Source organism: Halomonas sp. RT37 (assembly GCF_040070525.1).
Lineage (GTDB): Bacteria > Pseudomonadota > Gammaproteobacteria > Pseudomonadales > Halomonadaceae > Halomonas > Halomonas litopenaei.
Window position 1 is genome coordinate 4,577,209 of sequence record NZ_CP098827.1, and the last position, 57,671, is coordinate 4,634,879.

41 protein-coding genes (2 of these 41 only partly in view) are annotated in these 57,671 nt (G+C 64.3%); 18 read left to right on the forward strand and 23 right to left on the reverse strand.

What is annotated here, in order from left to right:
* The 8 genes from NFG58_RS19990 to NFG58_RS20025 all read right to left on the reverse strand — a co-directional run.
* A protein-coding gene (locus NFG58_RS19990) for an amidase (RefSeq protein WP_348827225.1) crosses the window boundary here: on the reverse strand, nt 1–910 show its 5' portion. The gene continues 530 nt to the left of window position 1, outside the view; only the first 910 of its 1,440 coding nucleotides appear in the window; the start codon lies at nt 908–910; the stop codon falls past the left edge of the window.
* Nucleotides 907–2,199 carry a Zn-dependent hydrolase gene (locus NFG58_RS19995; protein WP_348827226.1) on the reverse strand — a complete coding sequence of 431 codons (1,293 nt, stop codon included), beginning with the start codon at nt 2,197–2,199 and terminating at the stop codon, nt 907–909. Before NFG58_RS19995 ends, NFG58_RS19990 begins: the two co-directional genes overlap by 4 nt.
* Nucleotides 2,200–2,226: 27 nt before the next feature.
* The gene (locus NFG58_RS20000; RefSeq protein WP_108132114.1) at nt 2,227–2,922 is read right to left on the reverse strand and encodes an ABC transporter ATP-binding protein; all 696 of its coding nucleotides are present in this window, start codon (nt 2,920–2,922) and stop codon (nt 2,227–2,229) included.
* On the reverse strand, nt 2,922–3,674 hold the full coding sequence (locus NFG58_RS20005; protein WP_108132113.1) for an ABC transporter ATP-binding protein: 753 nt from the start codon (nt 3,672–3,674) through the stop codon (nt 2,922–2,924). The genes NFG58_RS20000 and NFG58_RS20005 overlap by 1 nt, the downstream gene beginning before the upstream one ends.
* Nucleotides 3,667–4,701, reverse strand: coding sequence for a branched-chain amino acid ABC transporter permease (locus tag NFG58_RS20010; protein WP_231498583.1), 1,035 nt, complete (start codon nt 4,699–4,701; stop codon nt 3,667–3,669). The genes NFG58_RS20005 and NFG58_RS20010 overlap by 8 nt, the downstream gene beginning before the upstream one ends.
* A 1-nt stretch (nt 4,702) precedes the next feature.
* Nucleotides 4,703–5,563, reverse strand: a complete 861-nt coding sequence (locus NFG58_RS20015; RefSeq protein WP_108132112.1) for a branched-chain amino acid ABC transporter permease — start codon at nt 5,561–5,563, stop codon at nt 4,703–4,705.
* A 59-nt stretch (nt 5,564–5,622) separates the two neighbouring features.
* A complete protein-coding gene (locus NFG58_RS20020; protein ID WP_348827227.1) occupies nt 5,623–6,816 on the reverse strand; it encodes an ABC transporter substrate-binding protein in 1,194 nt (397 codons plus the stop codon).
* 108 nt (nt 6,817–6,924) lie between these two features.
* Nucleotides 6,925–7,704 (reverse strand): FCD domain-containing protein, encoded by a 780-nt coding sequence (locus NFG58_RS20025; protein WP_231498582.1) that lies wholly within the window; start codon nt 7,702–7,704, stop codon nt 6,925–6,927.
* A 278-nt stretch (nt 7,705–7,982) separates the two neighbouring features.
* On the opposite strand from NFG58_RS20025, the gene NFG58_RS20030 reads away from it, so the two are divergent.
* The 4 genes from NFG58_RS20030 to NFG58_RS20045 all read left to right on the forward strand — a co-directional run bounded on the left by NFG58_RS20030 (nt 7,983) and on the right by NFG58_RS20045 (nt 13,248).
* Complete coding sequence (locus NFG58_RS20030; RefSeq protein WP_261395372.1) at nt 7,983–9,263, forward strand: aminotransferase class III-fold pyridoxal phosphate-dependent enzyme; 1,281 nt, start codon at nt 7,983–7,985, stop codon at nt 9,261–9,263.
* Between the two features lie 198 nt (nt 9,264–9,461).
* Complete coding sequence (locus NFG58_RS20035) at nt 9,462–10,958, forward strand: CoA-acylating methylmalonate-semialdehyde dehydrogenase (RefSeq protein ID WP_348827228.1); 1,497 nt, start codon at nt 9,462–9,464, stop codon at nt 10,956–10,958.
* Between the two features lie 365 nt (nt 10,959–11,323).
* Nucleotides 11,324–12,319, forward strand: coding sequence for a peptidase U32 family protein (locus NFG58_RS20040; protein WP_348827229.1), 996 nt, complete (start codon nt 11,324–11,326; stop codon nt 12,317–12,319).
* 11 nt (nt 12,320–12,330) lie between these two features.
* The gene (locus NFG58_RS20045; RefSeq protein ID WP_348827230.1) at nt 12,331–13,248 is read left to right on the forward strand and encodes a U32 family peptidase; all 918 of its coding nucleotides are present in this window, start codon (nt 12,331–12,333) and stop codon (nt 13,246–13,248) included.
* A gap of 86 nt (nt 13,249–13,334) precedes the next feature.
* On the opposite strand, the gene NFG58_RS20050 is transcribed toward NFG58_RS20045, so the two are convergent.
* The 4 genes from NFG58_RS20050 to hemN form a co-directional block, all read right to left on the reverse strand.
* Entirely contained in the window at nt 13,335–13,895 is a 561-nt protein-coding gene (locus NFG58_RS20050; protein ID WP_348827231.1) for an SCP2 sterol-binding domain-containing protein, read from the reverse strand.
* Between the two features lie 213 nt (nt 13,896–14,108).
* Nucleotides 14,109–14,885 carry a ribonucleoside-diphosphate reductase gene (locus tag NFG58_RS20055; protein ID WP_108448631.1) on the reverse strand — a complete coding sequence of 259 codons (777 nt, stop codon included), beginning with the start codon at nt 14,883–14,885 and terminating at the stop codon, nt 14,109–14,111.
* 105 nt (nt 14,886–14,990) lie between these two features.
* Nucleotides 14,991–17,102 (reverse strand): adenosylcobalamin-dependent ribonucleoside-diphosphate reductase, encoded by a 2,112-nt coding sequence (locus NFG58_RS20060; RefSeq protein ID WP_045993536.1) that lies wholly within the window; start codon nt 17,100–17,102, stop codon nt 14,991–14,993.
* Nucleotides 17,103–17,336: 234 nt separating this feature from the next.
* Complete coding sequence (gene hemN / locus NFG58_RS20065) at nt 17,337–18,722, reverse strand: oxygen-independent coproporphyrinogen III oxidase (RefSeq protein WP_348827232.1); 1,386 nt, start codon at nt 18,720–18,722, stop codon at nt 17,337–17,339.
* A 398-nt stretch (nt 18,723–19,120) separates the two neighbouring features.
* Between hemN and NFG58_RS20070 the strand changes: the two genes are divergently transcribed.
* The 9 genes from NFG58_RS20070 to NFG58_RS20110 all read left to right on the forward strand — a co-directional run bounded on the left by NFG58_RS20070 (nt 19,121) and on the right by NFG58_RS20110 (nt 28,948).
* The gene (locus NFG58_RS20070) at nt 19,121–19,438 is read left to right on the forward strand and encodes a cytochrome c (protein ID WP_045993538.1); all 318 of its coding nucleotides are present in this window, start codon (nt 19,121–19,123) and stop codon (nt 19,436–19,438) included.
* A 55-nt stretch (nt 19,439–19,493) separates the two neighbouring features.
* Entirely contained in the window at nt 19,494–21,689 is a 2,196-nt protein-coding gene (locus NFG58_RS20075; protein ID WP_348827233.1) for a 4Fe-4S binding protein, read from the forward strand.
* A 1-nt stretch (nt 21,690) separates the two neighbouring features.
* Nucleotides 21,691–23,577 carry a TAT-dependent nitrous-oxide reductase gene (nosZ, locus tag NFG58_RS20080; protein WP_253554425.1) on the forward strand — a complete coding sequence of 629 codons (1,887 nt, stop codon included), beginning with the start codon at nt 21,691–21,693 and terminating at the stop codon, nt 23,575–23,577.
* A gap of 54 nt (nt 23,578–23,631) precedes the next feature.
* Complete coding sequence (locus tag NFG58_RS20085) at nt 23,632–25,005, forward strand: nitrous oxide reductase family maturation protein NosD (protein ID WP_348827234.1); 1,374 nt, start codon at nt 23,632–23,634, stop codon at nt 25,003–25,005.
* Nucleotides 25,002–26,051 (forward strand): ABC transporter ATP-binding protein, encoded by a 1,050-nt coding sequence (locus NFG58_RS20090; RefSeq protein WP_348827235.1) that lies wholly within the window; start codon nt 25,002–25,004, stop codon nt 26,049–26,051. The genes NFG58_RS20085 and NFG58_RS20090 overlap by 4 nt, the downstream gene beginning before the upstream one ends.
* Entirely contained in the window at nt 26,051–26,872 is an 822-nt protein-coding gene (locus NFG58_RS20095) for an ABC transporter permease subunit (RefSeq protein WP_253554434.1), read from the forward strand. Before NFG58_RS20090 ends, NFG58_RS20095 begins: the two co-directional genes overlap by 1 nt.
* Before the next feature lie 114 nt (nt 26,873–26,986).
* Nucleotides 26,987–27,490 carry a nitrous oxide reductase accessory protein NosL gene (locus tag NFG58_RS20100; RefSeq protein WP_348827236.1) on the forward strand — a complete coding sequence of 168 codons (504 nt, stop codon included), beginning with the start codon at nt 26,987–26,989 and terminating at the stop codon, nt 27,488–27,490.
* Between the two features lie 303 nt (nt 27,491–27,793).
* Complete coding sequence (locus NFG58_RS20105; protein WP_108132096.1) at nt 27,794–28,261, forward strand: Rrf2 family transcriptional regulator; 468 nt, start codon at nt 27,794–27,796, stop codon at nt 28,259–28,261.
* Between the two features lie 93 nt (nt 28,262–28,354).
* Nucleotides 28,355–28,948: a hypothetical protein gene (locus tag NFG58_RS20110; RefSeq protein ID WP_045993544.1), complete on the forward strand. Its 594-nt coding sequence runs from the start codon at nt 28,355–28,357 to the stop codon at nt 28,946–28,948.
* 123 nt (nt 28,949–29,071) lie between these two features.
* Here NFG58_RS20110 and NFG58_RS20115 read toward each other — a convergent pair whose 3' ends face one another.
* From NFG58_RS20115 to phnD, 5 genes are all read right to left on the reverse strand, one after another.
* On the reverse strand, nt 29,072–31,957 hold the full coding sequence (locus tag NFG58_RS20115) for an EAL domain-containing protein (RefSeq protein WP_348827237.1): 2,886 nt from the start codon (nt 31,955–31,957) through the stop codon (nt 29,072–29,074).
* Nucleotides 31,958–32,354: 397 nt separating this feature from the next.
* Nucleotides 32,355–33,158: a phosphonate ABC transporter, permease protein PhnE gene (gene phnE, locus NFG58_RS20120; protein WP_045994838.1), complete on the reverse strand. Its 804-nt coding sequence runs from the start codon at nt 33,156–33,158 to the stop codon at nt 32,355–32,357.
* Nucleotides 33,152–33,949 (reverse strand): phosphonate ABC transporter, permease protein PhnE, encoded by a 798-nt coding sequence (gene phnE / locus NFG58_RS20125; RefSeq protein WP_045994839.1) that lies wholly within the window; start codon nt 33,947–33,949, stop codon nt 33,152–33,154. The genes phnE (NFG58_RS20120) and phnE (NFG58_RS20125) overlap by 7 nt, the downstream gene beginning before the upstream one ends.
* Nucleotides 33,949–34,734: a phosphonate ABC transporter ATP-binding protein gene (gene phnC / locus NFG58_RS20130; RefSeq protein WP_045994840.1), complete on the reverse strand. Its 786-nt coding sequence runs from the start codon at nt 34,732–34,734 to the stop codon at nt 33,949–33,951. Before phnC ends, phnE (NFG58_RS20125) begins: the two co-directional genes overlap by 1 nt.
* Nucleotides 34,735–34,804: 70 nt before the next feature.
* Nucleotides 34,805–35,791, reverse strand: a complete 987-nt coding sequence (gene phnD / locus NFG58_RS20135) for a phosphate/phosphite/phosphonate ABC transporter substrate-binding protein (protein ID WP_083970649.1) — start codon at nt 35,789–35,791, stop codon at nt 34,805–34,807.
* 317 nt (nt 35,792–36,108) lie between these two features.
* Between phnD and NFG58_RS20140 the strand changes: the two genes are divergently transcribed.
* From NFG58_RS20140 to NFG58_RS20160, 5 genes are all read left to right on the forward strand, one after another.
* A complete protein-coding gene (locus NFG58_RS20140) occupies nt 36,109–36,708 on the forward strand; it encodes a histidine phosphatase family protein (RefSeq protein WP_231498578.1) in 600 nt (199 codons plus the stop codon).
* Between the two features lie 415 nt (nt 36,709–37,123).
* Nucleotides 37,124–38,386, forward strand: a complete 1,263-nt coding sequence (locus tag NFG58_RS20145) for a capsular biosynthesis protein (protein WP_222516344.1) — start codon at nt 37,124–37,126, stop codon at nt 38,384–38,386.
* A gap of 103 nt (nt 38,387–38,489) precedes the next feature.
* The gene (locus tag NFG58_RS20150) at nt 38,490–40,103 is read left to right on the forward strand and encodes an LTA synthase family protein (RefSeq protein ID WP_348827238.1); all 1,614 of its coding nucleotides are present in this window, start codon (nt 38,490–38,492) and stop codon (nt 40,101–40,103) included.
* Nucleotides 40,100–47,605: an SDR family NAD(P)-dependent oxidoreductase gene (locus NFG58_RS20155; RefSeq protein WP_348827239.1), complete on the forward strand. Its 7,506-nt coding sequence runs from the start codon at nt 40,100–40,102 to the stop codon at nt 47,603–47,605. Before NFG58_RS20150 ends, NFG58_RS20155 begins: the two co-directional genes overlap by 4 nt.
* Nucleotides 47,602–48,945, forward strand: a complete 1,344-nt coding sequence (locus NFG58_RS20160; protein WP_222516341.1) for an aminotransferase class I/II-fold pyridoxal phosphate-dependent enzyme — start codon at nt 47,602–47,604, stop codon at nt 48,943–48,945. The genes NFG58_RS20155 and NFG58_RS20160 overlap by 4 nt, the downstream gene beginning before the upstream one ends.
* A 366-nt stretch (nt 48,946–49,311) precedes the next feature.
* Here the strand turns inward: NFG58_RS20160 and NFG58_RS20165 are convergent, their stop codons facing one another.
* From NFG58_RS20165 to NFG58_RS20190, 6 genes are all read right to left on the reverse strand, one after another.
* On the reverse strand, nt 49,312–50,175 hold the full coding sequence (locus tag NFG58_RS20165) for a glycosyltransferase (RefSeq protein ID WP_348827240.1): 864 nt from the start codon (nt 50,173–50,175) through the stop codon (nt 49,312–49,314).
* Nucleotides 50,176–50,376: 201 nt separating this feature from the next.
* Nucleotides 50,377–52,692 (reverse strand): glycosyltransferase, encoded by a 2,316-nt coding sequence (locus NFG58_RS20170; protein WP_348827241.1) that lies wholly within the window; start codon nt 52,690–52,692, stop codon nt 50,377–50,379.
* A 216-nt stretch (nt 52,693–52,908) separates the two neighbouring features.
* Nucleotides 52,909–53,874, reverse strand: a complete 966-nt coding sequence (locus tag NFG58_RS20175) for a sulfotransferase family 2 domain-containing protein (RefSeq protein ID WP_045992418.1) — start codon at nt 53,872–53,874, stop codon at nt 52,909–52,911.
* A 118-nt stretch (nt 53,875–53,992) separates the two neighbouring features.
* Complete coding sequence (locus NFG58_RS20180; RefSeq protein WP_124804635.1) at nt 53,993–55,183, reverse strand: glycosyltransferase family 2 protein; 1,191 nt, start codon at nt 55,181–55,183, stop codon at nt 53,993–53,995.
* 2 nt (nt 55,184–55,185) lie between these two features.
* Complete coding sequence (locus tag NFG58_RS20185; RefSeq protein WP_348827242.1) at nt 55,186–56,112, reverse strand: sulfotransferase; 927 nt, start codon at nt 56,110–56,112, stop codon at nt 55,186–55,188.
* 55 nt (nt 56,113–56,167) lie between these two features.
* On the reverse strand, nt 56,168–57,671 hold the 3' portion of the coding sequence (locus NFG58_RS20190; RefSeq protein WP_348827243.1) for a glycosyltransferase family 2 protein. Its footprint extends 1,301 nt past the window's final position; 1,504 of the gene's 2,805 nt are visible here — the last part of the coding sequence; the start codon falls outside the window, past its right edge — the gene reads right to left on this strand; it ends in the stop codon at nt 56,168–56,170.

Consider the following 57,671-nt stretch of genomic DNA (forward strand, 5'->3'; position numbering starts at 1 on the left):
CCTCGAGCTCACTGGCGGCCTGCTCCACCCGGGCGCGGATATCCGGCGCCACCTGGACGTAGCCCAGATCCAGGCTCAGCGCGACGCGCCAGCCACGCAGGTCCTGCGGCGGCGGCGCGCGCCAGTCGATGGGACAGGGGCCGCCAAGGTAGCCGTCGCGAGCGTCCGGCTGCGCCAGCAGGCTCATCATCAGGGCGCTGTCCTCGACACTGCGGGTCATCGGTCCCAGATGTGACAAGGTGCTCATGGCGCTGGCCGGCCACTGGGGCACCCAGCCGAAGGTCGGCTTGATGCCGAAGGTGCCGGTGAAGCTGCAGGGGATGCGGATGGAACCACCGGCGTCGCTGCCCTGGTGCAGCATGCCGAGGTTGAGCGCCGCCGCCGCCCCGGCGCCCCCGGAGGAGCCCCCCGGGGTCAGCGCAGGATTCCAGGGATTGCGGGCGATGCCGTGGAGCGGATTGTCGGTCACCCCCTTCCAGCCGAACTCCGGCGACAGGGTCTTGCCGACGATGATCGCACCGGCCTGGCGCAGAAAGCCGCTGACCGGGGCGTCCACCTTCATCGCGGCATCCGGGTCGCTGGTGCGCGAGCCCATGCGGGTCGGCATGTCACGGGTCAGCGTCAAATCCTTGATGGTGACCGGGATGCCATCCAGCGGGCCGCATGGTGTGCCCTCGCGCCAGCGCCGGGTGGAGGCCTCGGCGGCACGCAGCGCCTCGTCGCCGGCGACATGGGCGAAGGCGTTGACCCTTGGGTTGTCCCGCGCGATCCGCGCAAGGCAGTCCTCGATCACCTGGCTCGGGGTCAATCGTCGCTTGCGAAAGGCCTCGAGCGCCTGGCAGGCGCCCAGCTCGGCCAGGGCCGGCTCGTCGCTGGCCTGGCGCCCAGGGGGGAGCGTTGCCTGACTCATCGCTGCCCTCCCTCGGCCCGAGCGGCGACGCCGGCGCTGTCCAGCACCGCGTGGAGCAGCACGTTGCAGCCGGCGTGCAGGTCCTCCGGCGTGGCGTACTCGATCTCGTTGTGACTGATGCCGCCTTCACAGGGCACGAAGATCATGGCGGTGGGCGCCACCCGGCCAAGGAAGATGGCGTCGTGACCGGCTCCACTGACGATGTCCATGTGCGACAGGCCATGGGCCTCGGCGCCGGCACGCACCGCCTTGACGCAGGTCTCGTCGAAGGCCTCCGGCGGGAAGTCCGCGGTGGGCGTGAGTTCCGCCCGCAGACCGTGACGCTGGCTGACCTCGGCCACCACCTCGGCGAGCCGGGCGGCCATGTCCTCGAGGGCGTCCGATTCCAGATGCCGCAGGTCGACGGTCATCCGCACCTGGCCGGGAATCACATTGCGCGAGCCCGGGTGGGGCGTCAGTACGCCGACGGTGCCGCGCCCGTGGGGCGCCGCCTCGTTGGCCATGCGGTTGACCGCCAGGGTGATCTCGGCGGCGCCGACCAGGGCGTCCTTGCGCAGGTGCATGGGAGTGGGGCCTGCGTGGGCCTCGACGCCGGTCAGGGTGACATCGAACCACTTCTGCCCCAGCGCGCCGATCACCACGCCCAGGGTGGTGGCGGTATCCTCGAGCAGCGGCCCCTGCTCGATATGGGCCTCGAAGTAGGCCTTCACCTCGTCGAGGTCCACACGGTCGCTGCCGCGATAGCCGATGGCGTCCAGCGCCTCACCGACACTGACCCCTTCGTCGTCGCAGCGGGCCAGCATCTCATCGAGGCCAAGCTCGCCGGTGAACACCCCGGAGCCCATCATGCAGGGCGGAAAACGGCAGCCTTCCTCGTTGGTCCAGGCCACCACCTCGACCGGAGCCCGGGTGGTGATGGCGTGCTGGTTGAGGGTGCGGATGACCTCGAGCCCGGCCAGCACGCCGAAGCAACCGTCGTACTTGCCGCCGGTGGGCTGGGTGTCGATATGACTGCCGGTCATCACCGCCGGAAGGCCGGGCTCGCTGCCCTCCCGTCGGGCGAAGATGTTGCCGATGGCGTCGATGCGGATCTGGCAGCCCTCGGCCCGGCACCAGTCGATGAACAGGTCACGGGCCTGACGGTCGAGCTCGGTCAGCGCCTGGCGATTGACGCCACCCTTGGGGGTAGCGCCCAGCTCGGCCAGGGTCATCAATGATTGCCACAGGCGCTCGCCGTCGCTCTTGAGCACGGCGCCGGCAGCCTCGGATGGGGTCACGGAAACGGTCATGGGTATCATCCTTGCAAAAGAGTGGTCTCAGGCGCTCAGGGCCAGGTAGCGATCACGCACGCCGGGATCGTCACGGAAGTCGTCGGCGCTGCCGGTGTAGACGATCTGGCCCTGCTCGAGGATGTAGTGGCGGTCGGCCACCGCCTCGCAGACCCGCAGGTTCTGCTCGACCAGCAGCACCGACAGGCCCTCCTCGCGGATCGCCTTCAAGATCTTGACGATCTCGTCGACGATGACCGGGGCCAGGCCCTCGGTGGGCTCGTCGAGCAGCAGGATCCGCGGGTCGTTGAGCAGCGCCCGGGCGATCGCCAGCATCTGCTGCTCGCCCCCGGACAGGGCGTTGCCGCGGTTGCGGCGGCGCTCCTCGAGGCGCGGAAACCAGCGATAGATGTCGGCCATCTGCCAGCGACTGCCGGCGCGTACCGCGATCTGCAGGTTTTCCTCCACGCTGAGGATGCTGAAGATGCCGCGGTGCTCCGGCACCAGCGCCACGCCCTGGCGGGCGATGCGAAACGGCGGCTGGCCAAGCAGCGACTGACCGTTGAGCTCGATGCTGCCGGCGGGAGTGTCGACCAGCCCCATGATACTCTTCAGGGTGGTGGTCTTGCCGGCACCGTTACGCCCCAGCAGGGTCACCAGCTCGCCCTCGCCCACCGTCAAAGAGACGCCTTCGAGCACATGGCTCTTGCCGTAGTAGCTGTGGATATCCTTGATCTCGAGCATCAGGCGGCCTCCCCCAGATAGGCGTCACGCACGCGGGCATCACTGCGCACGGTCTCGGGGTCGCCCTCGACCAGCACCTGCCCGCGGTTCATCACGGTGATGGTGTCGCTGATCGACATCACGATGCTCATGTTGTGCTCGATCAGCAGGATGCTGTGGTCCTTGCCCAGCTCGCCAATCAGCGAGGTCATGCTGGGGATATCGTCGATGCCCATGCCCGAGGTGGGCTCGTCCAGCAGCAGCAGCTTGGGCCGCGGGCAGATCGCCATGCCCACCTCGAGGATGCGCTGCTGGCCGTGGGACAGCTCCCCTGCCGCCACCCCGGCGCGCTCGGCAAGACCGATGCGCTCGAGGATCTCGTCGGCTCGAGCCAGGTGCTCGCGGCGCTTGTTCAGGCGTTGCCAGAAGTTGAGCGCGCGCCAGCCGTCGATGCCCTGGGCGGCCAGGCGCAGGTTTTCGTGGACGCTGAGCTCCTGGAACAGGCTGGTGACCTGGAAGGAGCGCGACATGCCCAGGCCGACCCGGCCGTGGGGCGGCTCCCTGGTGATCTCGCGGCCATCGAGCAGGATGCGCCCGGCGGTGGGCCGACGCTCACCGGTGAGGCAATGGAACAGGCTGGTCTTGCCGGCGCCGTTGGGTCCGATCACGGTATGGATGCTGCCGCGGGCGATACGCAGGCTGACTCCGTCCACCGCCCGAAAGGCACCGTAGGCCAGGGCCAGGTCGCGGGTTTCCAGCAGTACGTCAGTCATGGCTGGCCTCCTTGTGCGGTTCGGCGTGGTTGCCACGGCGTCGCTCCAGCAGGCTCGACAGCCCGCCCCACAGACCGCCGCGCATGAAGATCACCACCGCGATCAGCGCCACGCCCAGCAGCAGCATCCAGCGCGGCCAGATCGACGACAGCAGGTCGCCCAGCAGCACGATGGCGCCGGCGCCCAGCAGCGAACCGAACAGCGAGCCGGTCCCGCCGATGATGGTCATGATCAGGATCTGCTCGGACATCAACAGCTCGATATTGGACAGCGGCACAAAGTTCAGCAGCATGCCGTAGAGCGCCCCGGCCAGGGCGGTGATGCCGCCGGACAGCACGAATACCATGATCTTGAACAGGCGGGTGTCGTAGCCCAGCGCCGAGGCGCGCTGCTCGTTTTCGCGGATCGCCAGCAGGGTGCTGCCGAACGGCGAGTCGGTGATGCGCCGGGCCACCACGTAGATCAGCGCGAACAGGGTGGCCACCAGGGCATAGAAGGCCAGCGGCGAGGCGAAGCTGATCAGGGTCGTCTCGCCCACCGCCAGCGGCGGGCGCGGCACGTCGAGCAGGCCATTGTCGCCGCCGGTCCAGTCGCTCAGGGTGTAGGCTAGGAAGTAGGCCATCTGGGTCAGCGCCAGGGTCAGCATCACGAAGTAGATGCCCTTGCGCCGGATGCACAGCATGCCCACGCCAAGCGCCAGCACACAGCCCGCCACCACGGCGATCAGCAGCGCGCCGATCAGTCCTGCGTCGAGGTGGATCATCGCCAGCGCGCTGATGTAGGCACCGGCGCCGAAGAAGATCGCCTGGCCGAAGGACAGAAGCCCGGTGAAGCCGAGCAGCAGATTGCAGGCCAGTGCGGCCATGGCAAAGATCAGGATCTCGGTGGCCAGGGTGGCGGAGGGCAGCACCAGCGGCAGCAGCACCATCACCGCCAGCATCGCCAGGGTGGTGCCGGCGCCGAGACGCCCCTTGAAGCGGCGCCGGCCTGGGTTGGCAGCGGCGGTATCGAGTGTCTTGGTCATCATCTCATGCTCTCCCGAACAGTCCGTGGGGACGCAGCAGGATCACCACCGCCATGGCGGCGTAGATCATCAGGCTGGCGCCCTGGGGCCACAGCGAGGTCATCAGGCTCTGCACTACGCCGACGATCAGCCCCGCCACCAGGGCGCCGGTGAAGGACCCCATGCCACCGATCACCACCACCACGAAGGCCAGGCCCAGCACCTCCGGCCCGATGAAGGGGTGCGCCCCGCGCAGCGGCGCCGACAGCACCCCGGCAAGCCCGGCCAGGCCCACCCCGAGGGCGAAGGTGATGGAGAACAGGCGAAAGATGTTGGAACCCAGCAGCGATACCATCTCGGTGGACTCGCTGCCGGCGCGCACCAGCGCGCCGAAGCGGGTGCGTTCGAGCAGCAGCCACAGCACCACCGCCACCAGGGCGCTGAAGCCGATCAGAAACAGCCGGTAGTAGGGGTAGGCGAAGTTGCCGATGCGTACCACGCCCTGCAGTGCCTCCGGGGTGGGGATGCTCTTGCCCACCGGGCCCCAGATCATGATCGACAGCTCCTGGATGATCAGCGCGATGCCCAGGGTGACCAGAATCTGGAAGGTATGCGGCAGGTGGTAGATGCGCTGGATCAGGCTGCGCTCCAGCGCCCAGGCCAGCAGCGCCACCAGCAAGGGGCCTGCGATCAGCGCCAGCCAGAAGTTGCCGGTCAGGCTGACCAGGGTGTAGCAGAGGTAGGAGCCCACCAGAAAAAAGGCCCCGTGGGCGAAGTTGACGAAGTTCAACAGTCCGAAGATCAGCGTCAATCCCACCGAAATCAGGAAATAGATCATCCCGAGCCCCAGACCGTTGAGGATCTGGAACAGATAGACGTTAAGCATGGTCCCGACTCCTGTCGTGCCGGGGACGCCGTCCCCGGCAGATTGGCAAGCTGACAGCCTTACAGCTGGCAGGGCGAGTCCTCAGGGGTGACGAAGGAGCGCCCGGCGCTGATCACGTCGGCGTAGTCGTCGGGGTCTTCCATTTCGCCCTCGGCCTTGCCCTTGAGCAGGTAGTAGTCCTTGATCACCTGATGGTCGGAGGCGCGGATGGTCTCCTCACCGGTGGGGCCCTGGTAGGTGTAGCCTTCCAGCGCCTCGATCAGCGTCGGACCTTCGCTGGCCCCGCTGGCGTCGGCCACTTCAAGCATCACGCGTGTCATGGTGTAGTCGGCAGCCAGGGGATAGGTCGGAGTGATGTCGTAGGCCTCGCGCACCGAGGCCACCAGCTGCTGGTTGAAGGGGGTGTCGACCTCGTGCCAATACTGGGCGCCGAAGTAGATGCCGTCGACGTTGGCTGCGCCGAGTTCCTCGAACTGGTCGAGGCCCGCCGACCACACCATCAGGATGTCCATCTGCTCGTTGAGGCCGAAGTTGCGCGCCTGGCGCAGGGCGTTGGAGGACTGGGAGCCGAAGTTCAACAGCACCAGCACGTCCGGCGCCGCCGACATGGCGTTGGTCAGGTAGCCGGAAAACTCCTGCTCCTGCAGCGAGTGATAGCTGTTGCCGACGTGCTCGACGCCGAACTCCTCGAACACCGCCTTGGCGTTGTCCAGCAGCGCCTCGCCGAACACGTACTCGGGGGTGATGGTGTAGAAGCGCTTGGCCTCGGGTAGCGCCTCGATCAGCGGCACCAGGGTCTCGCGGATGGCCCCGTAGGTCGGCACCGACCAGCGGAAGGTGGAGGCATTACACTCGCTGCCGGTCAGCTCGTCGGCGCCGGCGGGGGTCATGAACACGCCCTCGACGCCGGCGACTTCCTTGCCCACCGCCAGCGCCGTGGATGACAGGGTGGCACCGTTGAACAGTCGCCCGCCGTCCTGGTTGATCGCTTCCTGCACCTTGCGGATGGCGCGGCCGGCGTTGCCCTCGGTGTCCAGGCTGACGTACTCGATATCGCGGCCGAGGGTTTCTCGGGCCTCTTCCACCGCCAGCCGGGAGCCCATCTCGGCGTACTTGCCGTAGCTGGCGAAGGCACCGGACAGGGACTTCACCCCATAGAAGGTGAGCGGCTGTTGATCCTGGGCCAGCAGCGGCTGGGTCGCCAGGCCAAGGGCCAGGGCGGAAAGCATCAGGGAGGTCTTGCGCACAGTCATTGTTGTTCCTCTTTTTTCGACGTCATCGGAGTGGATGAGGGGTCGCTGGCGTGGGGTGGCAGTTGTTGTCATTGTTGGTTGGTTTGCCGCAGGTCGGGGGCCAGGAGGCTAGCCGCCCGCCTCGCCGAGGGCGTCAGGTGAGACCAGGAACTGCTTGGCCATCTCGCCCTCCAGGGCCGACATATGGTGCTCGGCGTCACACATGTGCTCGTACATCAGGCGGCGCACCGCCTCGCGGTCGCTGGCCTCGAAGGCCTCCAGCAGGGCGATGTGATAGCGGATGTTCGATTCATCGAAGGCGTGGCGCTCCGGCTTGTAGGCCTTCTTGATGACGACCAGGTCGCGCAGCAGGTCGTTGAGGAAGGTGCTCATGAAGCGCAGCAGCGGATTGGGGCAGTACTCGGCCAGGATGTTGTGAAACTCGAGCTCCAGCATGCGGTGCTGGCGCTGGCTGAGTTCGTCCTCATGGGGCCGCTGGCACTGATCGATGTTGTCCCGCAGCCGGGTCAGCCCCGCCGCATCGAGCCGGTCCATGGCCGAGACCGCCACCTCGACCTCCACCATCCGCCGCAGCTGATAGACCTGGCTACCGTCCACGTGCTGGAAGTGCAGAAAGTTGCGCAGCGCGCGGCAGGCCGGATCGACGGTCACCTCGCGGATGATGGCGCCGCCACCGGGGCCGGTCTTGAGCGCGACCAGGCCTTCCACCTCGAGCACCCGCAGCGCCTCGCGAATGGTGCCCTTGGCGCATTCATAGCGCTCCATCAGGGCCTTCTCGTTGGGCAGGCGGTCACCCGGCGACAGGTTCTCCATCACGATCTTCTGCTTGATGTCCTCGCAGATCAGGTCCGCGAGCTTCTGTCGGCGCTGGGGAAAGGAAGTCGGCACGGATCGCCTCGGTCATTTATTCGAATAAATATAAGGATTAGACCCGTTGCGTGAATTGGTCAAGAAAAGAAATCGCCGACACTAAACGTTTATCTTTACTCACGTGAACGACAACAAAGAGTGATTTTACAAACCTGAAGCCCTGTCCATGCTGAGTCCATGCCCGCCCTGCGGCCCCTGACTGGAGACTCGCCATGCTGACCTTCGACACCCTCGATACCCGTCCCGACGCCCACGCCGAGCGCCCTGCGGGGGCCGGGCTCAACCATCACTACTGGATGCCGTTCACCGCCCACCAGGACTTCCACCAGCATCCGCGGATGATCCAGGGCGCCGAGGGCCGTTACTTCATCGACGACCGCGGCCGCCGGGTGTTCGATTCACTGTCGGGTCTGTGGACCTGCGGCGCCGGCCACAACCGTGAAGAGATCCGCGAGGCGGTGGCCCACCAGCTCGGCAGTCTCGACTTTGCGCCGAGCTTTCAGGTGTCCCATCCGCTGGCCTTCAAGCTGGCCGAGAAGGTCGCGAGCCTGACCCCGGCGGGACTCGACCATGTGTTCTTCACCGATTCCGGCTCCGAGTCCGCCGATACCGCGCTGAAGATGGCCAAGGCCTACTGGCGGCTCAAGGGCCGCCCGGAAAAGACCCGCATGATCGGCCGCGCCAAGGGCTACCACGGGGTCAACATCGGCGGCACCAGCCTTGGCGGCATCGGCGGCAACCGCAAGCACTTCGGCCAGTTGCTGGACTCGAGCCACCTGCCCCACACCCTGCAGCCGAACCAGGCCTTCACCCGGGGCCAGGCCGAGACCGGGGCCGAACTCGCCGATGCGCTGCTCGAGCAGATCGCCCTGCACGACGCCTCCAACATCGCCGCGGTGATCGTCGAGCCGATGTCCGGCTCCGCCGGGGTCATCGTGCCGCCCAAGGGCTACCTCGAGCGGCTGCGCGATATCTGCTCGGCCCACGACATCCTGTTGATCTTCGACGAGGTGATCACCGCCTTCGGCCGCAGCGGCGCGCGCACCGGCGCCGAGGCCTTCGGCGTCACCCCTGATCTGATGACGGTGGCCAAGCAGATCACCAACGGCTGCGTGCCGATGGGTGCGGTGATCGCCTCTGGCGAGATCCATGACACCTTCATGCACGCCGGCGGCCCGGGGCACGCCATTGAATTTCCCCACGGCTACACCTACAGCGGCCATCCGGTGGCCTGCGCCGCCGCCCTTGCCGCGCTGGACCTGCTCGAGCGCGAGGACTTCCCGGCCCAGGTCAGGGCTATCGCCCCGGCCTTCGAGGATCGCCTGCACGCCTTGAAGGGCCGCTCCCATGTGGTCGACATCCGCAACTTCGGCCTGGCCGGGGCGATCCAGCTGGCCCCGCGCGACGGTGATCCGGCCATCCGCCCGCGCGACGCCCACCTGGCGCTGTGGGAGGCCGGCTTCTATGTGCGCTTCGGTGGCGACACCCTACAGTTCGGCCCTCCCTTCGCCACCACCGAGGCCGAGCTCGAGCGCCTGTTCGACGCCGTCGCCGAGACCCTCGACCGGCTCGACTGAGGCCGCTTGACTGGGGCCGCTCGACCAAGACCGCTTGCCTGAGCCCGCTCGCCTGGGGCCGCTTGCCGGTACCCAGCGCCCGGCTTATCCACCTGAAACCGACAGCCTGTGGACAACCTTTACACCCACTGTTCACAGCGTTATCCACAGCGCGGACGGGTCTTTCCCGTCCACCCTTTCGACACTTGAGGACCCTCGATGGACAACGTCAATCACTGGATCAATGGTCAGGATCTCGAGGCCAGCCGCCATCTGCCGGTCACCAACCCGGCCACCGGCGAGACCATTCGCCAGGTCGCCGACGGCGACGCCGACACCGTCAAGGCCGCCATCGACGCCGCCCAGGCGGCCTTCCCGGCCTGGCGCGATACCCCGCCGGCCAAGCGCGCCCAGGTGATGTACCGCTTCAAGGCGTTGCTGGAGCGTGACGCCGATCGTCTGGTGCGACTGATCAGCGAAGAGCACGGCAAGACTCTCGAGGACGCCATGGGCGAGCTCAAGCGCGGCATCGAGAACGTCGAGTACGCCTGCGGCGTGCCGGAGCTGCTCAAGGGCGAGTACTCCCACAACGTGGGGCCGTCCATCGACGCCTTCTCCAACTTCCAGCCGCTGGGCGTGGTGGCCGGCATCACCCCGTTCAACTTCCCGGCGATGGTACCGCTGTGGATGTACCCGATGGCCATCGCCTGCGGCAACGCCTTCGTGCTCAAGCCCTCCGAGAAGGACCCGTCCGCCGCCCTGGCGGTCGCCCGCCTGCTCGAGGAAGCCGGCCTGCCCCAGGGCATCATGAACGTGGTCCAGGGCGGCCGCGAGACCGTCGAGGCGCTGCTCGACGCCCCCGAGATCAAGGCCGTGTCCTTCGTCGGCTCGACCCCCATCGCCGAGACCATCTACCGGCGTGGTGCCGAGAGCGGCAAGCGGGTGCAGGCCCTCGGTGGCGCCAAGAACCACGCCGTGGTGCTGGCCGATGCCGATATCGACAACGCCGCCAACACCCTGATGGGGGCCGCCTACGGCAGCGCCGGCGAGCGCTGCATGGCGATCTCGGTGGCGGTGTGCGTCGGCGATGACACCGCCGACCGCCTGATCGAGGCCATGGAGCCCAAGATCGCCGCGCTGAAGATCGGCCCCGGCACCGACAAGGGCCTGGACATGGGCGCCCTGGTCACCGCCCAGCATCGCGACAAGGTGCTCGGCTATATCGAGAAGGGCGTGCAGGAAGGCGCCACCCTGGTGGCCGACGGCCGCGAGCTGGTGGTCCCGGGCCACGAGAACGGCTTCTTCGTCGGCGGCTGCCTGTTTGACCGGGTCACCCCGGAGATGACCATCTACCGCGAGGAGATCTTCGGCCCGGTGCTGTGCGTGGTGCGTGTCGACAGCCTCGACGAGGCCATCGCCCTGACCAACGCCCACGAGTACGGCAACGGCACCTGCCTGTTCACCCGTGACGGCGAGGCGGCACGTCGCTTCACCGACGCCATCGAGGTCGGCATGGTGGGTATCAACGTGCCGCTGCCGGTGCCGGTGGCCAGCCACAGCTTCGGCGGCTGGAAGCGTTCGCTGTTCGGCGACCTGCACGCCTACGGCCCCGACGCTGTGCGCTTCTACACCCGCCGCAAGGCGGTGTCACAGCGCTGGCCCTCGCCCTTCGAGACCACCCAGGCGGAGTTCCACTTCCCCTCCGGCGGTCAGTAGGCACCGGCATGAAGACCACGGGCCCTGCGGGGCCCGTTTTCGTTTACGACAGCGAGCCGCTGATAACCACTGACAGGCGACTTATACACCGCCTTCCACAGCCCCTGCACCGCCTGCCCACCACTTTTCACAAGGTGCCACACAGGGTTATCCACAGAACGACTCACAAGTTCATCCCCACCTTTATCGACACGCCTGGCCCGCAAGTCGGCCCCCCACTATCGCCAGGTTATCCACACCCGGCCCCGGTGCAGCGCGTCATCTCTTCGCTCCATCCCCTACTTCATTGGCGGACACTGATACGCATCAAGCCGACGGTGTCCGCGCGGGGCTAGCATGGCGCCTCTCTTCGCTCGGAGATCGACATGGAACTGGTCTGTCCTGCGGGTAGCCTGCCCGCTTTGAAGCGCGCCGTGGACGAGGGCGCCAACGCGGTCTACTTCGGCTTTCAGAACGCCACCAACGCCCGCCAGTTCGCCGGGCTGAATTTCACCGACAAGCGCGCCCGCGAGGGTATCGACTACGCCCACGCCCGGGGCTGCCGGGTGTTCTGCGCGATCAATACCTACCCGCAGCAGTCGAGCCTGGCTCAGTGGCGCGCGGCGGTGGACCAGGCGGCTTCGCTTCAGGTCGACGCCCTGATCCTGGCCGACCCGGGCCTCCTGGCCTACGCCGCCGAACGCCACCCGGACATCCCCCGCCACCTGTCGGTGCAAGGCTCCGCCACCAGCCACGAGGCGCTGGCCTTCTACCACCGCGAGTTCGGCATCCGCCGTGCGGTGCTGCCCAGGGTGCTGTCGATCCACCAGGTGCGCGACCTGGCCCGCCACAGCCCGGTGGAGCTCGAGGTGTTCGCCTTCGGCAGCCTGTGCATCATGGCCGAGGGCCGCTGCTATCTGTCGTCCTACCTGACCGGCGAGTCGCCCAACACCCACGGCGTGTGCTCGCCGGCGGCCCACGTGCGCTGGGAGGAGACCGCCAGCGGACGCGAATCGCGCCTGAACGGCGTGTTGATCGATCGCTACCGCGCCGACGAACAGGCCGGCTACCCGACCCTGTGCAAGGGACGCTTCAACGTCGAGGGCGACGTCGGCCACGCCATCGAGGCGCCGACCAGCCTCAACACCCTGGATCTGCTGCCCCAGCTGGCGTCACTGGGCATCAAGGCGATCAAGATCGAGGGTCGCCAGCGCAGTCCGGCCTATGTGGCCAGCGTCACCCGAGTGTGGCGCCAGGCGCTGGGTCATCTGGACCAGGCCGGCGACGACTACCGCCCCCAGGCCGACTGGAGCGCCGCCCTGGCGCCGCTGGCCGAAGGCTCCACCCACACTCTCGGCGCCTACGAGCGCGACTGGAAATGACAGGAGGCGAGATGACCGCTGCTTCACTGGAGTTGAGCCTTGGCCCGGTGTCCTTCTACTGGACCCGCGAGCGCTACTTCGCCTTCTATGAACAGGCCTGCCACTGGCCGCTGACCAGCGTCACCCTGGGCGAGACCGTGTGCTCGCGACGGCGCGACATGAAGCTCGCCGACTGGCTGGAGATCGGCCACCAGCTCACCGCCGCCGGCAAGCAGGTGATCCTCGGCTCGCAGACCCTGATCGAGTCCAACGCCGACCTGCGCGACCTGACCAGGCTATGCGACAACGGCGACTTCCTGGTCGAGGCCAACGACATGAGCGCGGTGCACCGGCTGTCCGAGGCGGGCCTGCCCTTCGTCGGCGGCCCGGCGCTCAACCTCTACAATGTGCCGACCCTGGAGATCCTCAAGCGCGCCGGCATGTTCCGCTTCGTCGCCCCGGTGGAGTTGCCCGGCGCCGACCTGGCCCGGCTGCTGTCTGACGCCCGCGAGGCGGGGCTGGCGCTGGACTGCGAGGTGCTGGCCTACGGCCACCTGCCGCTGGCCTGGTCGTCACGCTGCTTTACCGCGCGCCACCACCAGCACCCCAAGGATCGCTGCCAGTTCGTCTGCCAGGACTATCCGGAAGGGCTGTCGCTGACCACCCAGGACGACAGCCGTCGACTGTTCACCCTGAACGGTATCCAGACCCTGTCCGGGGCCTGTCAGGACCTGCGCCACGAGCTTGCCGAGATGGCCACAATGGGCGTCAGCGCGGCCCGGCTGAGTCCGCGTTCAGAGGGGATGGATGAAGTGGTGGCGGACTTCGACCTGGCCCGCCAGGGACGCTACCCGGCGCCCTCGCCGCTGGCGCTGGTCGACGCCGAGCTGTGCAACGGCTACTGGCACGGCCAGGCAGGGATGGATCTGGCGCCGGTGCTGGAAGACTAGGCGCTCCTTCCCACCCGCTCCGCGTTACTCAGGAGGCCGGTTCGCCGGCCTCCTGCGCTAGATGGCTCAACCCGCCAGCCAGGAGGCTAGGCCTCGCGAGGCAGCCAGCGCTGCAGCTGGCCCAGCGCCTCGAGCAGGTAGGGATGCAGCAATTCCATTTCCTGGCCATCCAGCAGGTTCTTCACCGTCAGCCCCAGTTCGGTGTCACCTTCCAGGCACAGCCGGCGCTGGAAGAACAGGCTGTCCGGGTCTTCCTCGCGGCTGGCCAGGCAGGCGAACTCCCGCCAGCCCCCCGCCACCTTCACCTCCCAGGGCGCGTCGGTGACCTGCAGGCGACCGTGGGTAAGCGTCAGGGTGACCGCCAGCGCCAGATCATCGATGGACAGACACACCCGGCGCCCTTCGAGCACGTCGAACTCACCGTCGGCCAGTGGCTCGGCCAGGGTGCGGTTGAGCCAGGGCTCGAGACTCGTGCGCAACAGCGGCAGGGGCAGCGGGCCGAGACGGCGCATCAGTGACAGATGCAGACGATGGGGCACCCGGGTCAAGGCACCAGACGTCAACGACGACGGCAGCGAAGGAAGGGTGGGCAGGGCAGGAAGGGCAAGAGAAGGCAACGACAGCGAGCCGAGCGGCGACAGCGACATGACGGGTTCCTGGTCAAGCGGCACGACGCCGCCGGGTCATGCTAGCGATACCCCGCGCCTGTGTTCGTGATGTGCATCAACACCCCCCGCGCACCAACCCTTCCACACATTGCGGTGGCAACCGCTCATCGGGTACCGCCGAGTAGCAGCGCCAATACTCACCGACAAAAAAGGGCGCCTCATTGGCGCCCTCTTGTTCGTACAGCAAGGCTCTCAACCACACTTCGACCAGCCGCAGCCGGCGTAGCAGGTGGGGCAGCCGTCCATCATGATCAGCTCGCCGCGACACTCGGGGCAGTTGCCGACCACGGCGGGGCCGGCGCCTTCGGCGGCGGACTCGGCAGGCTTGCCGTCCAGCGGCTCGACCGCGCCGCTCGGGGTCTCGTCCTCGACCTCGGCGGGGTACCAGCCGTGGCCGGAGGCCTGGCGTCGGGCGTAACGGCTGACCAGGTCCTCCACCGGCACCTGGTTGCCGTCGATGTCGAGGAAGCCGCGACGGTAGAGGATCTGCTGGATCGACCAGGCGATGGCGGCGACCTCGGAGTCATGGAACATCGGCTTGTTCCAGCGGTTCATGCCGCAGCGCACCAGGCCCTTGTCCCAGGCCACCTTGCGCAGATCCGCCACCGCCTGGGTGACGTAGCCGCCGCGGGCGGCCAGCGACAGGCTGCGCATGGTGGCGGTGATCCACTGGTGCTCGCTGGACAGCTGGCCGGAGGGGAAGAAGAACTCCACCGGGCGCTCGATGATAACGCGCTGGCCGTTGAGCACGCCTTCCACCGGCATGAAGGACACCAGCAGGTAGACCTTCTTGCGGCCTTCGGCGCCGACGTAGGAGATCTTCTCGGACACCGCCTCCAGCGTTCCCTCGGGGCGCGAGGGGATGCGCATGGTCAGCGGGTTTTCCTCGGGCAGCGGGGCCGGCGCGGGGGCGGCCTCTTCGCTCTTGACGCGGTAGCCCACGATCTTGGAATTGATTTCGACAGCCATCAGCGGGCTCCTCCAGAAAGATGATGCGGGCGTGACACGCTCACGACCCAGGCATGATATTGCGGCTCGCCGACTGGCAGGCAGGCTGGCTCGCCGCTGGACCGATTACCACTTGCCATAGGTCCCCTCCTTCAAGCCGTCGTAGAGGTTGGCGGCGTTGTGTTCCTCGCCGTCGTAGATCACCGTCTCGTCGCCCTTGAGTTCGAGGGTCTCGCCGTTCTCCAGCTCGAAGATATAGGTGGTGTTCTTGAGGTCATCCTCGCGCACCAGCACGCCCTGGAAGGCCTCCGGGTTGAAGCGGAAGGTGGTGCAGCCCTTGAGGCGGCTCTGGTAGGCGTCCAGGTACAGGTCCTTGAACGCCTCGAAGGCAAAGTCGGTGGGCACGTTGACGGTCTTGGAGATCGCCGAGTCGACCCAGGCCTGGGCCGCGGCCTGCACCGCCACGTGCTGCTTGGGGGTCACCGCGTCGGCGGTGATGAAGTACTCGGGCAGGTCGCTTTCCACCGCGTCGGCGTGCATGAAGTGACGGTAAGCGGCAAGCTCGAAGGACACCACCTCGACCTGCTCCTTGGTCTTCTTGCCGGCCTGGATCACGTTACGGAAGTAGCGATGGGAGAACGACGGCTCGATACCATTGGAGGCGTTGTTGCCCAGCGACAGGCTGATCGTCCCGGTGGGGGCGATCGACGAGTGGTGGGTGAAGCGCGCGCCGTGCTCTGCCAGCTCCGCCACCAGCTGCGGCTCGACCTCGGCAATCTTCTGCATATAGCGGCTGTAGCGCGCGTGCAGGATGCGCCCGGGCACCTTGTCGCCGACCTCATAGCCGTCGCGGCCGAGCTCGGGACGCTCGCGAAGCATCTTCGGCGTCAGCTCGAACTCCTGCTCGAGGATCGGGGCCATGCCCTTCTCGCGGGACAGCTCCAGCGCCTGCTTCCAGCCCTCCACGGCCAGCACTCGGCTGACCTCCTCGGTGAAGCCCAGCGACTCGGCCGAGCCATAGGGCATCTTGAGCATGGTCATGGTCGAGCCGAGGCCCAGGAAACCCATGCCGTGGCGGCGCTTGGCCTCGATCTCGCGGCGCTGGCCGGACAGCGGCAGGCCGCTGATCTCGACCACGTTGTCGAGCATGCGGGTGAAGATCGCCACCACCTCACGGTACTTGTCCCAGTCGAAGCGCGGCTTGTCGCCGAACGGATCGATCACGAAGCGGGTCAGGTTGACCGATCCCAGCAGGCAGGCACCCTCCGGCGGCAGCGGCTGCTCGCCGCAGGGGTTGGTGGCGCGGATCTCTTCGCAGAACCAGTTGTTGTTCATGCGATTGACCTGGTCGATCAGGATGAACCCGGGCTCGGCGTAGTCGTAGGTGGAACGCATGATGGTGTCCCACAGCTCGCGGGCCTTGATCACCTCGACCACGCGGCAGGCCACGCGACCTTCGGCGTCCTGGGTGTAGCCGTCCTCGATCACCGGCCAGTCGCGGTAGATCAGCTCGCTGTCATCGACGTCGCCCTTCTCGCCCTCGTGCAGCGGGAAGGCCAGCGGCCAGTCGGCGTCCTGTTTCACCGCTTCCATGAACTCGTCGGTGATCAGCAGGCTCAGGTTGAACTGGCGCAGGCGACCGGCCTCGCGCTTGGCCTCGATAAAGTCGCGCACGTCGGGATGACCGACGTCGAAGGTGCCCATCTGGGCGCCACGACGGCCGCCGGCGGAGGCCACCGTAAAGCACATCTTGTCGTAGATATCCATGAACGCCAGGGGGCCGTTGGTGCCGGCACCGGCGCCGAACACGAAGGCGCCCTTGTGGCGCAGGGTGGAGAACTCGTAGCCGATGCCGCAGCCGGCCTTGAGCGTCATGCCCGCATCCACCACGCTGTCGAGGATGTCGTGCATGGAGTCGCGAATGGTCCGCGATACCGTGCAGTTGATCAGGCTGACCGCGGGCTTGTAGCCCTCGGCTCCGGCGTTGGAGGTGATCCGGCCTGCCGGCACGGCGCCGTTTTCCAGCGCCCAGCGAAACTTCGGCAGCCACTTGTCAGCGGCGTCGCCCTCGACGGCGGCCAGCGCCTTGGCCACGCGGTCCCAGGTGGCCTGAAGGTCGGCGTCGACGGGCTGGCCGTGGCGGTCCTTCAAGCGATACTTGGCGTCCCAGATGTCATACGAGGGGCCCTGCATGGGAACCTCCTGCGACAGGGCGGCGGCCTTGGCGGATGTGGTCATGAAAGCTTGTCTCCGATGAAGTTACCGGCAAATAAACGGGGTCGTAAAGGGGTGGATGCGCGCTCCGGATAAGCTCGGGCACCCTACCAGATATAGTAAAATTTTCGACCGGCGGCACAATATAAACGAAAAATCGGGCCATGGAAGACCCGATCGTTAATTCGGCTTTGGCGCATGAAAGGTAGCGCGGGCTACCCCGGGCGTCTCGCCCCGGGGCAGCCGCGATAGAGCCGGCTAGACGGTGCGCGAGAAGCGCCCGCTGCCGGGGACCAGGTAGGCATCGAAGGCCATGGCCACGTTGCGCATCATCAGGCGTCCTGCCGGCAGTACCCTGAGCGCTTGCTGCTTGATCTCGATCAAGCCGTCGGCCTGCATCTCGTCGAGCTGGTCGAGGGCGCTGGCGAAATGCGTGCGGAAGTCGATAGCGTGACGGGCCTCGAACTCGGCGAAGCGCACCTCGCCGTGACACATCAGCGAGGTGATCAGCTCGGCACGCAGCAGGTCTTCGTCGCTCAACCGATAGCCCCGCAACACCGGCAGCCGCCCGGCCTCGAGGTGCTCGGCGTACTCGGCGGTGGTCTTGACGTTCTGGCTGTAGGCGTCGCCGACCTTGCCGATGGAGGTGACCCCGAGCCCGATCATGTCGCACTGAGCGTGGGTCGAGTAGCCCTGGAAATTGCGCTGCAGGGTACCGTCGTGACGGGCTCGGCTGAGTTCGTCCTCGGGCAGCGCAAAGTGATCCATGCCGATATAGATGTAGCCCGCCTGGGTCAGCCGCTCGATGGTCAGCTCGAGCAACTCGAGCTTGCGCCCGGGCGGCGGCATGTCCTCGTCGCGGATCAGCCGCTGGGCCTTGAACAGCGACGGCAGGTGGGCGTAGCTGTAGGCGGCGATGCGGTCGGGTCTCAGCGCCACCACCTTGGCCAGGGTGGCGTCGAAGCTGTCGCGGGTCTGCAGCGGCAGCCCATAGATCAGGTCCACCGACACCGAGGCGAAGCCGGCGTCCCGGGCGGCGTCCACCAGGGCTGCCACCTGGGCCTCGCTCTGCACGCGGTTGACCGCCTTCTGGACCAGCGGATCGAAGTCCTGGACGCCGAAGCTCAGACGATTGAAGCCCATCTCGCGCAGTTCATGGATCTGGGCGGGGGTCACCGTACGCGGATCCACCTCCAGCGAGAATTCCCGGCGCTGCTCCGGGGCGAAGCGGAAGTGGCGCGCCAGGGCGTCGATCAGCCCCTTGAGCTGGTCATTGGACAGAAAGGTCGGGGTACCCCCCCCCAGGTGCAGCTGGTTGAGCTCCCGGGTCTCGTCGAACAGCGCCGCCTGCAGGGCGATCTCGCGCTTGAGCAGCGCCAGGTAGTCGGCGGCACGCTCGCGATTGTGGGTAATGATCTTGGAGCAGGCACAGTAGTAGCAAAGGCTTTCGCAGAAGGGCACATGGACGTAGACCGACAGCGGCTTCGGCTCCCCCTGCTGGCTGCGCTCCACCGCCTGGCGATAGTCAGCGACACCGAAGCCGTCGTGGAAGTGCGGCGCGGTGGGATAGGAGGTGTAGCGCGGCCCTGGACGGTCGTACTTCTCGACCAGCGCACGCTGAAACGGCAAAACATCGGATGACATCGACAAGGCCCCTCGTGACACGACCGCCCGACGGCGGCATCTGTCGGCATTGTCGCACGTCGAATCAGCACGTCCCGGCAAGACGAAGCCAGACATGACCTGCATCAAATCACGGCAGCGGCATCACGGCGCTTGCCCCTGTGGCGTGTTCTCGCCCGAGGTAGTGCAAACGCGAGCCAACCACAATGATGCTCCTGCCATTCCAGTGATCCCGATCAAGCATAGTACGGAAGACGTACCTCTCCCCGCCTAAAGTTGACCAACGTCATAGGGTATTGTCGCTGAGCGCTCCAATACTCGAGAGTCCCAAGGGACATCCCGCACAGACCGTGATGCCTGACCCAAGCAGCACGCCGCTTGGGTCAGGTATCACGCCCCAAGACCGAGGAGCGCTCATCATGAAATGGATCCCCCTGGCCGCGCTTGGCGCCGCCTGTCTGTTCAGTCTCAACGCCCAGGCCGCCGGCGACGCCGCCGCCGGTGAAACCAAGATCGGCGCCTGCGCCGCCTGCCATGGCACCGACGGCAAGGCCACCGGACCGATCTATCCCAACCTGGCGGGTCAGAACGCTCCGTACCTGGAAAGCGCGCTCAAGGCCTATCGCGAGGGTCAGCGCGGCGGTGGCATGTCCGCCATCATGGCGCCCCAGGCGGCGGCCCTGTCGGATCAGGATATCGCCGACATCGCCGCCTACTTCTCGTCGCTGACGCCCTGATCCCACCCTGGTGCGCGAAGCGTCCTCGGGGCGCTTTGCGCCTCGAGGTCATGCCATGACCCAAGCCCCCCGCCATTTTCCCCGCCACTGGTCTTCTCCCCTGCGCCTGCTTGTCGTGCTGTTGGCGATGTGGTTAAGCCTGCCCGCCCTGGCGCTGGAATTCGATCAGTATCCCGGTGACCTTGGCAGCGCCAAGGGTGACCTCGCGCTGTTTCAGCAGGCCTTTCCCGGTACCGACAGAATAGAGCCGGTGGCCGACCTGCCGTGGCCGGTCAATGCTCTCTACCGAGGCGACGAGCTGCTCGGCTACGCCTTCGAAAGTGCCGAGGTCGCGCCAATCCCCGCCTACTCGGGCAAGCCGGTCAACCTGCTGATCGCCATCGATCCTTCCGCCAGCCTGCGCCTGGCCAAGGTGCTCAATCATTCCGAACCGATCATGCTGGTCGGTATCCCGTCAGAACGCCTGGACGACTTCGCCGGCCAGCACCTCGGCACCTCGGTGACGTCGCGCCTGGAAGTAGGAGAGGACGTCGATGCCATCTCCGGCGCCACCGTGACCGTCATCGTGGTCAACGACACCATCATGCGGGCCGGGCGTCAGGTCGCCGCCGCCCTTGGGCTGATCGAGGACCCCGCGGCAGCGCCAATCGCCCGTGTGCGCGACGAGGTGTTCGCGCCCGCCGACTGGCAGGGCCTGCTCGACCAGGGGGCACTGGGTCACCTGACTCTGAGCCAGGGAGAGGTCGACGACGCCTTCGTCGGCACCCCGGCGGAGCACTACCTGAGCGGCCAGCGTCCACCCCGCGACGCCACCTTCATCGATCTTTACCTGGGCTACCTCAATGCGCCGAGCGTTGGCCGCAATCTGCTCGGCGAGCGCGGCTACGACCAGTTGATGGCGAGCCTCGCCCCCGGCGAACACGCCGTTGCCCTGCTCGCCGATGGCAGCTTTTCCTACAAGGGGTCGGGCTACGTGCGCGGCGGCATCTTCGATCGTATCGAGCTGGTCCAGGGCAACGCCTCGATCAGCTTCCATGACAGCGACCAGCGCCGCCTGCCGCGTCTGGCCATCGACGGAGCCCCCGCACTCAGCGAACGCGACATCTTCGTGATCCACGAGGACGCCCACTTCGACCCGGGCACGCCCTGGCGGCTGAACCTGCTGGTGCGCCGGGCCTCGGGGCCGCTGACCCAGGAGTTCACCCGCTTTCATCTCGACCAGGCGCTGCCCGAGGCCTTTATCGAGCGTCCCGAGCCGGTGGAGCCCGCCCCGCTGTGGCTCGAGATGTGGCAGCAGAGTCGGCTAGAGCTGATCGGGCTTGGCGCTGGACTGGTGACGCTGTCACTGATCCTGGCCTTTCAGGACGCCCTGGCGCGTCGCCCGCGCCTGCTCCGCCCGCTGCGCAAGGCCTTCCTGCTCTACACCCTGGTCTATATCGGCTGGGTGTCGCTGGCCCAGCTTTCGGTGGTCAATGTGCTGGCGCTGATCCATTCCGTCATCCATGGCTTCAGCTGGTCGGCCTTCCTGATCGATCCGCTGATGTTCGTGCTGTGGGTCTTCGTGGCGGTCACGCTGGTGCTGTGGGGCCGCAGCATCTTCTGCGGCTGGCTGTGTCCCTTCGGCGCGCTGCAGGACCTGGTCAACCAGCTCGCCCGTCACCTGAAGGTGCCGCAACTGACGCTGCCCTTCGCCGTGCACCGGCGGCTGTGGGTGGTGAAGTATCTGATCCTGTTTGGCCTGGTCGGGGTGTCCTTCTACGACCTGGGTCAGGCGGAGCGGCTGGCCGAGGTCGAGCCGTTCAAGACCGCCATCACCCTGCACTTCCTGCGCGACTGGGGCTATGTGCTCTACGCCGTGGCACTGATCGCAAGCTCGGCCTTCATGCACAAGGCCTACTGCCGCTACGTCTGCCCGCTGGGTGCGAGCCTGGCCATCGCCGGTCGCCTGCGCCTTTTCGACTGGCTCAGGCGGCACCGTGGCCAGTGCGGCACGCCCTGCCAGATCTGCGCCAACGACTGCGAACTGGTGGCCATCCATCCCGACGGCCGTATCGAGGCCTCGGAGTGCCACTACTGCCTGGACTGCCAGATCACCTACGACGACGACCGTCGCTGTCCGCCCCGGGTCAAGCGCAGAAAGCGCCTGGAACGGAATGCGGCGAGGACGCACGGCGACGTGGGTGACGCAGAACCCCGCGGATCAAGCCAGGACGGCGACCCGCGGCGTATACCCTGCCTTGAGGAGAACTGAAGTGAGTGACGATTCCCGCAGTATCCAGAATCTGGCCCGACGCCACTTTCTACGCAACAGTGCGGTGACCGGCGTCGCCGGCGCCGGCCTTGCCAGCGGAGTGGTCGGCGGTGTTGGCACCAGCGCCCTGCTCGGCAGCCGCAGCGCCCGCGCCAGTGAAGGCGACGCCATGGTGGCCCCCGGTGAACTCGACGAATACTACGGCTTCTGGAGCGGCGGCCACTCCGGTGAAGTGAGGGTCCTGGGCATCCCCTCCATGCGCGAGTTGATGCGCATTCCGGTGTTCAACACCGAGAGCGCCACCGGATGGGGCATCACCAACGAGTCTAAGCACATCCTCGGCGAGTCCGCGCGTTTCCACAACGGCGACGCCCACCACCCCCACGCCTCGCTCACCGACGGTCGTTATGACGGCAAGTACCTGTTCATCAACGACAAGGCCAATACCCGGGTGGCGCGGATCCGCCTCGACATCATGAAGACCGACAAGGTCACCACTATTCCCAACGTCCAGGCCATCCACGGCCTGCGTCTGCAGAAGGTGCCCTACACCAAGTACGTCTTCGCCAACGCCGAGTTCCCGATCCCCCAGGTCAACGACGGTCGCGACCTGGAGAATCCTGCGAACTACTACACCATGTTCAACGCCATCGACGCCGAGACCATGGAGGTGGCCTGGCAGGTGATCGTCGATGGCAACCTGGACAACACCGACGCCGACTACACCGGCCGCTTCGTTGCCTCGACCTGCTACAACTCCGAGAAGGGCATGACCCTGGCCGACAGCATGCGTGCCGAGCGTGACTGGGTGGTGGTGTACGACGTCGAAGCCATCGAGGCCGCCGTCGAGAAGGGCCAGTTCGAGACCCTGGGCGACTCCCCGGTGCCGGTACTGGACGGACGCAAGGGCTCACCGCTGACCCGCTACATTCCGGTGCCCAAGAACCCCCATGGCCTGAATACCTCACCCGACGGCAAGTACTTCATCGCCAACGGCAAGCTGTCGCCGACGGTGTCGATCATCGCCATCGACAAGCTGCCGGCGCTGTTCGCCGACGAGATCGAGCCCCGCGACAGCGTAGTCGCCGAGCCAGAGCTGGGCCTGGGGCCGCTGCACACCACCTTCGACGGTCGCGGCTTCGCCTACACCACCCTGTTCATCGACAGCCAGGTGGCCAAGTGGAACATCGAGGAGGCGATCCGCGCCTACAACGGCGAGGACGTCAACTACATCCACCAGAAGCTCGACGTGCACTATCAGCCGGGCCACAACCACGCCAGCCTGTGCGAGACCCGCGATGCCGACGGCAAGTGGCTGGTGGTGCTGTGCAAGTTCTCCAAGGACCGCTTCCTGCCGGTGGGACCGCTGCACCCGGAAAACGATCAGCTGATCGACATCTCCGGCGACACCATGAAGCTGGTGCATGACGGCCCGACCTACGCCGAGCCCCATGACGCCATCATGATGCGCGCCGACCAGCTCAACCCGATCCAGGTGTGGGACCGCCAGGATCCGTTCTTCGCGCCCACCCGCGCCATGGCCGAGGCCGACGGTATCACCCTTGAGAGCGACAACAAGGTCATCCGCGACGGCAACAAGGTGCGCGTCTACATGACCTCGGTCGCGCCCCAGTACGGCATCACCGAATTCAAGGTGAAGCAGGGTGACGAGGTCACGGTGGTGATCACCAACCTGGATACCGTCGAAGACCTGACCCACGGCTTCTGCATGGTCAACCATGGCGTGTCCATGGAGATCGGTCCGCAGCAGACGTCCAGCGTCACCTTCACCGCCGAACGCGCCGGGGTGCACTGGTACTACTGCAACTGGTTCTGCCACGCGATGCACATGGAAATGTTCGGTCGCATGCTGGTGGAGAAGGCCTGAGGAGCGGCCGGGCCGGGCGCCGATGGCGCTCGGCCCGGCCCAGGCGACATCACCATGTTTCGAGCTCTCTCCTTTCCTGCAGGTGGCTCGGCATCCAGCCGAGCAACACCGATGGCGCTGGCCCTGACCGCAGGGTTGGCGCTACTGGCGATACTTAGTCCCAGCGAGGTGCTGGGCGCTGAGCTGAAGGTGACCGCGGGCACACCGCTCAAGCGCTGGGTCGAGCAGGCCGAGCCCAACGATATCCTGCGGCTCGCACCGGGCCACTACACGACAGGCCCGGTGATCATCGACAAACCGCTTAGCCTGGTCGCCGACGGTGCCGGTGTGGTGATCGATGGCGGCGGCAGCGGGACCCTGCTGACCTTGCGCTCACCTGGCATTTCCCTGTCCGGGCTGACCCTTCAGCACTGGGGCGCGGACCTGACCGCCATGGATGCGGGCGTTCACGTGGAAAGGACCGCCCATGGCGCCAGCATCGAGCGTTGCCGGCTGTCCGGCCCTGGCTTCGGCATCTGGCTCGATGGCGTCGACGACGCCCGGGTCCTCGACAATCAGATTCGCGGCGATACCCGGGTACGCTCCCAGGATCGCGGCAACGGCATGCAGCTATTCAATGCGCGTCGGGCGCTGGTCTCCGGCAACGATATCCGCCAGGTGCGCGACGGCGTCTATATCGACACCAGCAGCGACAGCGTGATCGACGGCAATCTGCTCGAAGACCTTCGCTACGGCGTCCACTACATGTACGCCCACGACAATAGCGTGACCAACAACCTGACCCGTCACACCCGCACCGGCTACGCCCTGATGCAGTCCCGTGGGCTGACGGTGAGGGCCAATCGCTCCATCGAGGATCGCAACTACGGCATCCTGATGAACAACATCACCGAAAGCCGGATCATCGACAACGACATCATCGGCGTGCGCCAGGCACGCGACGCCCATGACCGGGGCCTGGTCAGCGGTGGCGATGGCAAGGCCATCTTCGTCTACAACGCCCAGTTCAACGTGATTCGCGGCAACCGCCTCGAGGACAGCGACATCGGGCTTCACCTGACCGCAGGCTCCGAGGACAACCGCATCAGCGGCAACGCCCTCATCCACAATCGCCGCCAGGTGAAGTACGTGGCCACTCGACAGCAGGAATGGTCCGAGCACGGTCGCGGCAACTACTGGAGCGACTACCTGGGCTGGGACCTTGACGAGGACGGCATCGGCGACACCCGCTACCAGCCCAATGACGCCATGGACCAGCTGCTGTGGCGACACCCGGAGGCCAAGGTGCTGATGGCGAGCCCGGCGGTGCTGGCGCTGCGTTGGGTACAGCGCGCCTTTCCGGTATTTCGCCCCGCCGGCGTCAGCGACAGCGCCCCCCTGATGACGCCTTCGAGACCTCGTTCCGCCACACGGACATCCTATCCATGACCCGCGCCACGACCTGCGCCACAACCTGCGCTATCGCCTTTGACGACGTCAGCCTGGAACACGGCGGCGTGACCCGCCTGTCGCACCTCAGCCTCGAGGTGAACAGGGGCGAGGTGCTCGGCCTGCTCGGCCACAACGGCGCCGGCAAGACCACCAGCATGAAACTGATGCTGGGACTGCTGTCGCCCACCCGGGGAAGTCTCAGCGTGCTTGGACAACGGCCGGACCGAGCCGGTGACCGAGCCTTTCGCCAGCACCTGGGCTACCTGCCCGAAAATGTTCGCTTCTACCCCAACCTGAGCGGGCGAGAGACCCTCACCTACCTGGCCCGACTCAAGGGTCGGCCCACGGCAGAGGTGGACGAGCTGCTGGTGCAGGTGGGGCTTGGTGGGGCCGCAGACCGTCGTCTGGCGACCTGGTCCAAGGGCATGCGCCAGCGCCTGGGGCTGGCCCAGGCGTTGCTTGGCGAGCCTCGGCTACTGCTGCTCGACGAGCCCACCAGTGGCCTCGACCCCGCCGCCACCGAGGCGGTCTACGCCACCATCGGAATGCTGAAGGCGCGTGGCGTGACGGTGGTGCTGTCTTCCCACCTGTTGCCGGGGGTCGAGCCGGTGATCGATCGTGCGCTGATCCTCGGCGAGGGCAAGTGCCTGGCGCTGGGCGACCTGGCGAGCCTTCGTGAACGCTTTGCGCTGCCCTACGTCATCGAGATGCGGGGTGCTCCCCAGGATCTGGCACTAAGGCTGATTCGCGAGGGCATCCCCGCCCGCTCTTCGTTGGCGGACGGTGGTCGACTGCGACTGGAAGTGGCCCCGGAGCACCGCATGAACGCCTTGAGGCTGTGCACTGCCTTTCAGGGGCTCAAGGACCTGGAGATTCGCCCGCCCAGCCTCGAGGCACTGTACCGACGTGTCCAGGACCCCAGCGGCCGCGACCCAGGCAATGGCAGTGAAGGGAGCAGCGAGAGCGACGCCAGCGACCGCTACCAGGTGATCGACGAGACCGACCACACCACCGTCTCACCATCCGCCGAGGACACGCCCTGATGCGCCTTTTGCTGACCATCGCCCACAAGGAATTCCGTGACGGCCTGCGCCACCGCTGGGTGCTCGGGATCGCCGTGCTGCTGGGGGTACTGGCGCTGGGCATCGCCGCCTTCGGTGCTGCCGCCAGTGGTGGTACCGGCTTTACCGGCCTGTCCACCACCCTGATCAGCCTGTCGACGCTATCCATGCTGCTGATCCCGCTGATCGCCCTGATGCTGGCCTACGACGCCATCGTCGGCGAAGACGAGGGCGGCACCCTGCTGCTGCTCGCCACCTACCCCATGTCACGCCGGACCTGGCTGCTCGGCAAGTTCATGGGCCACGCCTGGGTGCTGGGCCTGGCCACCCTGTGCGGCTTTGCGGTCGCTGGCGTGGTCATCGCTTTCGCCACACCGGAAACCGCGCTGGCCGAGGTAGCCGCAGGGCTCACTACCCTGATCGTCTCCAGCGTGCTGCTGGGCTGGTCGTTTCTGGCCCTGGCGTACTGGATCAGCGCCCGTGCCGGCAGCAAGCAGGCTGCTGCCAGCCAGGCCCTGATCACCTGGTTCGTTTTCGTGCTGGTACTGGACCTGGCGCTGCTCGCCCTGCTGGTAGGCGTGCGCCAGGGAGGGGCCTGGCTGCCCTGGCTGATGCTGGCCAACCCGGCCGAGTGCTTCCGACTGCTGGTGCTCTCGGCGGTCGAGCCTCATCAGGCCTCCGCGATCACCGCCCTGGCCAGCGCCACCCCCAGGTCGCCCTTGCTGCTGGCGCTGCTGCAGGTCGTCTGGGTGCTGCTACCCCTGGGTCTGGCGATCAGGCGATTCGAGCATCGAGCGCTGTAACCCGCACGTCCAGTTCAGCCGAATGCCGACGCTGCCTGCCGGCTATTGCCGCGGGTTATTGCTGTCGGCGCCCTCACTCCGTCCGCCTGGAGAACTCCCATGTCCCTTCCTTCTATGCTGCAACGCTTTGCCATCGGTGGCCTGATGCTGTTGTTGATCGGCTGCAACGACGGCACCTCTGACACGACTATCGGCCCCGCCCCCATCGGTGATGACGACATCTGCCATGTATGCGGGATGTTGATCGAGGCCATGCCAGGTCCCAAGGGAGAACTCGCACTCGATGGTGACAGCGAGGTCACCAAGTTCTGCTCTGCGGCGGAAATGCTGGTCTTTCTTCTTCAACCGGAAAACGTCGAACGCCTTGCCCATGCCTGGGTTCATGACATGGCTCGCACCGACTGGGACCACCCCGGAAACGGTGCCTTTATCAGTGCACAGGAGGCCTGGTACGTGTCTGGTCATTCGCGGCCCGGCGGCATGGGACATCCGTTGGCTACCTTTGCCACAAGAAGGGACGCGGAGGCTTTTCAGCACGAACATGGCGGCATCATCGAGGGCTTTGATGAGCTAGACATCGACCAGCTAACCCATATGAGCCGAGCAAGCCACCCTTGAATAGGTATAGAAAATCCCGCAAATATGCAGCGACAAAAGCCGACCAAAAAAATTGCTAAATTTATGGATTTACCATGCTACATTCAAGAGACAATAAGATGAATGGAACATCCATGACAAGGAGTTAAACCGCGCATGTTATCTCATTGATATAGGTCATCTGGCGTAGGAATAATCGCACATCGCTACGCTTTAATGCGCCAAGCCTGCGTGAGATTTCTCGTCCCTTGCTAGAGTCGAAAGCATGAGCGAAAGCCTCCCTTCTCTTTACCAAGTCGCCCAAGGGGCGCCGGGGCACGACCAATGCATCTGACACGATTTACCGACTACTCATTGCGCGTTCTGATGTACCTTGCCGAATCCGGCAACGAACGCACCACGATCGCCGAGATCGCCTCACGCTTCGAGGTCTCACGCAACCATCTGATGAAGGTGGTTCAGGAGCTCAGTCGCCTTGGCTATGTCTCCGCCGTCCGTGGCAAGCACGGGGGACTGTCGCTCAAGCAGGCGCCGGGCAGCATCCACCTCGGCGCCCTGGTCAGGGATACCGAACATAGCCTCGCGCTGGTGGAGTGCGAAGGGGACGACAGCGCCTGCTACATCGCGCCCATCTGCCGCTTCAAGCAGATCGCCAACGAAGGGTTGACCGCATTTCTGGAGGTCCTGGATCGCTACACCCTGGATGACCTGATGACCCCTCAGTGCCGCCAGCGCCTGCACACCCTCAAGCTGATCGAGCTCGAGCCGGAGCCTGAAGCCGAGCCCGCCTGACGCGCCGAGGCAAGACAGGGTAACGCCACGACAGCGTACTCCGAGAATGCTAGCCTCCTGACCTCTGAGTTCTCTCGGTCGTCAGGAGCCAGCATGCCGATTCCGCCATTGTTTTCACCTCGCCGCGCCCGCCTTCTTCGCCTGAGTGTCGCCGCCGCACTGGTCTCCGTACTCGGGCTGACAGGCGTCAGCAGCCAAGCCATGGCGGTGGATTTCGACACCTCGGCCCACCAGACCCACCAGGACTGGCAGACCTTGATCGCGACCCTCGGCGACGAGTCCCATGTGCGAGCGGTCCAAAGGACCAGCTACAGCGACGCCATGCTCAGCGTCAACGCCACGCCAGGACATTGCCGCACGCCCTGGATCGAGGTCAGAAGCGACCTTGGCCAGCGTCAGGCCGTGAGCGAAGTGGTCAATCGCGTTCCCATCGACCTGCTGGTAGACGAGCAACGTGCCCAGACCGGCACGGCGGTGCTGTCCACCCAACGCGGTGACGACGGCCTCTACGTGCGCGTGAATGGCATCGACATGGACCTGCTGGCCTCGCGTCTCGCCACCGGTGAGCAGCTGCATCTGCGCCTGCGCATGACGCCCGATACCAGCGACTACTGGTTCATGAGCTTTTCACTGAATGGCGCCTTTACGGCATGGCAGCGGATGCAGACCCTGTGCAGGGCTTCCTGATCCGGCAGCAATTCCAGAGGCAATATAAAGGTGCGGGCGTCATGATGCCTGAGAGGGCTAGCGGCGCGCCTGCTTCGGGGACCTGCTTCGGGGACCTTCCCCGAATAGGCCCCCTGAAGCCGCTCAGGCGGGCCGCTCCATCGCCTGCAAGGTATCTCCCAGACCATCCTGCCGCTGCCCATCGCGGCTCAACCAGCGCCGCGCGAAGTCATCACCGCTCAAAGGCCGTGACAGCAGATACCCCTGCCCAAGATCGCAGCCCAGGGCACGCAGTGCCTCGAACTGCGCCGGCGTCTCGATGCCCTCTGCCACCACCGTCAGTCCCAGACGATCGGCCATGGCGATGATGGTGGCGACGATGGCGTGATCGTTGCTGTCGGTCAGCATGTCGCTGACGAAGGACATATCGATCTTGACCGCCTGTACGGAAAAGCGCTTGAGGTAGGCCAGCGAGGAATAGCCGGTCCCGAAATCGTCGATGGCCAGGGCGAATCCCTGCTGGCGCAGGGTGTCGGTGATGCGTATCGCCTGCTCGGGATCCTTCATGAAGCCGCTTTCGGTGATTTCCAGCCCCAGCAGCGAGGGGGAAACGCCAGCCCGGGCGGCGATCTCGCAAAGCTTGATTGCCAGCTCGGGATCCTCGAACTGGGCCGCCGCCAGATTGACGTAGAGACGCTCGGGCAGCCGGTCCAGCGATGCCTGCTGCCACTGCTTAAGCTGTCGGCAGGTCTGCTCCATCACCCAACTGCCGAGGGCCTCGATCATCCCCTGTTCCTCGGCCACGGCGACGAATTCCATCGGGCTTATCCATCCCAGTTCGGCGTCGTGCCAGCGACAAAGTACCTCGGCGCCGATCAGGTCCCCGCTCTTGAGGTCGACGCAAGGTTGAAAGCGGAGCTCGAGACGTTTCGTGTCCAGCGCCTCACCCAGACGAGAAGCAAGCACCAGTCGGCGCCGCAGATCACGTCCCATCTCAGGTGCGTAGAAGCGATAGCCGCTGCGGCTTTCCTTGGCATGGTACATGGCGATGTCGGTGTGCTTGAGCAGTTCCCGGGAACTATCGCCATCGTCGGGGAAGAAGGCGACGCCGATGCTGACGTCGACGTTGAATCGATGCCCCTCATGCACCACTGGATCATTCAAGGCGCTGAGCAGACGCCCCACGACCTGGGCGGCTCCGATCTCGTCGGTCTGCTCCACCATGACGACGAACTCATCGCCCCCCATCCGCGCCAGGCTTTCGAGCCTGCCAAGGCAACCGCTGAAGCGAGCGGCCACCTCCTTGAGCACTTGATCACCGACGTCGTGGCCCTGACCGTCGTTGATCTCCTTGAAGCGGTTGAGGTCGAGGAACATCAGTGCCACCCGATATTGCTCGGTGCGAGCCCGGACAATGGCCGCCTGCAGACGCTCCATGAAGTGGACCCGGTTGGGTAGACCGGTCCCGGGATCGAAGAAGGCCAGATGCCGTATATGGGCGTCGCTGCGGCGCCGTTCGAGCTCCGCCGAGGCGCCTGCGGCAAAGATCCGCAACAGATGACAGATGGGTTCAGGATCATGCAGCGGCTGGCGATACAGCGCAAACAGGATACCGACGGCGTCGCCGTTGGCGTCTTCCAGGCGTCGGCCGACGTAGGCTTCCACGGCGAAGCCGACCATCTCCTCGGCGCGGGGATAGCGTTGGCTCATGCCTCGAGCAATCACATGCTCGCTGTCGCGAAAGGAGCTCTCGCAGGGTAGCCCTTCGAAACTGTAGTGAAAGGGCTCCACCGGCTGGCCCGATACCAGGCCGGCGATCAGCGTCGCCTGCAACGGGACGCTTTCCTCGACGCGTGACACGAACACGGCGTCCGCGCCTAGGGCGTCGGTCAGACGTCGCACCAGCAGGGTAAAGAAGGCGTCGTCGCTGCGCGCCGTCACCAGTTCGGCCATGTCCAGCACCGCCTGCTGGGTGTTCTGCTGATGCTGGTGGGCGCGCATGGCCTGCAAGCCAAACGACAGGTTGTCCGCAAGCTCCCTCAGCAGCGCCAGTTCGTCGGCGCCAGCGTGGTAGGGCTGATCCATCAACAGCACCAGCACGCCCCGTCGCTCGCTTCCCAGACTCAGCGGCAAGGCCACCTCCGCCACGACCCCGAATCGTTCGGCCCAGGGCGGAGGCGCTACCGTACCTGTCGTATAGTCGGCTACCCGTTGCTCCTTGCCTTCATGCACCGCTTGCCCGCTGGGGCCCTGGCCCTCAGGCGTGGTCACATCCCAGCTGAAACAAGCGTGACGCAACAATTCATCGGCGCCACCGGCGCTGACCAGCGGCAGGATGCTGCGCTCGGGGTCGTCCTGGGCCAGCCCCGCCCAGGCGTAGCGGTAGCCGCCCTGCTCCACCGCGAGCCGACAGGCCTCCTGGAAGATTGCCATCTCGTCGGAGAGCCGAATCACCGCACGGTTGACCAGTCGTAGCAGAGTCAAAGCGCGGTGGGCGCGCTTGAGCTGTCGGTTGGTCGTGTCCAGCTGAGTGGCGGTCTTCTCCAGCGCCTGCTCGGTGCGCCGATTGGACAGTTCGGCCCCGCAGCGCGCCGCGGCAATTCTCAGCACCTCCTCGACCAGGCGACGCTGGTGCAGTCGATGGCGGTGCAAGGCAACCAGAACACCATGCAACTCACCTTCGGGCCCTCGCATCGCCACTCCGGCATAGGCTTCTGCACCAAAATCTCGCAGCAGGACGTCGTCCGGAAAGGCACTGCAGACGTTCTCCGGATAGATGCAGGCTCCGCCGTCCAGGGCATCGCGACAGGGGGTGCCGGCAGTCTCGTACTCGACGTCTGGCTGATGCTTGCCATCTGCCATCAGCACCATGGACCGCAGGCGTGAGCCGTCCGCGACAGGGGTCGCTATCATCATGGCGTCAGCATTGAGGATTACCGCCAGCCGATCGACCAGATGCATGAAGAAGTCATCACCGATATCCCGCGACAGGCTGTCGGCTAGGCTTTGAAAGGCTCTGCGGGCATCCATCTTCATAGGCCGGGCGACGATCCACTGAATAAGGTAATCAATGGTATCGAGGATAGCTTAACTTCGGGGCACCCCGCCGCCTCGTCCTGGCATTCTGTGCCGTTTCTCCCAGAGCCAGACATCATCTTGCACCAGCAAACGGCGACATCTCCAGGACAACTGTCCCAGAAAACAGAATGTTAGTACTAAGTCGCAAGCATCAACGGTTCATGCCGGTAATCGCACAGATTCGTACATCCTTCCGTCGTACGAGCCTAGGCGCTGTCCGAAAAGTCGACGAGCGAAGGTTAGACAAGGCAAAAATCGGTGAGAAAGCGCAGTTTACGGGGTGTAAACGAGCATGTTGATCCGATTTTTAACGCCGTATTACCGAGCGCAGGCACTTTTCAGACAAGCCCTAAAGCACCCGGCTTCTCAACCATCCGGTCAACACCTCTCCCAGCAACACCAGAATGACGATGCCACAGAGAATGGTGGCCACCGTCGGCCAGGCAAAGGTGTCGATGGCCCCCTGGAGGATAACGCCGATACCGCCGGCCCCGACCAGCCCCAGCACGGTGGACTCGCGAATATTGATGTCCCAGCGCAGGATGATCACGGCAAAGAAGGCCGGAACGACCTGAGGCACCACCGCGTAGAGGATGACCTTGGGCCGACTGGCGCCCACCGCTTCCATCGCTTCGACCGGCCGTCGGTCGATTTCCTCGATGGCCTCGCCCATCAGCTTGCCGACGAAACCGATGGAGCGACACATGATCGCGAGGATGCCCGCCAGCACGCCGGGGCCGAAGATCGCCACGAACAGCAGCGCCCAGATGATGGTATTGACCGAACGACTGGCCACCAGCACGAAACGGGCAAACCACAGGCAGGCACGATTGGGCGTGGTGTTCTGGGCCGCCAGGTAGGCGACGGGCAGGGCCACAAAGATCGTCGAGAACGTGGCCAGGGTGGCGATATGGACGGTCTCGACCAATGCCTCGACGATCTCGCCGAGGCGCCGCGGGTCGGGTGGCCACATGCGGTCGGCCAGGCTGTAGATCTGGGCAGGCGCATCCCACACCCAGGGCCAGAAGATATCGACATCCCTGGCCGCCCAGCTCAACACCGCCACGACCAGCAACAGCAGCACGAAGCGCGTCCAGCGCTCCCGTCGGCTGTAGCGCTGCCATACCCGTTGTTCTGTCGGCGTCGCTACCATAGTCGTCTCCTGACCCAGCCACTGATGCCCTCACTGACCAGAATCACCGCGATGATCACCAGCAGGATGGCGAAGGCAAAGTCATAGTCGTAGCGCCCGAAGGCGTTCATCAGGGTGCCACCGATACCACCGGCGCCGACGATACCGACCACCGCCGAGGCGCGCAGATTGCTGTCCAGCTGATACATGGAAAGCCCCAGCTGGCGTGGCAGGATCTGGGGGAAGACGGCGTACAGCAACGTGGACATGAACCCTGCACCGACCGACCTCATGGCCTCCACCTGCCCCCAGTCGATCTCCTCGATCTCTTCGGCCAGCAGTTTTCCGACAAAGCCGATGGAATAAAGCGTCAGGGTCAGGATCCCGGCCAGGGGTCCGAACCCCACCGCCTTGACGAACAGAATCGCCACGATGACCGGGTGAAAACTGCGCGACACGATGATCACCGCTCGCCCCACCAGATAGACCGGACGCGGGGCGATATTGCGCGCCGCCATCACCGCAAAGGGGATCGACAGTGCCACCCCCAGCAGAGTCGCCAGCAGGGCAATCTGGAAGCTTTCCTTGAAGCCGGTCAGCAGCAGTTCGAAGCGCTCGAAGCTGGGCGGAAAGCCGCCGCCGAAGATGCGCGCGGCCCGCGGCAGCCCATCGCTGATCCGCTCCCAGTCGAACGGCAGGGTGGCCAGAGCCCAGCCCAGGTAACCCAACACGCCCAGCGCCAGCAGCAGGCGCACCACAGGACTGGCGATAAAGGGCGGCTTGCGCCAGGTCCGAGCCTTGTCGTTGACCATCAGCGTTCCCCTTCCGCGACGGTCGATGCGGAGGTCTCGTCCGGGGCCTCGATGCCACCGTAGATCTCCTCCAGCGCTGCGGCATCAAAGCGCTCCGGCGTGCCATCGAAGATCATGCGACCGTGGCGCAAGCCGACGATACGCTCGGTGTAGGCCCTGGCCTGGGCCACATTGTGAATGTTGATCAGCACCGGCAATGACAGCTCGCTGGCCAGGGCTCTCATCAGCTTCATGATCTGCTCGCTGGTGACGGGGTCCAGCGAGGCGGTCGGCTCGTCGGCCAGCAGAATGTCCGGCTCCTGCATCAAGGCTCGGACGACCCCGACGCGCTGGCGTTCGCCGCCGGACAGTTCGTCCGCGCGCTTGTTGGCGTACTGGGCGATGCCCACTCGCTCCATCAGGTGGAAGGCGCGTTCGATATCCTCCGGCGGGAAGCGCCGCCGCCATGCCTGAAAGAAGCCGACGTAGCCAAGCCGACCGGCCAGCACGTTCTCCATCACCGTCAATCGGTCGATCAGGTTGAAGCCCTGGAAGACCATGCCGATGCGCCGCCTGGCCTGGCGCAGTGGTGCGCCCTTGAGGCTGGACAACTCCTGGCCATTGAGCCTGATCGACCCCGAGGTGGGTTCGATCAGCCGATTGATGCAGCGGAGCAAGGTGCTCTTGCCCGCCCCGGACGCCCCCACGATGGACACCACGGAGTTGCCTTCCACGCGCAGATCCAGCCCCTTGAGCACGGGGTCATCGTGGCCATAGCGCTTGACCAGCTGGCTAATCTCGAGCATTGCACATCCTCGTTCCCCGGGAAGGCCGAGCGCCGTGCGCCGGCCCTCCTGTCCCTGGGATACCCTGTCGTCACTCCAGATTGTCGGCGGTGTAGCTGACGCCGTTCGAGGCCTGGATGGTGCGAATGACCTCCCACTGGTCCTGGTAGGTGATCGGGATGAACTTCTCGACGCCTTCGAATTCCTCACCCAGCGCGGTACCGGCGAAATCGAAGCTGAAGAAGGCTTCCTCGATGCGCTCGACCAGATCCGGCGCCAGGTCATGGGCGTAGGTATAGGAGGTGGTGGGGAAGGGCTGGGACTCGAAGATCATGCGCACGCTGTCTTCGTCATACAGCCCCCGTGCGGCCATGCGCTCCACCACCTCGGACGCCACCGGTGCAGCGTCGTAGTCACCCGCTACCACTCCCAGCATCGACTGGTCGTGACTGCCGGAATACACCACCTCGTAGTCCTCGTCCGGCACCACGCCTTCCTCGGGGAACAGCGCACGCGGCGCCTGATTGCCCGAGTTCGAGGTGGGTGAGGTGTGGGCGACCCGCTTGCCGGCCAGGTCGGACAGCGACTGGATATCCGAATCGGCCTGGGTGTAGACCTGCAGGGTATAGCCGAAGCGTCCGTCGTCGGAGCCCATCAAGGCAAAGGGAACGGCGCCGGCCAGGTTGACGGCGAAGGGCGTGGGGCCGGTGGAAAAACCTGCAATATGCAAACGCCCGCTGCGCATGGCCTCGACCTGGGCCGAGTTCGACTGGACCGCGAAGAAACGAACGTCCTTGCCCGTCACCTCCCGGAGGTGATCGATGAAGGGCTCCCAGATATCGGCATAGATGGCGGGGTCTTCCACCGGGGTGTAGGCGAAGATGAGGGTGTCGGGGTCGACCAGTTCGTCCTGATTGGCGGGCGGGTCGGCCACCAGATCGCCATTGCGGTCGCAGTAGAGCGCATCCAGATCACCTCGGGGGCAATCCTCCGCGACAGCGACGGATGCAACAGCGCCGAAAGTGAGCAGGAGACCTGCGTTGAGGACCTGACGTCCCCGGCTTGAGCGTTGTGTCATGGCGTGGCTCACCTATGCTGAGTCTTGTTATAGGGTGGGAATCGACCCCGGCCTCTCGCGCCGACATCGCGGGTCCCGGCGGCAGCGGACAGCCTGGCGGTCGACGACTGGCGACTTGGGGAAGGCTCTGTCAGATGGGCTGAAGGCTTCACTCGTTACGCTGAAGGCTCTGCCACATGGGCTGAAGACTTCCCGCGTTACGCTGAAGGCTCTATCACATGGGCTGAAGGCTCTGCCAAGTGCGAAGACGAGCGCCAGCGACGCAGCGATGTTCGAAAACAAACATCGTTGAGTTCAATCTAGGAGGTGACACTTTTATGTCAAACGTTGAGGCCAACGACTTTCCACGCTGCCGCAATCACTACCTGCTGATGCGCCACGGCCATAGCCAGGCCAATGCCATGGGCCTGATCGTTTCCTCCCCCGAGCAGGGACTCGAGGGCTACGGTCTTTCGCCCAAGGGGCAGGAACAGCTGCACGAACGGCTGACCGGCTGGCACCTGGCCGCGCCTGACCAGGTCTTCCATTCGGACTTTCTGCGCACCACCGAAACCGCAGCACTGGTCGGGCAACACTTCAACGTCACCCCACACCCTGAACCGCGCCTGCGAGAGCGCTTCTTCGGTGACTACGACCAGGGGCCGGACCCGGCCTACGCGGACGTCTGGGCAATGGATAGCGAGAATGCCGAACACCGCACCCACGGCGTCGAAAGCGTCGGCGACGTCTCCCGCCGACTCATCGACCTGATCATCTCGCTGGAACAGCGCTTCGATGATGCCACCATCCTGCTGGTCGGCCATGGTGACCCCCTGCAGATCCTGCTGACCGCAGCCAGCGGAAGTCCATTGAGCGAGCATCGAAGCCAACCACCGCTGGCACCGGCAGATGTCCGGCCGCTGATCTTCGCTCGCTGATCACCGCTCGCAGCCCCTCTCTTGCAGCCGCCCCTGTCAGGGCTGTGAACAACTCGGTGGAAAAGTTCTCCACCCGCTGTGGATAGGCTCTTGACAAGCCGCCGCTCCCCCCATGAACCGTGGCGCTGTGCCGCTACATGCCACCTGTAATGACTGTGGGCAAGTTTTCCATTTCCCCGGCTCGACGCTGCGAAGTTCGTCAGCCGGACTCGGCGGGGCACGTGCTATGTTCCTCGTAACCTCTGAAAGACCCATTCAACTAATGCTTGGCAAATGATCTTGAGCGGTGCTTGAGAACGATCATTCCCCATGCTCCTCATTGCCACAGGAGCCCACCCGTCCGCATGATGGCATCTTCATTTCTTTTCCTGAGTCGACGCCCGGCGTCTCTTGTGCATGGGGGCGAGGTCTGAACATGGGCCCGTTCAAGGCGCGTCAGTTTCTGCTGCTTCAGGGGCCATGCTCTCCCTTCTTCACGCAACTGGCTCGCACCCTTGCTGACCAGGGACACGGTGTTCATGTGCTCGACCTGTGTGGTGGAGACCTGCTCTATCGTTGGCGCCTCGGGGGCCAACGCTACCGTGGCGACGCCGCAGGCTTTGGCGAGCTGATCGATGATTTTCTCGGTCAACGGGGAATCTCCGACCTGGTGGTCTTCGGCGACCAGCGCCCTCTGCATCGGCTCGCTGTTCAGGCCGCAGAGCGTCAACGGCTGCGGGTCCATGTATTCGAGGAAGGCTACCTGCGTCCCCACTGGATCACCCTGGAGCCCCAAGGTGTCAACGGATGTTCCCGTTTTCCCAGGGACCCGGCCTGGGTCTTCGAGGCCGCCCATTGTCTTGGGCCGGCAGAGCCTCCCGTTCCTTGCATCAGTCCCTTCTTGACCCGTGCCACCCACGACGTGATCTACCATCTGGCAGGCGTCCTTAACCCTCTGCTGTTCCCGGGCTATCGCGGCCACGCCCCGGTCAGCGCTCCCCGGGAGTACGCCGCCTATGCGCAGCAACTGACGCGCAAACGCCTGCTGGCTGGCCTTGAAGCTAACCGCATCATGGCATTTCTTTCGGCGCCAGCGCCCTACTTCGTGTTGTTGCTGCAACTGGACAGCGACGCCCAGATCCGCTGCCACTCGCCCTTTCCCGACATGGCCCGGGTACTCGAAGAAACCATGACGTCCTTTGCTCGCGACGCGCCGGCCCGGACACGTCTGTTGATCAAGAACCACCCTCTCGACCCCGGCCTCAGCGCACACCATCGTCGCGCTCGCCGACTGGCACGAGAGTTGGGTATCGACCGGCGGGTACTGTTCATCGAGGGCGGTGACCTCAATCACCTCCTGCCGGGCGCCACTGGCGCCATCACCGTCAACAGTACTTCCGGTTTCGTGGCCCTGGAGCACGGCTGTCCGTTGCTGACCCTGGGCGAAGCCATTTACACCATGCCCGGACTGGCGACAGGCCGGCAACGGGTCCCCGCGGGCTTCTGGCACGATCCACCGGCACCGAACGCCGCCCTGTATCAGGCGCTCAGGACCACCCTGCTGCGAACCGTTCAGCTCAACGGCAGCTTCTACTGCCGCCTCGGTATTCGTCTCGGTGTGCACCACAGCGCCAGGCGACTCGTCGCCGAACGCTCTCCCCTGGAGGAGTTACTGTCATGCCTGCCCGCCGCCGCCTGACCCTTGTTTTCCCCGTGCCAGATACGGCTTTGGCGGTTTCAGGGGCCGACTCGCGGCACGTCGTAGCTGCTCGGCTCGCTGGCCCGCTTCTTTCTGACCGCCGATGCTGACGTGGATCGCGTCCCGAGACCTGGCGTTCATCCTGTGCGTACTGGGACTCCCCCTCGGCACGGGACTAAGCCTCGCCATGGACGCCATAGGCTGTCGAGGCTTGGGCAACTGGCGCGACCTCCCTCCGGCCCCCTGGCTGGTCCATGCGGGCACCTGGGGGCTGTGCTACGTACTAGCCGTAGCGGTGCTGCAACGAGGTGCGCTGGCCCTGGCCACGGTGCTTACCCTGCAATGGGTGGTGCAGCGCAGCCATCAGGCGAAGTGGCAGAGCCTGAAGGAGCCCTTCCTGGTGCAGGACTTCGAGTACTTCCTCGATGCCATCCGACATCCAAGGCTCTACCTGCCGTTCTTCGGTATCGGCCTGGCCCTGGGTGCCAGCCTCGCCGCCCTGATGGCGGTGTCGGTCTTCGTCTTCCTCGAACCCTGGCTGCTGGATCAGCTCTCCCTATCCTCCATGGCGCTGCTGCTGGGCGGCCTGGCACTGGGGCCAGCCACTGCTCTGGGGCTTGGCCTGCGGCGACTCCCGGCGGCCTCCCTGGTTCCGTGCCAAGACCACCACCACTTGGGACTGTGGAGCTGCTTCTGGGCCTACGCCCGCTTCCCCGATACCCCCATCGACACCACCCAGGCTCCAGCGCTCCTGCGCCAACCGCCATCACCAGTCTCCCAGGAGTCACTGCCACACCTGGTGATTGTCCAGGGCGAGTCGTTCTTCGATCCACGCCCCTGGTACGACCAGATACCCCTGGATGTGCTCGCCCACTGGGATCGCCTGAACGAGCAGTCCATCACCCACGGCTACCTCAAGGTGCCGGCCTGGGGCGCCAACACCATACGCAGCGAAACGGCCTTTCTGTGCGGGCTGGACGAGGATGCTCTGGGCATGCATCGCTTCAATCCCTATCGTCAGCTGTCCCGCCAGCCGGTTCCCAGTCTGGCCAGTGCCTGCGCTCACCTGGGTTACCGCACACTGGTGCTGCACCCCTACCCCGGCGACTTCTACCAGCGCGACCAGGTCATGCCTCGGCTGGGATTTCAGGCATTCGAGGACATCGAAAGCTTCAGGCATTGCCGTCGAGATGGCCCCTTCATCGCCGACGTCGAGCTCGCCAGGCGGGTCACACAAGCCCTGGATGATCCAGACCCGCGCCCACTGATGGTGTTCGTGATCACCATGGAAAGCCACGGCCCCTTTCTGCTGGAGCCAGCGCCCGATCCACTGCGCTGGCTCGCTGCCGACGCCTCGCGCCCCATGGCCGTGACCCACGAACTCGATATCTATCTCCATCACCTGGCCAATACCGACGCCATGCTCGGCGCCCTGGCGGCGACCCTCACCAGGCAATCGCGCCCGGGCCTGTTGTGCGCCTATGGCGACCACGTCCCTATCCTGTCTCCCAGCTATCGCTGGCACGGAGAGCCCGATGGAACAACGCCTTTCATGATCTGGAGCAACCGACCCCAGACCACACGACGGCCGGAGCCACCGTCCGACCTGTCGCAACTGGCCGAAGCACTGCTCCACACCATCGGGTGCCAGACCACGACCGTCGCCACAGGCTCCCTCGGGCGCTCCCTCCACCGCCATTGCAAGGAACCGCTATGACCAGGCGCGTCGCCATCATCGGAAACGCTACCCGCTTTCCTGGAGTCCCCGGAGAAACCCTGTGGCAGAGCCTGCTGGCGGGTCGGGATCTGGTCACAGAGGTGCATGCATCGCGCTGGGACTGGCGCCGGTTCTATCATCCCGACCGTCGTTCGCCCGGTACCAGCGTGACCTTCGCCGCCGGATCACTCGGCGACATCGGCGGCTTCGACGCCGACTTCTTCGGAATTTCTCCCAGGGAAGCGGCGACCATGGATCCCCAGCAGCGCCTGCTGCTGGAGCTGACCTGGGAAGCGCTCGAGCACGCGGGCGTCCCCCCCTCGCGCCTGCGCGGTAGCCGCTGCGGGGTCTATATCGGCATCTCCAGTCCTGACTTCGCCTATCGGCATACCGCCGACCTGGCCTCTCTGGGCAATCTGTTCGCCACCGGCAACACCTTCAGCATCGCCGCCAATCGATTGTCTTACGTGTTCGATCTCAAGGGACCCAGCATGGCCATCGACACGGCCTGCTCGTCTTCCCTGGTAGCCTTTCATCAGGCCTGTCAGGCCATTCGCGCCGGTGAATGCGACACCGCCCTGACCGGCGGCGTCAGCCTGCACCTGCATCCCTTCGGCTTCGTCGCCTTCTCCAAGGCCGGCATGCTGTCGCCGCGAGGCCGTTGTCGCGTGTTCAGCGAAGACGCGGACGGCTACGTGCGCTCGGAAGGGGCCGGCATCTTCGTGCTCAAGGCGCTCGATCAGGCGCTCGCGGACGGCGACCCCATCCTCGCCGAAGTCGCCGCCAGCGGCACCAATACCGACGGACACAAGTCAGGACTCACGGTACCCAGCGCTCAGGCTCAGGCCCAACTGTTGACCGAGGTCTACGCCCGGGCGGGGATCGATCCCGACGGACTGGACTACCTGGAAGCCCATGGGACCGGCACCGCCGTCGGAGATCCCATCGAAGTCACCGCCATCGGCCAGGCCCTTGGGCGACATCGTCACCACCCATTGCCGATCGGCTCGGTCAAGAGCAACATCGGCCACCTGGAGACAGCGGCCGGCATCGCCGGACTCTACAAGGCGCTGGGTTGCCTGACCCAGCGCTTCGTCCCCGCCACCATCGGTGTCGATCGCCTCAATCCTGAGCTGCACCTCGACGAGGCCAATGTGGACGTGGTGCTGACACCGCGGACGCTCCCCGAAAGCGGCCCCTTAACCGTCGGTATCAACAGCTTCGGTTTCGGGGGGGCCAACGCCCACGTAGTGCTGACCACGCCGCCGCCACCGTCACTGGTGCGATCGCGACCGACGCCACGAGTCTCTTTCGAGCAGCCGCTACCGCTGCTTGTCTCGGCCCACGACGAGGAAGCGCTGGCTGCACTGGCAAGTCGGCTAAGCGACCACCTCGAAACGCACCAGCCAGCCCTCGATGCCCTGACCTGGACCCTGGTTCACCACCGCGAGCGCCTTGACGAACAGGCGCTGACCCTGGTGCGGGACCATGACGAGGCCAAGGCGGCCCTGGACTCGCTGAAGGACACGACGACCGCTCCCCACAGCAGCGCCCCCAGGGTGTGGCGCCAGCGACGCCTGGATGCGCCCCAGGGGCCGGTATTCGTCTACACCGGCAATGGGTGCCAATGGTTTGGCATGGGGCGTGACCTGCTCTCGACCAGTCCCACCTTCGCCGATACCGTCGCGCGGGTGGATGAGCACTTCCTGCCCATCGCCGGCTTCTCGTTGCTCGAGGTACTGGCCAGCAGCGATGATCCGGCCCTGCTCGAAGACACCGTGGTGGCCCAACCGGCGCTATTTGCGATTCAGGTCGGGATCACCGCCTGGCTTGACGAGGCGGGGATCACGCCCACCGCGGTGGTCGGTCACAGCGTCGGTGAGGTCGCGGCGGGCTGGGCCTGCGGCGCACTATCACTGGCTGAGGCGGTGACCGTGATTGCCCACCGCAGCCGCCTGCAGGGCAAGATCCGTCATCAGGGAGGCATGACCGCGGTGTCCTGCTCCGCTGACACCATCGCCACCTGGCTCGCACAGCCACGCTTCGCCGAGATTTCCCTGGCCGGGGACAACAGCGAAGGGAATGTCACGCTGGCGGGACCGTTGCCGGCGCTGGCCGAACTGGAAGACGCCTTGCGGGCCGCGGGCCATCGATACCTTCGCCTGGCGTTGGACTACCCATTCCACAGCCCACTGCTGGATGGCTTGAAGACCCCGCTGCTCGAGGCGCTTGCCGATCTGGACGGATCAATTCCACGCTTGCCGATGATCTCCACCGTCGAGGGTGGCGAGACCCACCGCCCCCTCGGCGCTGACTACTGGTGGCAAAACCTGCGGGCGCCTGTGCGCTTTCGCCAGGCCATCGAGTCGCTGATCGATCGCGGTGACTCGGTGCTGGTGGAAATCGGCGCCCATCCATTGTTGAAGCGATACATCGAGGAGCAGTGTCGCCTGCGGGGGCATCAGGTCCTGCATATCGCTACCCTGACACGCCAGGGCCGGGCCCTGGACGAACTCACCGAAGCACGGGCGCGTCTGTGGCTCAGTGGAGCCCTGGATGGCTTTTCCCCCTGGTTCGAACGGCCCCTTGCCCCCATCGAACTCCCCGCCTACCCCTGGCAACGTCGCCACCACTGGACCCGCCCGAGTGGCCTGGGCCACAACCCGCTGGAGCAGCGTGACGAACATCCCCTGCTGGGGGCTCGCCAGGCCCCGGACGAGTCGACGTGGATCCAGCGTCTGAGTGTTGCCACGCAGCCCGCTCTCGCGGACCACCGGGTCGGGGAGACACCGGTGCTGGCCGCAGCGGCGCACGTCGAGATGGTACTGGCTGCCGCCATCACTTCGTCGCCAGACACCACCTTCGAAATCAACGACCTGGAGATCCTGGCGCCGCTGGTACTGGACGCCTCTGTGGGCAAGCTGGCGCGGCTCACCCTGGCCGATCAGGGGCGTGTTCAGTTGACGGTACGCGACCTCGACCCGGCAGCCGCCTGGCAGTTACACCTCAGCGCCCGCCTGGCCCCTGCCTGCCAGGGCAGTCTGCTGCGTTCGGCCCCTCCGCTTGAGCCGGCCAGTGAGGAGCACCTGGATGGCGAGACCTGGCTGGATAAAAAGGCCTGCATAAACAGCGACGCCCACCTGGCGCTCGCCAGGTCGATGGGGCTCGACTACCGCGGCGAGTACCGTAGCCTGGGCCGGATCTGGTGCCAGGACGATGAAGCCATCGGCGAGTTCACCGTCAGTGAAGACACTCCTTGCTGGTGGTTGCCACCCGGTCTGCTCGATGGCGCCCTGCAACTGTGCCTGCCACTGATGAACAACGCTCAGACGCCGCCGACGCAGGGCTACCTGCCCGTGCGCCTGTCGCGCATGCAGTTCGACAAGGACGGCGGTCGACCGACCCACGCCCGCGCCGTCATTACGCGACGCTCACCACACTCCTTCACCGCCGACCTTTGGCTGTACCGCAAGCATCGTTGCGTTGCTGCCCTCGAGGAGGTCCGCTTCGCGACAACGCCACTAGCCCTGCCAACCTCCTCGTCCACCGAGTGGCTGACCACCCGCCTGACCCCGGCGCCACTGGTACCTACCCCCTTGGGCGAAGAAGGCAGGCGACTGGCCAATGCCCTTGCCGGCATCATGTCAGGCCCAGTGGGGCGCGACCTGGAGGAGCTCAGCCTGCTGTTCGAGCGTCTCAACGTTGCCTGGCTCGAGGAGGCCTTCGTCGCCGCTCGGCCCGATATCGAAGGCGACGGCCTCGGCAATAATGAACTCTACCGTCGACTTCTGGCTCAGTACCCGACAGGCGCGACAGTGACCTCCTCGGAGGTGCAAGCGTCTCCTGCGGCGGTCGATATCTGGCGCCTGCTGCTGGCGGAGTACCCTCGGCAGTTCCCTCTGCTTGGCTCACTCGGGCGTTTTGGCCTGCATCTTCCCGGCCTGCTGGAGGGCTCGGTCGAGCACATCGAAGGGCTGACCCTCGACGCCGCTTCGCTGATCCCGGAAGCGTTGTGGCAGGCCCTGCACGACGAGGTTCTCGCCAGCGTTTCCCGGATCCTGTCGACGCTACCCTCGGCACAACGGCTGCATCTGGTCGAGGCGGGATGCGCGGCGCCTCGGTTGGGCGAGGCGTTGAGCCAGACACTGGACCCCGATCGCCTCATGGTGGACATCCTGCCCCCAAATGATGGCTCCAGCCAACGCACCCAACCGCTGATCGAAGCGTCCAACGGTGCCGCATCGCTGCCCCCCTTCCATACCGCCCCCGGCGCCCAGCTGGCCTGGGTGGTGAGCACACCGACGGATCTCGAGGTCAGCATCGAGGCAATCGACAAGGCCACGGCGCGCCTGGCACCGCACGGGCAACTGCTGATACTGGTCCTGCCCCCTACAGGGTGGTGGCGAGCGCTGGGCTCCCTGCGTCCTGACGCCAGACCGGCCACTGTCGAGGCGATCTGCCACCACCTGAGCCAGGCCGGGTTCAGCGTCGAGGCGCGTCCCCCGACAGAGGCCTCCCATCTTCCGACTCTGCTGAGTGCCGTGCCCTCGGCAAGCGCTCGCCCCACCACCGAGACCGGTTCGGACGAGCCTCTTGCACAGCGCGACGCAGCCACCTTGCTGGTGGTGGATGCTGCCAGTCGTGCTCTGGGTGAGCGGCTTGTACAACACATGCCCTCGGGTGCTACCCGCTGCGTGACATACAATGATCTCGAGTTGACGCTTGCCGCCCCGTCCTCGCTTGCGGAGGTCACCTCAGCGCGCGCCTCGAACGCGCAGCAAGCGCCGAGTGCCCGGAAAGTGGTCGCCCCGCAAGTTGTCGACCTGCGAGCCGCCGTACCGTCTCGGCAGACAGGCGGTGACCTCGAGACCCACCAGGCGGGCCTGGATGCCCTTGAGCGACTGGGTGACTGGGCAAGGACATTGGCGGATCGCCACGGGACGCTGGTCGTGGTGACTCGCGATGTCGCCGCGCTGTTCGGCGCTGATACCCCCGATATCGACCTGTACCAGGCTGGCTTGTGGGGGGGCTGTCGCTCCCTCGACAACGAACTGCCGAACACCCGCGTACGGCTGGTCGACCTGGCCTCGGGAGAAGCGGCGTTGGTGGCCTTGGCGCAGGATCTGCATCACGACGATGGCGAGGATGAGGTGGTCATCGACCACCACGGACATCGCCGGGCACTGCGCGTGCGTCCTGTCGCCGACACACCGCCAGCGCTCACACCACCCCCCACGCCAGACCGAGTAGCGTCCAGGGTGACCCTGGAAATCGCTCATCCCGGTCAGCTCTCGCGCCTGCAGTGGCGAGCCCACCCGGCACGGTCGACGCTCGCCAAGGACCAGGTCCGAGTAAGGGTCCTGGGCACGGGTCTGAACTTCCGTGACGTCATGTATGCTCTCGGCGTGCTCACCGATGAGGCGCTCGAGCAGGGCTTTTCCGGCGCCACCCTGGGGCTCGAGTTCTCCGGTATCGTCGAGGCGCTGGGCGAAGGGGTCACCCAGTTCGATATTGGTGACCCGGTGGTCGGGCTGGGGTCGGCCTGTTTCTCTAACCATCTGGTGGTCGAGGCCGACTCGCTGGCCAGGGTGCCGACAGGTCTCGACCCGGTGGCCGCTGCCGGGTTGCCCACGGCGTTTCTCACCGCCTGGTACAGCCTCGAGCATCTGGCTCGGCTATCGCCCGGGGAACGGGTGCTGATACACGGCGCTGCCGGCGGTGTCGGTCTGGCTGCCGTACAGTTGGCCCGGTGGCGAGGGGCTGAAGTGCTGGCCACCGCCAGCAGCCCGCACAAGCGTGATCTGCTGACACTGCTGGGTGCCGAGCGCTGCTACGACTCACGCAGCCTGGCCTTCGCCGAACAGATCCTCGCAGACACCGATGGCCAGGGTGTCGATGTGGTGCTCAACTCCCTGTCCGGCGACGCCATCCATCAGAACCTGCGTGTGCTGGCGCCTTTCGGGCGCTTTCTCGAGCTTGGCAAGCGAGACTTCTACCAGGATACCCCGATGGGGCTGCGCCCCTTCCGTCACAACCTGAGCTACTTCGGCATCGACTCCGATCAACTGCTGTCACATCGTCCCGCGCTCGCCCGCCAACTGTTCCGACAGGTCATGGACCGTTTTGCCGAGGGCGCCTTCAGCGCCCTGCCCTATACCACCTTCACGACCACCAGAGTGGTCGAGGCCTTCCGCCATATGCAGCAGGCGCGGCATATCGGCAAGATCATCGTGACGCACCCTTCAGCCGCTGCCAGTCCGTCTCCTGACACACTCCGCACAGGCTCAGCCTCCAAGACCACCATGCACCCGCATGGCGGTCCGAGAAACACCACCAATAGCTCTACCAATCCGGCTTGCATGGCGCTGGATACCGAAGGCTGTTACCTGGTGAGCGGTGGGTTGTCCGGCCTGGGCCTGGCCAGTGCAGAGCGACTGGTGAGGCGCGGCGCTCGCCATCTGCTGCTGCTGAGTCGCTCGGGCGTCAGCAGCCCGGAGGCCAGTGCCGCTATCGCCGCCATGGAAAGACAGGGCGTCACGGTAGAAGCGCCAGCGCTGGACGTCACCGATGAGCAGGCCCTGGCTGGACTGATCGAGGAATGCGGTTCCCGGCGCCCACCGCTGCGTGGCGTCATTCACGCCGCCGCCGTCATCGAAGACGGCCTCGCGCGACAGCTGACTCGCGAGCAGCTGGACGCGGTACTCGGCCCCAAGCTGTTGGGCGCCATCCTGCTGGACCGCCTGACCCGCCATCACGACCTGCAGCACTTTGTGCTCTACTCCTCGGCCACCACCCTGTTCGGAAGTCCCGGGCAGTCCGCCTATGTGGCGGCCAACCTTGGCCTGGAAGCGCTGGCCGTGCGGCGCCGTCAGGCGGGGAAACCCGCCACCTGCCTGAGCCTGGGCATCATCGAGGACACCGGCTTTCTGGCTCGTCACCAGACCAAGCGTCAGGCCCTGTCCCAGCGTATGGGGGGTGGGCAGCTGAGCGCAGAGCAGGCGCTGGACGCGCTGGAACGAGCACTCGCGGCAGGCGTCAGCAACGCCGCCGTCATCGGTGCCATCGACCATGGCTTCATCCAGCGGCGCTTTATCGAGTTGCGCCAGAACTCCGGTGAAGCGGACCGCCAGGCAAGTAGCAACGACGACCTCGATCTATCGGCGCTCGATGAATCGTCCCGCCGCAAGGCCGTCGAAGCCATCCTGCGTCGACAGTTGGCGAGCATCCTGATGCTGGACCCGGAACGCATCGACAGTGGGCGCAGGCTCTCCGAGTTCGGTTTCGATTCGCTGATGGCCGTCGAGCTGGTATCGGCCATCGAGACCCGGCTTGGCGTGAAGGTGTCCGCATTGGCCCTCGCCGACGCCGCGACCCTGCATCGCACCACCCTGTTGATCTGCGACCTGCTGGAAAGCCCCGAGCTCGATGCAACCGACGAACACGCTGCGCTGGCCTACAGCCACGCAGTCTCCCCTCCTGCTCCTGCACGCGAGGTGACATGAATCCTGATGACCGGAAGGCATTGAAAGACCGCCTGCTCAACCAGGCCAGGGCGATCGACAGCGCTCGTCATGCCCAGGCAACGCCCATCGACCGCGCTGTTTCAACCTCAGAGCACTACCCGCTGACCGAAACACTCGTCACAACCACCGACTTCCGCAGCCTCGAAGGCTATCGCCGCATCGCCATGATGAGGACGCTAGGGGACTCCCTCGGTATCACCAGCCCCTTCTTTCGCTGTCATCAGCGTAGGGCGGGGGCTACCAGCCGACTCGGCGATCAGGACGTCATCAACTTTGCAAACTACGACTATCTCGGCCTGGCCGGCGATCGACGTGTCCTGGACGCCACCCATCAGGCGATCGAGTACTACGGCACCTCGGTATCGGCCAGTCGCATTGTCGCCGGCGAACGCCCCTTTCACGGGGCCCTGGAGCGTGAGCTGGCACACTGCTACCAAAGTGATGATGCGCTCGCCTTCGTCAGCGGCCACGCTACCAATGTCTCCACCATCGCCATGCTGGTGGGCACCAGGGACCTGATCATCCACGACAGCCTGATCCACAACAGTGTGGTGGTGGGCGCCAGCGTATCCGGCGCCACTCGCATGAGTTTCCCCCACAACGATGCCCAAGCCCTGGATCGTCTGCTGTTCGACCATCGCGATCGCTTCGAGCGCGTACTGGTGGTAATCGAAGGCCACTACAGCATGGACGGTGACACCCCGGACCTGGCACGTTTCGTTGAGGTGAAGCGCAGGCACCACTGCTGGCTGATGGTGGATGAAGCCCACTCGCTTGGCGTGTTGGGGGCAACCGGGTTAGGTCTTCACCAGCATTGCCGAGTGGCTCCGGGAGATGTAGACATCTGGATGGGCACCCTGAGCAAATCCCTTGCCTCCTGCGGAGGCTATATCGCCGGGTGCCAAGCACTGGTGGATACGCTGCGCTACCTTGCGCCAGGGTTTCTCTACAGCGTCGGGCTGGCACCGCAACTGGCCGCACCAGCACGCCGCGCTCTGCAAGTGCTGCAGGAAGAGCCCTGGCGAACCGCCAGGCTGACGCAGAACGCTCGACGTCTGCTGGACGGTATCCAGTCCCTGGGGCTGAATACCGGCAGCAGCGAGGGACATGCCATCGTGCCACTTATTCTCGGCAGCTCCGCCAGGGCAGCCAAGCTGTCCCATGCGTTGCTGGCGGCGGGTATCAATGTGCAACCCATCCTGCACCCTGCAGTGCCAGAACGTAGCGCTCGGCTGCGCTTCTTTGTCAGCTGCGAGCACCAGCCGGACCAGATCGATCAGACCCTGTCGGCCCTGGGAGGGCTGATCAACTCAGATTGACGCTCCCCCACCTTGCAGGCAGCCCAGCCACAAAAACAGATAGCGAGCGGCGGCCACGGATGGGGAGAGGGAATAGGGATAGGGATAGGTACCAAGCTTCAATGAAAGAACAGGAAGCAGGGCTAGATAAGGAAGAGAGAAAGAGAGAGTAAGAAAGGAAGGAAGTTAGGAAGGAAGGAGGTTAGAAAGGAAGGGGGGAGGAAGGAGAGAAGGAGAGAAGGAGAGAAGGAGAGAAGGAGAGAAGGAGAGAAGGAGAGAAGGAGAGAAGGAGAGAAGGAGAGAAGGAGAGAAGGAGAGAAGGAGAGAAGAAAGCACCAATCACTGTTGTCTATACAGCATTTGCTCCCTTGGAAACTGTTGTCTGTTTCAGCACTGACGCTCACCCCAGAAGGCATGGTGGTGGGCCGCACTGCCGATATCCCGGGCCTTTTCCAACGCCCGTTGGGCCATGCGATGGGTTTCCCGTGGAGACTCCAGCAACCGGACGAGGCAGCGCTGCCAATCCGCGGGATCATCATCGACCAGCAGTCCATCTTCCCCGTCGCTCACGATATTGCTGTAGGGGGCACGCCTGCTGAAGAGGCCCACACCCCCCATGGCGGCAATCTCCAGAAACTTGATATGGGACTTGGCAGTGTTGAACGTTGTCGGCCACAAGGGAGCCAGCCCCAGATGCAACCGCGATCCTTTCAAGTGCCTCAGATAGGTATGCCAGGCCATGGGCGCGAGCGCGCCCACACGATCATGCTCACGCAAGGATTGCGGAGTGTAGCGCCCCATTGCCACTTCCAGCATCAAACCAGAGTGGGCCTCGAGAACGCTGACCAGTGCCGAGCTGATTTGCTCCAGATCCCGCCGGTGGGCCCGCGTACCGTGGTAACCCAATCGCCATCCCGTCGATGTTGCCTCGGGGGTGGCCATCTCCGGGGAAAAAAGCAGCGCAGGTGCCAGCGTCACCACCCGGGAGTGGCGCGGCCTGATTCGTGCCGCCAGCTCCTCGTTTGGTACGACGACTTCGTCGGCCAGGACCAGTAGCCTGGGCATAATCCGGCGCGACACCCACCCCATACGCTCACGATAGTCCATCGGTAAGCCAGGATCCCTGGCGGCAGCATCAAGATCATCATCCAGCAGGTAATGCACGCTGGCGACCTGAGCTCGTCGCGTCTCCAGCAGATCGATCCAGGCTTCGGACAGGCTTCGACAAACGATGATCTGTGCCCCGGCCAAGGTGCGATCCAGCCAGGGCCAGCACAGCAGAGGAGACGCCCACCGACGGGTATCAAGGCGAGTCACTGTCGCACCTGCATAGCGAAGCCAGGGCGCAGCCGTCGCCATGAAGTAGATGTCCTCGGTGGGCAGAGCCCCATCACTCAGCAACAGCCAGCGAGAACCACAAATGCCAGAACCCCGGGCCATGGTGAACGCCTCTCAACGCAGAGAAAAATCCTCGTGAACCAGCGTCAGATTGGGGTTGTAGGCCGGATCCCGATCAAGCTGCTCACCCCAGGTGTGGCGCATGTAGAGTACCTCTCCGATGGCCCTGGCTCGCTTGCTGGCATTGTCATCGGCACCACGCGACTCGGATTCGTGGTGATAGAGTTCAGCGTCGGGCGTCCATACGTTTCGATAACCCGCCTCCCGAACCTTTAGACACAGGTCCACATCATTGAAAGCGATCGGCAAATCTCGCGCGTTGAGGCCGCCCACCTGCCGATAGAGCGCCTTGCGGATCAACAAGCAGGCACCGGTCACCGCAGAGTAATTCTGCGCTAGCGCCAGGCGAGAAAAATACCCGTTGGCATGGCGGCTGAAATACTTGTGAGCGTGGCCCGCAACGCCCCCGATACCCAACACGACACCGGCGTGCTGGATGGTATCGTTGGGATAATAGAGCTTGGCGCCGACACAACCGATCTCCGGCCGCACGACGTGCCGCACCATTTCCTCGAGCCACTCTTCGTTGATGGGTTCAATATCGTTATTGATAAGTCCGAGCACATCACCACGTGCGTGATACGCTCCGAAATTGTTGATGCCGGAATAGTTGAAGCGATGGTTCCAGGCCAGAATCCTGACCCGGGGGTCTCCCTTGCCGATCTCGGCCAGATAAGCCAGTGTCTCCTCGCATCGCGTCCCGTTGTCGAGGATCAGCACCTCAAGCCTGGAATAGCGGGTACGAGACAGGATCGCATCGACGCATGGTGCCAACAGATCGACACGATCACGCGTAGGGATCATCAGGCTGACCAGCGGGAGCGGATCCGGCAGAGGCCAGCGGACACGATAGGTATTGGGCAGGCGCCCAAGCTCGACGGTGGCACCGGGACTGCTTCGTGCCAGATGGTCGGCGACCGCTCGCAGCCCTGCACGGGACGTATAATCCTTGGCGTTGCTGGTCATGGCCGTGGAGCCGGGACTGGCACGCCAATGATAGAGAATCCTGGGAATATGGACGATGCGATCAGGCTCTGTGTGGGCACAGACTCTCAGGGCCAGATCATGGTCCTGGCTGCCCTCCAGCCCCTTGCGGAAACCTCCCAGTTGCCGTACCAGCGCGGTGTCGAAGACACTCAAGTGCGCCATGTAGTTCTGGGCCAGCAGCAGATCAGGATTGAAGCAGGGCTTGAAGTGAGGTTCGCAGCGCACACCACGCTGATCCACCTTGTCTTCGTCGCTGTACACCAGCACCGGTCGTGGTGAGCGACTCAGCGCCTCGGCGACATAGCTCAAGGCACACGGAGTCAGCAGGTCATCATGGTCCAGTAGCGCCACGTAGGGCCCAGCGGCCATGCTCAAGGCCGCGTTGGAGGCCTCACAGACATGGCCATTAGTTTTCTGGCGACGCAGAACTATTCGAGAATCACGAGCCTCAAATTGCTCCAGCAACGCTATGACTTCGCGGTTTCTGGAGGCGTCATCAGCGATACAGAGTTGCCAATGATCATAGTCCTGGCGAAGCACAGACTCGAGACAGTCTTTCAGATGTTCCGGCGCAGGATCATGTACCGGCAGCAAGATCGACACAATCGGCCTGAATGTATCCGTCCTGGCTGCTACTGCGGTGTCCACACATGACTGCGCAGCTCGCTCGGCAGCAGCACAGCGACGCTCGAGCGCCAGGCTACGGCGGCGTTCATCCTTGCCTCGCCACCCGTCAAGCCCACCACGAATCTCGTCCAGCTCAGCTCTTCTATTCCTGGAACGCCACCCACCTTCGAGCGCCGAGACCATAGAGGTCTTGTCGCAATCATCCGAACTTCTATCCGAACTACTATCTGAACTGCTATCCGAATTCTTATCCCATCCGCGCTCACGCAGCCATTGCACATAGCTTCGACCCGAGCAGAATCGTTCGAACGTTTCCTCGTAGTCCGACAGGGCAAGGTCGCGCCAACAGGTACCGTCCTGGAGGGCGCGGTGGCGAAGCACTCCCAGCACTTCCTGCTTCGACACATCACGCCAGCGATGGTGCATATTGACCAGACGCTGGCTCAGGCGATCATGCGCGAACCAGGGGGAGAGCCAGACGACGCGAAAGTGGCGGATCGCAAAGTATCCCGGCGACTCCATCGGGTCAAATCTCAACCGGCGCAGTCGTCGCTTCACGTAGATCAACCGCTTGGTAATACGTCCACCCTTGAGCGGAAGGGTCAACGACTCGTCTTCACTGAAGCCTTCCCCCGTATCGAAGTAAAGCCTGACAGCAACGCTATGCTGGTCGTGGTCCAGGTCCAGCTCCACCATATGCCAGCCAGGCAACGGTAGGTGCCGACACAGCAGGAACTGGGGGTCTTCATCCAGCGACTCCCACTCCCAGTCCCCTCCACTCGCCTGCTGTCTCAGGCCATGATGAGGCTGCCAGTGTCGCTGAGGCTGAACGACCAGGTGGCATAGTTCGAGAAGACCTTTCAGCCACGATCGTGTTCCGCCACCTCGATTGGCACCTTCCATACCCGCCGCTCAGTTGCTGGCCACAGCGACTCGACGCGGCCCCGGCGGGAACCATTGTCCGGTCTCGGCAACACGACACTGGACCCTGTCACCCGCAGACAGATTCACCTTCAGCTGGAAGCCGACATAGCCGCCACGGGGAAGCTTCAAACGAGCCATGGACGGACGGAGCTGGGTGGCCGACACAGTGTCGCGATGTTCGTCATTGACCCAGACTTCGACGTCCACCGGGGTATCAGCACCACCTTCCCACCAGGCCCACCCCCCCACCCGCTCGGCATCGAACTGCGTCAGTCGAGCGTGAGCAAAGGGGAGATTGTCGCGATAGAGCTGGATGCGCGATTCGAATAGCTTGCGACAACGCTCGTAGAGCGCCAGATCCAGCGGGTTGAGTTTGCGGAACTCCTGTTCATCCTCCGGCGCGATGTCATGCAATTCGCCCACCTGCGGCTTCCCCCGGTTGTCCTCACGCTGGGCGATATCGATGCCAAAGCGAGCATTGATCAACTCCAGGCTCTCCGAGTAGCGTTCGGTCAAGCCGACCATCCCGATCGCCTCGACATCGACCCCCTTGAAGATGCTCGACTGGCGATCAAGCATCAGAGGAATCTTCATGAAGTCGCGGAAGCTGCCCTTGTACTGATGAATCCGCTGAAAGTGCGAATACTCGGAAGCCGCCCGCTGCAACGGTTCGCGAACAAAGGTCACCGCGCGATCGACGCCACACAGCGGGACATACTTGGCCGCGGTGACGTGTCCTGCCAGCATCATCGCCTGGTTGTCCAGGCTCCTGCGATACAGGCGCCAAGGATCGGGGGACTCGCCATACATGCACTCGCGTGTCAGGACGCTGGTCTGAGATGCATCCTGGCCGTAGTCATAGACGATCTTGTCGAAGCCAAAGGCGCGCTCAGCACCGTGACGAAAACTGGTTCCCGCCGTCTTGGGTATATGTACGAAAAACAAGGGTTTCATGGTGGAGTCTCCTGACAAAAGCGCCGCAGGAATCAGTCCTGCGGCGCGGCGTGGCAAAAGGGATAGGGGAAGACGACACGGGATCCGGTGGCGGAGCCACCTCCACACTCCAGACGCGTCACGATGTGCCGACAACAAGATCACTCCCCCCCACCAGCACTGAAGCATTGGCATGGAGAGAAACGGTCACATGATCGCCTTCTTTCAAAGGCGCCGGATGCAGCCAGCGAAACCCGCAATAACCATCCACGGATTTGCCGGAACGTCGTAGATCGGGTCGATAGAACCCCACCCTTGCACGCCCCGCGTGAACACCATTGACGAAGATGTTCACTGCCAGACCACTGGCCTTGCCGTTGCGGTCCGTCACCCAACCACAGACTGCGTTGGCGTCAAAATGATCGATGGCTCCCACCAAAGGGCGATCTAGCACGGTGTGCTCTGCCAGACGCTGTTTCAGCGCCGACATCTCCCGAGCCAGGCGGGCAAGCTTGCCGGCCTGGAACTCATGAGCAACGTCGTTGATGTCGTAACGTCCGAAATATGCCTCGCCCTTGTCGAAGTTGGCGCCTCGCGTAGCACTCCCCCTCAATCGCTTGCGCGAGAACTCCTCACGCGACTTCACCGCGTAATGGTGAACCCGAAGCGGTCCCTGATGGATCGACCGCGTACGCCCACCACGTGGGTCCGACTCACCACTGCCGTCCGGCGAGCCAACGAAGTCCTCGATCACGTCCCCTGTGGCATCGACATATTTCCAGGCCGATACCAGGGTAGAGGAATGACAATAGGGCGCCTTGACATGGTCGACGCGTACCAGGCTCTTGGTGTGACAATCTGCGCTCGCGCCTGGTGCAGTGCCACAACGGGTGAAACGTTGCAGTACCGGTTCAGATCGCGCCTCTTCAAGCCCCGAGGAGCCGAAGCATTTCCAGTTCACGCTGACGCTTCCCACATCACCCGACGCCACCAGCCTTTCCAGCTCGCGACATTCCTCACCGTGACGCTGGCTTTCGTGCACAAGAAACTCATCGGCATCGAGAAACATGACGTAGTCATGCTTTCCCAGAGCCAGCCCAAGGATGCGACGATAGGCCAACTGCTGCGACCTGCGCTCAAGCACCGGCTGGTACAGCAGGCTGACCTCTCCCAGATCTGCCAGCGCTTCGAGCAAAGAGCGGGTGCCGTCGTCGGAACCGTTGTCGGCCAGAATGACATGCCCAAACCCTGCCAGCCGATGCCAAGCTACCCACTCGACAAGGTAATCCACCTCATTGCGGACGATACCGGCAACACAGAACTTCGCCATCTCTAGCCCACCCTGACCGGAGAGTTGCCAAGATCGACAACGTCGTTCACTACTCTGGCTCTGACACTGGCGTCCTCGCTCAAGCTTTCACCGGCAGGAAGGGTGAAGGTGAAGCCACATGGCTCGTTCGCGGGAGCACCGCCACCGGGGTTCGGTTCGTTCGCCACCACCACACCCACGGACCGGTCATCAACAAAAACTTCTACCTCAGCATGCTGTTGCTTGTGTACATAGCGCGCCCAACCGCTGACACGTCGTGAATCACATGAAAGAAGTTTTCCCTGTGACTTGGTGATCCGGGTTGCCTCTATATAGTCTTCTGGTTCAGGATCGATAAAGGCCAGTGCCGTCTGGTGTTCCTCCTGCGAGGGAGAAATTCCGCAAAAGGACTCGAGAGTGGAAAGAAAGGCTTCGGGATAAGCACTGGCCTTTTCGTAGGAGACGAGCATGGCACGCGGAGACTTCTGCCTGACAAAGCGAAGCGTCTTTCTATACTGTGACAGCGCTCTGTCCATGCCCTCGGTAATTTCGGCCAACATGGAAATAGAATTCCGCTGCGCTATTGAAAGAATATCCTTGTAGATAAACACATACCTGGCATTCGGCAATAGAGCGTCTACTTCATCCAGATGGTCGATGATGGAAGGTCGCTTCCAGCCCCAGCGGGTGTACCTGGTCTGGTACTCCTTCACAATCAAAGCTGTCTGAGCCATGTCCTGCTTTTCGAAAGCCTCGGAAAGTCTGACGTCTTCGTACACAGGGTGTGAGGCACGGTCGCCCATGAAGACGCCAAGCTTGGCCAACACGCCAGCGACCATCGAGGTCCCGCCTCGCGCGGTTCCAATGACGATGATAGGAGATGGCATCTTGTCATCCTGGTCCCCTATGACCACGACTCCCTTGTTGATCAAGGCATCATTCTTGGGCATGTCCCCTCCTGGGATACGTAGTTTCTCCGAATACGACGACCCATCAAGAAAGCCATCAACGACCTCCGATGGAGAAGTCTTCTCGGCTTCTTGTGAGGCAAGGGCTGTAGCTGGGGTCGTGTTCGATTATTTTTCCCCAGGCCTTCTGCATGTAATCTATCTCGGTGTTGAATCTGGCAACTTTTTCTGGGTTATCTTCTGCTCCACGACTGATGGATTCGTGGTGATACAATTCAGCGTATGGGGTCCAGATATTACGATACCCGGCATCGAGCACCTTCAGGCAGAAATCAACGTCATTGAAAGCGACCTTGAGGTCCTGTTCGTTCAGGCCTCCGACTTCCTCATACACCGACTTTCTCACGAGCAGACACGCCGCTGTCACGGCAGATACAGACTGGACCACCTTCAAACGGTTGAAATAACCGCCGGACTCTCGAGGAAAGTGCTTGTGAGAGTGCCCTGCTACTCCGCCAAGCCCAACGATGACGCCTGCGTGCTGAATGGTGTCATTCCCATAGTATAGTTTTGCGCCGACACAGCCGACATCCTCGCGACAGGCATGAGAAACCATCTCCCGGAGCCAGTCTCCATTGATCACTTCAACATCATTATTTACCAAACCAATGATGCTTCCCTTGGCATGCTCTGCACCAAAATTATTGATAGCTGAGTAGTTGAAGGGGTGGTCGTACCTGAGAACGCTTACCCTGGAGTCTTCAGCCTGAATTTTTTCAAAAAATTCATGCGTCTCAGGCTCTACACTGCCATTATCAAGGAGAATAATCTCGTAGTCTGTATAACGTGACTTCTCCAGGATGCTGCGCACTGCCAGCTCTGTGACGTCCTTCTTGTCTCTCGTAGGAATCAACATGCTCACCAACGGTGCCGGCTCAGGAATAGGCCAACGCACACGATAGGTATTTCCCACAATCCCCTGCTCTACAATCGCACGCCCATCTGCTATTCCTTCAATATGGTCTTTCAGCGCCTTTACACCAGCTGAGGTCGTGTAATCCTTGCCCTCTTCAGCCAGTGCTGTCGAACCCTCGATAGCGCGCCAGTGATAGAGAACTCTGGGAACGTGGGAAATTGAGCCAGCGGTCAGGTGTGGTATGCAACGCAGCACCAGATCATAGTCTTGCGATCCCTCTACCCCGACTCGAAACCCCCCAATTTTCTCGATCAACGAGCGTCGATATACGCCCAGATGAGAAACATAGTTTTGCGAATAGAGAAGGTCGATGTTCCAGTCTGGCTTGAAGTGAGGCTCGCAGCGCATGCCCTGAACATCGATCTTGTCTTCATCACTGTAGATCAACTGGGCATCGGGATTCTTTTCCAGCTCTTTTGCAATAAAGTACAACGCATCTCTGGCCAATTCATCATCGTGATCGAGCAATGCCAGATAGTCACCAGTGGCCATCGACAGGGCGTCATTAGTTGTCTTGGAAATATGCCCATTATCCGGCCGAAAATGTATTTTTACGCGTTTATCTTTGCTGGCATAGTGCCTGAGTACTTTTTCGACATGTGGTGATGGAGAGGCATCATCCACA

Excerpts from the sequence above, each read along its gene's own strand:
- NFG58_RS19995 (WP_348827226.1), bottom strand. The coding sequence starts at position 2,199 with ATGACCGTTTCCGTGACCCCATCCGAGGCTGCCGGCGCCGTGCTCAAG.
- NFG58_RS20000 (WP_108132114.1), bottom strand. The coding sequence starts at position 2,922 with ATGCTCGAGATCAAGGATATCCACAGCTACTACGGCAAGAGCCATGTG.
- NFG58_RS20005 (WP_108132113.1), bottom strand. The coding sequence starts at position 3,674 with ATGACTGACGTACTGCTGGAAACCCGCGACCTGGCCCTGGCCTACGGT.
- NFG58_RS20010 (WP_231498583.1), bottom strand. The coding sequence starts at position 4,701 with ATGATGACCAAGACACTCGATACCGCCGCTGCCAACCCAGGCCGGCGC.
- NFG58_RS20015 (WP_108132112.1), bottom strand. The coding sequence starts at position 5,563 with ATGCTTAACGTCTATCTGTTCCAGATCCTCAACGGTCTGGGGCTCGGG.
- NFG58_RS20020 (WP_348827227.1), bottom strand. The coding sequence starts at position 6,816 with ATGACTGTGCGCAAGACCTCCCTGATGCTTTCCGCCCTGGCCCTTGGC.
- NFG58_RS20030 (WP_261395372.1), top strand. The coding sequence starts at position 7,983 with ATGCCGTTCACCGCCCACCAGGACTTCCACCAGCATCCGCGGATGATC.
- NFG58_RS20035 (WP_348827228.1), top strand. The coding sequence starts at position 9,462 with ATGGACAACGTCAATCACTGGATCAATGGTCAGGATCTCGAGGCCAGC.
- NFG58_RS20040 (WP_348827229.1), top strand. The coding sequence starts at position 11,324 with ATGGAACTGGTCTGTCCTGCGGGTAGCCTGCCCGCTTTGAAGCGCGCC.
- NFG58_RS20045 (WP_348827230.1), top strand. The coding sequence starts at position 12,331 with ATGACCGCTGCTTCACTGGAGTTGAGCCTTGGCCCGGTGTCCTTCTAC.
- NFG58_RS20050 (WP_348827231.1), bottom strand. The coding sequence starts at position 13,895 with ATGTCGCTGTCGCCGCTCGGCTCGCTGTCGTTGCCTTCTCTTGCCCTT.
- NFG58_RS20055 (WP_108448631.1), bottom strand. The coding sequence starts at position 14,885 with ATGGCTGTCGAAATCAATTCCAAGATCGTGGGCTACCGCGTCAAGAGC.
- NFG58_RS20060 (WP_045993536.1), bottom strand. The coding sequence starts at position 17,102 with ATGACCACATCCGCCAAGGCCGCCGCCCTGTCGCAGGAGGTTCCCATG.
- hemN (WP_348827232.1), bottom strand. The coding sequence starts at position 18,722 with ATGTCATCCGATGTTTTGCCGTTTCAGCGTGCGCTGGTCGAGAAGTAC.
- NFG58_RS20070 (WP_045993538.1), top strand. The coding sequence starts at position 19,121 with ATGAAATGGATCCCCCTGGCCGCGCTTGGCGCCGCCTGTCTGTTCAGT.
- NFG58_RS20075 (WP_348827233.1), top strand. The coding sequence starts at position 19,494 with ATGACCCAAGCCCCCCGCCATTTTCCCCGCCACTGGTCTTCTCCCCTG.
- NFG58_RS20085 (WP_348827234.1), top strand. The coding sequence starts at position 23,632 with ATGTTTCGAGCTCTCTCCTTTCCTGCAGGTGGCTCGGCATCCAGCCGA.
- NFG58_RS20090 (WP_348827235.1), top strand. The coding sequence starts at position 25,002 with ATGACCCGCGCCACGACCTGCGCCACAACCTGCGCTATCGCCTTTGAC.
- NFG58_RS20095 (WP_253554434.1), top strand. The coding sequence starts at position 26,051 with ATGCGCCTTTTGCTGACCATCGCCCACAAGGAATTCCGTGACGGCCTG.
- NFG58_RS20100 (WP_348827236.1), top strand. The coding sequence starts at position 26,987 with ATGCTGCAACGCTTTGCCATCGGTGGCCTGATGCTGTTGTTGATCGGC.
- NFG58_RS20105 (WP_108132096.1), top strand. The coding sequence starts at position 27,794 with ATGCATCTGACACGATTTACCGACTACTCATTGCGCGTTCTGATGTAC.
- NFG58_RS20110 (WP_045993544.1), top strand. The coding sequence starts at position 28,355 with ATGCCGATTCCGCCATTGTTTTCACCTCGCCGCGCCCGCCTTCTTCGC.
- NFG58_RS20115 (WP_348827237.1), bottom strand. The coding sequence starts at position 31,957 with ATGGATGCCCGCAGAGCCTTTCAAAGCCTAGCCGACAGCCTGTCGCGG.
- phnE (WP_045994838.1), bottom strand. The coding sequence starts at position 33,158 with ATGGTAGCGACGCCGACAGAACAACGGGTATGGCAGCGCTACAGCCGA.
- phnE (WP_045994839.1), bottom strand. The coding sequence starts at position 33,949 with ATGGTCAACGACAAGGCTCGGACCTGGCGCAAGCCGCCCTTTATCGCC.
- phnC (WP_045994840.1), bottom strand. The coding sequence starts at position 34,734 with ATGCTCGAGATTAGCCAGCTGGTCAAGCGCTATGGCCACGATGACCCC.
- phnD (WP_083970649.1), bottom strand. The coding sequence starts at position 35,791 with ATGACACAACGCTCAAGCCGGGGACGTCAGGTCCTCAACGCAGGTCTC.
- NFG58_RS20140 (WP_231498578.1), top strand. The coding sequence starts at position 36,109 with ATGTCAAACGTTGAGGCCAACGACTTTCCACGCTGCCGCAATCACTAC.
- NFG58_RS20145 (WP_222516344.1), top strand. The coding sequence starts at position 37,124 with ATGGGCCCGTTCAAGGCGCGTCAGTTTCTGCTGCTTCAGGGGCCATGC.
- NFG58_RS20150 (WP_348827238.1), top strand. The coding sequence starts at position 38,490 with ATGCTGACGTGGATCGCGTCCCGAGACCTGGCGTTCATCCTGTGCGTA.
- NFG58_RS20155 (WP_348827239.1), top strand. The coding sequence starts at position 40,100 with ATGACCAGGCGCGTCGCCATCATCGGAAACGCTACCCGCTTTCCTGGA.
- NFG58_RS20160 (WP_222516341.1), top strand. The coding sequence starts at position 47,602 with ATGAATCCTGATGACCGGAAGGCATTGAAAGACCGCCTGCTCAACCAG.
- NFG58_RS20170 (WP_348827241.1), bottom strand. The coding sequence starts at position 52,692 with ATGGTGGAGCTGGACCTGGACCACGACCAGCATAGCGTTGCTGTCAGG.
- NFG58_RS20175 (WP_045992418.1), bottom strand. The coding sequence starts at position 53,874 with ATGAAACCCTTGTTTTTCGTACATATACCCAAGACGGCGGGAACCAGT.
- NFG58_RS20180 (WP_124804635.1), bottom strand. The coding sequence starts at position 55,183 with ATGGCGAAGTTCTGTGTTGCCGGTATCGTCCGCAATGAGGTGGATTAC.
- NFG58_RS20185 (WP_348827242.1), bottom strand. The coding sequence starts at position 56,112 with ATGCCCAAGAATGATGCCTTGATCAACAAGGGAGTCGTGGTCATAGGG.